Annotated in this window: 53 protein-coding genes and 1 riboswitch (2 of these 54 running past the window's edge); of the genes, 19 read left to right on the top strand and 34 right to left on the bottom strand. The window is 65.7% G+C overall.

Features of this window, described 5'->3' with window-relative positions; genetic code table 11:
* On the bottom strand, window positions 1-354 hold the beginning of the coding sequence (hrcA, locus tag B3H47_RS06010) for a heat-inducible transcriptional repressor HrcA (RefSeq protein ID WP_013124290.1). The gene continues 666 nt to the left of window position 1, outside the view; the window shows 354 of its 1,020 coding nt (coding positions 1-354); it begins with the start codon at window positions 352-354; its stop codon lies off the left edge, out of view.
* A gap of 116 nt (window positions 355-470) precedes the next feature.
* On the opposite strand from hrcA, the gene B3H47_RS06005 reads away from it, so the two are divergent.
* Genes B3H47_RS06005 through rapZ form a run of 3 tightly spaced genes read left to right on the top strand, consistent with a single transcriptional unit; the run spans window position 471 to window position 4,022 of the window.
* Entirely contained in the window at window positions 471-1,364 is an 894-nt protein-coding gene (locus B3H47_RS06005) for an NAD kinase (protein WP_286986450.1), read from the top strand.
* A gap of 25 nt (window positions 1,365-1,389) precedes the next feature.
* Window positions 1,390-3,066, top strand: a complete 1,677-nt coding sequence (gene recN / locus B3H47_RS06000; RefSeq protein ID WP_276705848.1) for a DNA repair protein RecN — start codon at window positions 1,390-1,392, stop codon at window positions 3,064-3,066.
* The gene (gene rapZ / locus B3H47_RS05995) at window positions 3,063-4,022 is read left to right on the top strand and encodes an RNase adapter RapZ (protein ID WP_276705849.1); all 960 of its coding nucleotides are present in this window, start codon (window positions 3,063-3,065) and stop codon (window positions 4,020-4,022) included. The genes recN and rapZ overlap by 4 nt, the downstream gene beginning before the upstream one ends.
* Here the strand turns inward: rapZ and B3H47_RS05990 are convergent.
* From B3H47_RS05990 to B3H47_RS05980, 3 genes are all read right to left on the bottom strand, one after another.
* Window positions 3,983-4,171, bottom strand: a complete 189-nt coding sequence (locus tag B3H47_RS05990; protein WP_276705850.1) for a hypothetical protein — start codon at window positions 4,169-4,171, stop codon at window positions 3,983-3,985. The genes rapZ and B3H47_RS05990 overlap by 40 nt on opposite strands.
* A gap of 91 nt (window positions 4,172-4,262) precedes the next feature.
* On the bottom strand, window positions 4,263-5,417 hold the full coding sequence (locus tag B3H47_RS05985) for a YeeE/YedE thiosulfate transporter family protein (RefSeq protein WP_276705851.1): 1,155 nt from the start codon (window positions 5,415-5,417) through the stop codon (window positions 4,263-4,265).
* Window positions 5,402-6,445, bottom strand: a complete 1,044-nt coding sequence (locus B3H47_RS05980) for a sulfurtransferase (RefSeq protein WP_286986446.1) — start codon at window positions 6,443-6,445, stop codon at window positions 5,402-5,404. Before B3H47_RS05980 ends, B3H47_RS05985 begins: the two co-directional genes overlap by 16 nt.
* A gap of 206 nt (window positions 6,446-6,651) precedes the next feature.
* Between B3H47_RS05980 and B3H47_RS05975 the strand changes: the two genes are divergently transcribed.
* Window positions 6,652-7,914, top strand: a complete 1,263-nt coding sequence (locus B3H47_RS05975; RefSeq protein WP_286986444.1) for a sensor domain-containing diguanylate cyclase — start codon at window positions 6,652-6,654, stop codon at window positions 7,912-7,914.
* A 75-nt stretch (window positions 7,915-7,989) separates the two neighbouring features.
* On the opposite strand, the gene clsB is transcribed toward B3H47_RS05975, so the two are convergent.
* From clsB to B3H47_RS05905, 14 genes are all read right to left on the bottom strand, one after another.
* Window positions 7,990-9,354, bottom strand: coding sequence for a cardiolipin synthase ClsB (gene clsB / locus B3H47_RS05970; protein WP_286986441.1), 1,365 nt, complete (start codon window positions 9,352-9,354; stop codon window positions 7,990-7,992).
* Between the two features lie 23 nt (window positions 9,355-9,377).
* Complete coding sequence (locus B3H47_RS05965; protein WP_286730091.1) at window positions 9,378-10,214, bottom strand: endonuclease/exonuclease/phosphatase family protein; 837 nt, start codon at window positions 10,212-10,214, stop codon at window positions 9,378-9,380.
* Window positions 10,215-10,226: 12 nt separating this feature from the next.
* The gene (gene nudB / locus B3H47_RS05960) at window positions 10,227-10,730 is read right to left on the bottom strand and encodes a dihydroneopterin triphosphate diphosphatase (protein ID WP_286730090.1); all 504 of its coding nucleotides are present in this window, start codon (window positions 10,728-10,730) and stop codon (window positions 10,227-10,229) included.
* Window positions 10,731-10,871: 141 nt separating this feature from the next.
* Complete coding sequence (locus B3H47_RS05955; protein WP_013124279.1) at window positions 10,872-11,531, bottom strand: peroxiredoxin; 660 nt, start codon at window positions 11,529-11,531, stop codon at window positions 10,872-10,874.
* A 196-nt stretch (window positions 11,532-11,727) separates the two neighbouring features.
* Complete coding sequence (locus B3H47_RS05950; RefSeq protein WP_286986435.1) at window positions 11,728-13,983, bottom strand: sensor histidine kinase; 2,256 nt, start codon at window positions 13,981-13,983, stop codon at window positions 11,728-11,730.
* A gap of 36 nt (window positions 13,984-14,019) precedes the next feature.
* Window positions 14,020-15,048, bottom strand: a complete 1,029-nt coding sequence (gshB, locus tag B3H47_RS05945) for a glutathione synthase (RefSeq protein ID WP_286986434.1) — start codon at window positions 15,046-15,048, stop codon at window positions 14,020-14,022.
* 19 nt (window positions 15,049-15,067) lie between these two features.
* Window positions 15,068-16,360 (bottom strand): glutamate--cysteine ligase, encoded by a 1,293-nt coding sequence (gene gshA, locus B3H47_RS05940; protein WP_286986432.1) that lies wholly within the window; start codon window positions 16,358-16,360, stop codon window positions 15,068-15,070.
* A gap of 81 nt (window positions 16,361-16,441) precedes the next feature.
* Window positions 16,442-17,212 (bottom strand): extracellular solute-binding protein, encoded by a 771-nt coding sequence (locus B3H47_RS05935; RefSeq protein WP_286986482.1) that lies wholly within the window; start codon window positions 17,210-17,212, stop codon window positions 16,442-16,444.
* Window positions 17,213-17,368: 156 nt separating this feature from the next.
* On the bottom strand, window positions 17,369-18,235 hold the full coding sequence (locus B3H47_RS05930; RefSeq protein WP_286986431.1) for an anti-sigma factor family protein: 867 nt from the start codon (window positions 18,233-18,235) through the stop codon (window positions 17,369-17,371).
* The gene (locus tag B3H47_RS05925; RefSeq protein WP_286730085.1) at window positions 18,232-18,771 is read right to left on the bottom strand and encodes an RNA polymerase sigma factor; all 540 of its coding nucleotides are present in this window, start codon (window positions 18,769-18,771) and stop codon (window positions 18,232-18,234) included. Before B3H47_RS05925 ends, B3H47_RS05930 begins: the two co-directional genes overlap by 4 nt.
* 39 nt (window positions 18,772-18,810) lie before the next feature.
* Window positions 18,811-19,269 carry a nuclear transport factor 2 family protein gene (locus B3H47_RS05920; protein WP_286730084.1) on the bottom strand — a complete coding sequence of 153 codons (459 nt, stop codon included), beginning with the start codon at window positions 19,267-19,269 and terminating at the stop codon, window positions 18,811-18,813.
* Between the two features lie 167 nt (window positions 19,270-19,436).
* Window positions 19,437-20,837 (bottom strand): ammonium transporter, encoded by a 1,401-nt coding sequence (locus tag B3H47_RS05915; RefSeq protein WP_286986480.1) that lies wholly within the window; start codon window positions 20,835-20,837, stop codon window positions 19,437-19,439.
* A complete protein-coding gene (locus B3H47_RS05910) occupies window positions 20,779-21,117 on the bottom strand; it encodes a P-II family nitrogen regulator (protein WP_286986430.1) in 339 nt (112 codons plus the stop codon). The genes B3H47_RS05915 and B3H47_RS05910 overlap by 59 nt, the downstream gene beginning before the upstream one ends.
* 34 nt (window positions 21,118-21,151) lie before the next feature.
* The gene (locus B3H47_RS05905) at window positions 21,152-22,378 is read right to left on the bottom strand and encodes a porin (RefSeq protein WP_286986429.1); all 1,227 of its coding nucleotides are present in this window, start codon (window positions 22,376-22,378) and stop codon (window positions 21,152-21,154) included.
* A gap of 305 nt (window positions 22,379-22,683) precedes the next feature.
* Here B3H47_RS05905 and B3H47_RS05900 point away from each other — a divergent pair, with 305 nt between their 5' ends.
* Window positions 22,684-22,971 carry an accessory factor UbiK family protein gene (locus tag B3H47_RS05900; RefSeq protein WP_286986428.1) on the top strand — a complete coding sequence of 96 codons (288 nt, stop codon included), beginning with the start codon at window positions 22,684-22,686 and terminating at the stop codon, window positions 22,969-22,971.
* Between the two features lie 9 nt (window positions 22,972-22,980).
* Window positions 22,981-24,507, top strand: coding sequence for a YifB family Mg chelatase-like AAA ATPase (locus B3H47_RS05895; RefSeq protein ID WP_286986427.1), 1,527 nt, complete (start codon window positions 22,981-22,983; stop codon window positions 24,505-24,507).
* 271 nt (window positions 24,508-24,778) lie between these two features.
* Here the strand turns inward: B3H47_RS05895 and B3H47_RS05890 are convergent, their stop codons facing one another.
* The 3 genes from B3H47_RS05890 to B3H47_RS05880 all read right to left on the bottom strand — a co-directional run bounded on the left by B3H47_RS05890 (window position 24,779) and on the right by B3H47_RS05880 (window position 27,862).
* Window positions 24,779-25,540: a glycine zipper 2TM domain-containing protein gene (locus B3H47_RS05890; protein ID WP_286728911.1), complete on the bottom strand. Its 762-nt coding sequence runs from the start codon at window positions 25,538-25,540 to the stop codon at window positions 24,779-24,781.
* Between the two features lie 87 nt (window positions 25,541-25,627).
* Window positions 25,628-26,905, bottom strand: coding sequence for an O-acetylhomoserine aminocarboxypropyltransferase/cysteine synthase family protein (locus B3H47_RS05885; protein ID WP_286728909.1), 1,278 nt, complete (start codon window positions 26,903-26,905; stop codon window positions 25,628-25,630).
* A 93-nt stretch (window positions 26,906-26,998) separates the two neighbouring features.
* Entirely contained in the window at window positions 26,999-27,862 is an 864-nt protein-coding gene (locus B3H47_RS05880; protein ID WP_286986426.1) for a helix-turn-helix domain-containing protein, read from the bottom strand.
* 258 nt (window positions 27,863-28,120) lie between these two features.
* Between B3H47_RS05880 and B3H47_RS05875 the strand changes: the two genes are divergently transcribed.
* The 3 genes from B3H47_RS05875 to B3H47_RS05865 all read left to right on the top strand — a co-directional run bounded on the left by B3H47_RS05875 (window position 28,121) and on the right by B3H47_RS05865 (window position 34,018).
* Complete coding sequence (locus B3H47_RS05875) at window positions 28,121-29,623, top strand: efflux transporter outer membrane subunit (protein ID WP_286728905.1); 1,503 nt, start codon at window positions 28,121-28,123, stop codon at window positions 29,621-29,623.
* A 66-nt stretch (window positions 29,624-29,689) separates the two neighbouring features.
* The gene (locus B3H47_RS05870) at window positions 29,690-30,874 is read left to right on the top strand and encodes an efflux RND transporter periplasmic adaptor subunit (protein ID WP_013124263.1); all 1,185 of its coding nucleotides are present in this window, start codon (window positions 29,690-29,692) and stop codon (window positions 30,872-30,874) included.
* A gap of 15 nt (window positions 30,875-30,889) precedes the next feature.
* Window positions 30,890-34,018 (top strand): efflux RND transporter permease subunit, encoded by a 3,129-nt coding sequence (locus B3H47_RS05865; RefSeq protein ID WP_286986425.1) that lies wholly within the window; start codon window positions 30,890-30,892, stop codon window positions 34,016-34,018.
* A gap of 273 nt (window positions 34,019-34,291) precedes the next feature.
* Here B3H47_RS05865 and metH read toward each other — a convergent pair whose 3' ends face one another.
* Complete coding sequence (gene metH / locus B3H47_RS05860; protein WP_286728904.1) at window positions 34,292-37,030, bottom strand: methionine synthase; 2,739 nt, start codon at window positions 37,028-37,030, stop codon at window positions 34,292-34,294.
* Between the two features lie 44 nt (window positions 37,031-37,074).
* Window positions 37,075-37,154, bottom strand: a riboswitch (S-adenosyl-L-homocysteine riboswitch).
* Window positions 37,155-37,224: 70 nt separating this feature from the next.
* On the opposite strand from metH, the gene B3H47_RS05855 reads away from it, so the two are divergent.
* Window positions 37,225-37,824, top strand: a complete 600-nt coding sequence (locus B3H47_RS05855) for a Crp/Fnr family transcriptional regulator (RefSeq protein WP_013107203.1) — start codon at window positions 37,225-37,227, stop codon at window positions 37,822-37,824.
* Between the two features lies 1 nt (window position 37,825).
* Here the strand turns inward: B3H47_RS05855 and B3H47_RS05850 are convergent, their stop codons facing one another.
* Both B3H47_RS05850 and B3H47_RS05845 read right to left on the bottom strand, forming a co-directional pair.
* Entirely contained in the window at window positions 37,826-37,990 is a 165-nt protein-coding gene (locus B3H47_RS05850; protein WP_013107202.1) for a hypothetical protein, read from the bottom strand.
* Window positions 37,991-38,017: 27 nt separating this feature from the next.
* On the bottom strand, window positions 38,018-38,692 hold the full coding sequence (locus tag B3H47_RS05845) for a class I SAM-dependent methyltransferase (protein ID WP_013107201.1): 675 nt from the start codon (window positions 38,690-38,692) through the stop codon (window positions 38,018-38,020).
* A gap of 180 nt (window positions 38,693-38,872) precedes the next feature.
* Between B3H47_RS05845 and lipB the strand changes: the two genes are divergently transcribed.
* The 3 genes from lipB to B3H47_RS05830 all read left to right on the top strand — a co-directional run bounded on the left by lipB (window position 38,873) and on the right by B3H47_RS05830 (window position 41,081).
* Window positions 38,873-39,544 (top strand): lipoyl(octanoyl) transferase LipB, encoded by a 672-nt coding sequence (lipB, locus tag B3H47_RS05840; protein WP_286728900.1) that lies wholly within the window; start codon window positions 38,873-38,875, stop codon window positions 39,542-39,544.
* 28 nt (window positions 39,545-39,572) lie between these two features.
* The gene (gene lipA, locus B3H47_RS05835) at window positions 39,573-40,538 is read left to right on the top strand and encodes a lipoyl synthase (protein WP_286728899.1); all 966 of its coding nucleotides are present in this window, start codon (window positions 39,573-39,575) and stop codon (window positions 40,536-40,538) included.
* 87 nt (window positions 40,539-40,625) lie between these two features.
* Window positions 40,626-41,081, top strand: coding sequence for a DUF3429 domain-containing protein (locus B3H47_RS05830; protein WP_286728898.1), 456 nt, complete (start codon window positions 40,626-40,628; stop codon window positions 41,079-41,081).
* 19 nt (window positions 41,082-41,100) lie between these two features.
* Here B3H47_RS05830 and B3H47_RS05825 read toward each other — a convergent pair whose 3' ends face one another.
* The 5 genes from B3H47_RS05825 to aceB form a co-directional block, all read right to left on the bottom strand.
* On the bottom strand, window positions 41,101-41,565 hold the full coding sequence (locus B3H47_RS05825) for a transcriptional repressor (protein ID WP_286986424.1): 465 nt from the start codon (window positions 41,563-41,565) through the stop codon (window positions 41,101-41,103).
* Between the two features lie 38 nt (window positions 41,566-41,603).
* On the bottom strand, window positions 41,604-42,296 hold the full coding sequence (locus B3H47_RS05820) for a cupin domain-containing protein (protein WP_276729542.1): 693 nt from the start codon (window positions 42,294-42,296) through the stop codon (window positions 41,604-41,606).
* Complete coding sequence (locus B3H47_RS05815; RefSeq protein ID WP_013124254.1) at window positions 42,293-43,027, bottom strand: SDR family oxidoreductase; 735 nt, start codon at window positions 43,025-43,027, stop codon at window positions 42,293-42,295. Before B3H47_RS05815 ends, B3H47_RS05820 begins: the two co-directional genes overlap by 4 nt.
* A 129-nt stretch (window positions 43,028-43,156) precedes the next feature.
* Window positions 43,157-44,269, bottom strand: a complete 1,113-nt coding sequence (locus tag B3H47_RS05810; protein WP_286728892.1) for a GGDEF domain-containing protein — start codon at window positions 44,267-44,269, stop codon at window positions 43,157-43,159.
* A gap of 232 nt (window positions 44,270-44,501) precedes the next feature.
* Complete coding sequence (gene aceB, locus B3H47_RS05805) at window positions 44,502-46,088, bottom strand: malate synthase A (protein WP_286728891.1); 1,587 nt, start codon at window positions 46,086-46,088, stop codon at window positions 44,502-44,504.
* Between the two features lie 188 nt (window positions 46,089-46,276).
* Here aceB and B3H47_RS05800 point away from each other — a divergent pair, with 188 nt between their 5' ends.
* A complete protein-coding gene (locus tag B3H47_RS05800; protein WP_013107192.1) occupies window positions 46,277-47,182 on the top strand; it encodes a LysR family transcriptional regulator in 906 nt (301 codons plus the stop codon).
* A gap of 9 nt (window positions 47,183-47,191) precedes the next feature.
* Here B3H47_RS05800 and B3H47_RS05795 read toward each other — a convergent pair whose 3' ends face one another.
* From B3H47_RS05795 to B3H47_RS05785, 3 genes are all read right to left on the bottom strand, one after another.
* On the bottom strand, window positions 47,192-47,707 hold the full coding sequence (locus B3H47_RS05795) for a peroxiredoxin family protein (protein ID WP_013107191.1): 516 nt from the start codon (window positions 47,705-47,707) through the stop codon (window positions 47,192-47,194).
* 122 nt (window positions 47,708-47,829) lie between these two features.
* On the bottom strand, window positions 47,830-48,426 hold the full coding sequence (locus B3H47_RS05790) for a phospholipase D family protein (RefSeq protein ID WP_286728890.1): 597 nt from the start codon (window positions 48,424-48,426) through the stop codon (window positions 47,830-47,832).
* 74 nt (window positions 48,427-48,500) lie between these two features.
* On the bottom strand, window positions 48,501-48,800 hold the full coding sequence (locus B3H47_RS05785; RefSeq protein ID WP_013107189.1) for an SWIB/MDM2 domain-containing protein: 300 nt from the start codon (window positions 48,798-48,800) through the stop codon (window positions 48,501-48,503).
* Window positions 48,801-49,464: 664 nt separating this feature from the next.
* On the opposite strand from B3H47_RS05785, the gene B3H47_RS05780 reads away from it, so the two are divergent.
* A complete protein-coding gene (locus B3H47_RS05780; protein WP_286728887.1) occupies window positions 49,465-49,938 on the top strand; it encodes a c-type cytochrome in 474 nt (157 codons plus the stop codon).
* Between the two features lie 129 nt (window positions 49,939-50,067).
* Here B3H47_RS05780 and B3H47_RS05775 read toward each other — a convergent pair whose 3' ends face one another.
* Both B3H47_RS05775 and B3H47_RS05770 read right to left on the bottom strand, forming a co-directional pair.
* Window positions 50,068-51,279, bottom strand: a complete 1,212-nt coding sequence (locus B3H47_RS05775) for a PLP-dependent aminotransferase family protein (RefSeq protein ID WP_286728885.1) — start codon at window positions 51,277-51,279, stop codon at window positions 50,068-50,070.
* Between the two features lie 3 nt (window positions 51,280-51,282).
* Window positions 51,283-52,257 carry a DMT family transporter gene (locus tag B3H47_RS05770; protein ID WP_286986422.1) on the bottom strand — a complete coding sequence of 325 codons (975 nt, stop codon included), beginning with the start codon at window positions 52,255-52,257 and terminating at the stop codon, window positions 51,283-51,285.
* 67 nt (window positions 52,258-52,324) lie between these two features.
* On the opposite strand from B3H47_RS05770, the gene B3H47_RS05765 reads away from it, so the two are divergent.
* From B3H47_RS05765 to B3H47_RS05750, 4 genes are all read left to right on the top strand, one after another.
* Window positions 52,325-53,794, top strand: coding sequence for a PLP-dependent aminotransferase family protein (locus tag B3H47_RS05765; protein WP_286986421.1), 1,470 nt, complete (start codon window positions 52,325-52,327; stop codon window positions 53,792-53,794).
* Between the two features lie 102 nt (window positions 53,795-53,896).
* Window positions 53,897-54,604 carry an ABC transporter permease gene (locus tag B3H47_RS05760; RefSeq protein WP_286986420.1) on the top strand — a complete coding sequence of 236 codons (708 nt, stop codon included), beginning with the start codon at window positions 53,897-53,899 and terminating at the stop codon, window positions 54,602-54,604.
* A complete protein-coding gene (locus B3H47_RS05755) occupies window positions 54,601-55,359 on the top strand; it encodes an ATP-binding cassette domain-containing protein (RefSeq protein ID WP_286986419.1) in 759 nt (252 codons plus the stop codon). Before B3H47_RS05760 ends, B3H47_RS05755 begins: the two co-directional genes overlap by 4 nt.
* A protein-coding gene (locus tag B3H47_RS05750; protein WP_013107182.1) for a substrate-binding domain-containing protein crosses the window boundary here: on the top strand, window positions 55,323-55,621 show its start. It continues 544 nt past the right edge of the window; 299 of the gene's 843 nt are visible here — the first part of the coding sequence; it begins with the start codon at window positions 55,323-55,325; its stop codon lies off the right edge, out of view. The genes B3H47_RS05755 and B3H47_RS05750 overlap by 37 nt, the downstream gene beginning before the upstream one ends.

Raw genomic sequence — 55,621 nt, 5'->3', positions numbered from 1 at the left:
TTGCGACAGGCTGGACATGAGCTGCGCCGCCCGCATCATCACTTGTTGCGGCGGGGCGGTGTCGATGTGCTGTTGCAGCGTCTGCGGCAGCAGGTCGGTTGGCATCTGCGGCTGGGCGGTGAGCATGGCGTCCACAAATACCCGGTAGCCGCGCGGGGTGGGAATGCGCCCCGCCGAGGTGTGCGGGCTGGCGATCAGGCCCATGTCTTCGAGATCGGCCATGACGTTGCGGATGGTGGCCGCGGACAACTCCAGCCCCGAAGCGCGCGACAACGTGCGCGAACCCACCGGCTGACCGTCGGCGATGTAGTGTTCGATCAGGGTTTTGAGCAGCAGTCGGGCGCGTTCGTCCATGCGCAAATTTTAGGCTGCAGACGGTGCGCGGGCACGACACGCTACGCCGGACTTGCGCCTGTGCTGTAATTTGCCGCCAGGGCGGTGTTCTCCGCCATGTCTCAACTTTGAACCCCATGCCCCGTACCGTGTTCCAGCAGGTCTTGCTGATCGGCAAGTATCAAGCGCCGCAGGCGCAGCGCAAACTTGGCGAGATTGCCGCGCGGCTGAGCCGGGCCGGGGTGGAGGTCTGGGTGGGCGAGCTCACCGCGCAGCACACCGAGCTGCCTTACCCGGTGCTGCGCAGCAGCGAGCTGGCCGAGCGCACCGCGCAGGGCGGTTGGGTGGCGGTGGTGCTGGGCGGCGACGGCACCATGCTGGGCGCGGCGCGCAGGCTGGCTCCGCTGAATGTGCCCCTGGTGGGCATCAACGCGGGACGGCTGGGCTTCATGACCGATATCGCCGACAGCGAGTGGGAGCCCGCGATCGACGGACTGATGGCTGGCGACTTCGAGCGCGAGGAGCGCGCCATGCTCAGCGGCGCGGTGGAGCGTGCGGGGCAGACCATTTTCAGCGCCATTGCGGTGAATGATGTGGTGGTCAATCGCAACGGCGCGTCGGGGCTGGTGGAACTGAAGGTGGAGGTGGACGGCCGCTTCATGTATGTGCAGCGCGCAGACGGCCTGATCGTCGCCACGCCGACGGGCTCCACGGCCTATGCGCTGTCGGCCTACGGGCCCATTCTGTACCCCAGCGTGGACGGTGTGGTGCTGGTGCCGATCGCGCCGCATACCCTGTCGAACCGCCCCATCGTGCTGCCGGGCGGTGCCGATATCGTGATCGAGGTGGTCACGCCGCGCGACGTGAGCGTGAACTTCGACATGCAGAGCTATGCCGAGCTGATCGGCGGCGATCGCATCCGCATCGCGCAGGCGCCGCATCGCTGCGTGTTTCTCCACCCGCCGGGTTGGAGCTATTTCTCCACCCTGCGCCGGAAACTTCATTGGCATGAAGTGCCCGATGAATCCTGAACATTTGCGTCTTTTCCCCTGAGCCATGCTGCTGCATCTGCATTTGCGCGACTTTGTCATCGTTCCCGAGCTCGATATTGATCTGGCGGGGGGCTTTACCGTGCTCACCGGTGAAACCGGCGCGGGCAAATCCATCCTGATCGACGCGCTCAAGCTCGCCCTGGGCGAGCGCGCCGACAGCAGTGTGGTGCGCGCGGGGGCGCAGCGCGCAGAGATCAGCGCCGAGTTCAGCCTGAGCCCGCCGCTGGCCGCATGGCTGGACGAGCAGGGATTCGCCGCCGAGGCCGACACGCTGCTGCTGCGCCGCGTGATCGACGCGCAGGGCAAGTCGCGCGGCTTTCTCAACGGCAGTCCGGCCACCGCCGCACAACTCAAGGCCGCGGGGGAATGGCTGGTGGACATTCATGGGCAGCACGCCTATCAGGGGCTGGTGCGGCGCGAAGTCGTCACCCACCTGCTCGACGGCTACGCCGGGGCGCAAGACGAAGCCCGGGCCGTCGCGCTCGCCTGGGCCCAGTGGCGCGATGCCGACGCGGCCTTGCAGCAGGCTAGAGGCGACGTCGGCGCGTTGGCTGAAGAACGCGAGCGCCTGCAGTGGCAGTGCGAGGAACTCGATCGTCTGCGTCCTGCCGAGGGCGAGTGGGCCACGCTGGAGAGCGAACACAAGCGACTGGCACATGTCAGCAGTCTGCTCGAAGACTTCGCTCTGGCGCAGGGGGCGCTTGACGGCGAGGACGTGAGTGCGCTGTCTTTGCTGGCGCAGGCGCAGCAGGCGCTGGAGCGAGCGGCGCAGGTCGATGCCGGGCTGCAGCCGCTGGTGCAACAGATCGACGCGGCGCAAACCAGCCTGAGCGACCTCAGTCACGAACTGCGCCGTCTGGCCGAACGTACCGAGGCCGACCCGCAGCGTCTGGCCGAACTCGACGCCCGGCTTTCGGGCTGGATGAATCTCGCACGCAAGCATCGCGTGGCGGCGGCCGACCTGCCGCAAACCCATCACGCCCTGCGCGACAAACTCCAGCAGCTCGACCGCAGTATCGACCTGCCCGCGCTGGAAAGCGCCGAACAGGCCGCGCAGGTCACGCTGCAGAAGGCGGCGGCCAAGCTCAGCGCCAAGCGCCGCAAGGCCGCGCAGCAACTGGCCAAGGCGGTGCAGGCGGCCATGCAGGAACTGGGCATGCCCGGCGGGCGCTTCGACGTGGCGCTCACCCCGCTCGACGCTGTGGGCGCGCGTGGGGCCGAGGCGGTGGAACTGCAGGTGGCGGCGCATCCCGGCGCGGAGCTGCGGGCGCTGGGCAAGGTGGCCAGCGGCGGCGAGCTGTCGCGCATCGCCCTGGCCGTCGCCGTGACCACCAGCGCACTGCAAGACACCGAAACCCTGATTTTCGACGAGGTGGACGCCGGCATCGGCGGCGCCGTGGCGCAAACCGTGGGACGGCTGCTGCGCCGCCTGGGGCGTGACCGGCAGGTGCTGGCCGTCACCCATCTTGCGCAGGTGGCCGCTTGCGCGCAGCAGCATTTCGCAGTGCGCAAGTACAGCACGGACGGGCAGACCGCCAGCCTGCTCGACGCGCTCGACCCGTCACAACGGCGCAGCGAGATCGCCCGTATGCTGGGCGGCAACGCGCAATCGAGCGCCGCGCTGGAGCATGCCAGCGAGCTGCTCTCGGCTTGCGAAACCCCGTCCCTGGAAACCCGATGAGCCCGTCTGAAACCGCTGCTGTCCCAACGCCTGCCGATGCGCGATCGACCCACCAGCTGGTGCTGATTTCCGGGCTGTCCGGCTCGGGCAAGTCGGTGGCGCTGACCGCGCTGGAAGACTCCGGCTATTACTGCGTGGACAACCTGCCGCCGCAACTCATCACCCCGCTGGTCGAGCAGACCCGCGCCTCGGGGCAAAAGCGTGTGGCCGTCGCAGTGGACGCGCGCAGCGCCGAGTCGCTGGCCGACGTGCCGGGTCTGCTCGAAAACCTGCGGGCCAGCTGCGAGGTGCACGCGATCTATCTCGACTGCGCCACCGACACGCTGGTGCAGCGGTTTTCGGAAACCCGCCGCCGCCATCCGCTCACCAGCCGCGTGACCGCGCAGCAGATCGGCAACCCTGCTGCCGCCCGCGGCGAGGGCTACGCCAACGCGCTGATCGAGTCCATCGAGATGGAGCGCGAACTGCTGCGCCCGGTGGCCGAGATCGGCCTACACACCGACACTAGCCAGATGAAGTCCGCCCAGTTGCGCGACTGGATCAAGCAAACCGTGCGGGTGCAGGACAGCCAGATGGTGGTTCTGTTCGAGTCGTTCGCGTTCAAGCGCGGCGTGCCGCTCGACGCCGACTATGTGTTCGACGTGCGCATGCTGCCCAACCCGCACTACGACCCGGTACTGCGGCCCCTGACCGGGCGCGACGCCCCCGTGGCCGAATTTCTGCTGCGCCAGCCCGAGGTGCTGCAGATGCAGGCCGACATCAGCGGGTTTTTGCAGCGCTGGCTGCCCAAGTTGGCTGCCGATCACCGCAGCTATGTCGGCGTGGCCATCGGCTGTACCGGCGGGCAGCATCGTTCGGTGTTTCTTAGCGAACAACTCAGCCGCGCTTTCGCCAGCCAGTACACCATACTGCTGCGTCACCGCGAGTTGGGCGCGACGGGGGCGAGCGAGCAGTGACCCGCGTCAGCCGCCGGGCCGTTGCCCAGTGCGAGAGGAGGCGGTTCGGCAAACCGGTCGTGCGGCGTGCTTACGCGCCAGTCCAGCACCAGCAGCACGACCACGGCGGCCCAGAACAGGGCGATCAGCCAGGGTAATTTGCGTTTCATCGAGAGTTCCTCAAGACATTCGCCGGGCCGCCCCAAGAATGTCCGCCCCTTGAGGGGAGAACCGAGCGCAGCGATGGTTTTCGGGGTGGGCTCAATCCGCCATGCCCAGACGATGGCGCACGCGCACGCCCACCAGGCTGCCCGCGAACGCGCAGGCGAACCACACCCAGCCGTGCAGGCTGCCGGTGGCGATGCCTGAAAAATACGCTCCGACATTGCAGCCGAAGGCCAGCCGCGAGCTATAGCCCAGCAGTAAGCCGGCAACAACGGAAGCCAGCCATTGCCGTTCGAGCAGGCTTACCGCTGGGCTGGCTTTCCCGCGCCAGCTGGCAGCGATGAGCGCGCCCAGCAACAAACCCAGATCGGTGACGCTGGTGTTATCGGCCAATACCGTGGCGTGCAACTGGGCCTGCTGGGCCGGCAGGCCCCAGAAGGCGTTGCCGCTCAGATCGAAGCCCAGCGCCTGCACGATCTTGGCACCCCATAGCCCCAGGCCGTACACAATGCCCCAGGGTTGCCCGGCAACCACCAGATTGGCGGCCGCCAGCAGCCCCAGGCCGATGGCGGCCCACCACACCGCAGGCCCGCGCCAGCGTGAAGGTTGCGTGCCGCGAAACCTCCACAACAGCGCGGCCAGCAGGGCGAGGGCCGCAAGCTGGACGATCAGCGTTTCGGCGGCCCCGAGGCGGTGCACCAGATTGACCGGCGGCAGTGCGCCCAGCGTTAGCCAGGCTGGAAGCTGAGCCGCGCCGAGAAAGCTGCCGAACACGAAGGCGGGCAGCACGGCAAGACTCACCGGATGACCGAGACCCGCCTTGTACAAAGTGCCCGAGCCGCAGCCATCGGCGACCTGCATGGCGGCGCCGAACACGAAGGCGCCTATCAACAGACTGATGGAAAGCGGCCCGTCGGCGCCCTGTAGCGCGGGCTGCGCGGCTAGCAGAGGCACGCTGATGAGCATGGCCACCGCGATGCCGACAAATTGCGCCCAAAGCCCTATGGGGTCGCGCCGAGTGATCCATACCCTCCAGCCGGTGGTGAAGCCGAAGGCGGCCGCCGAAAGCAGCACGCCATAGCCCAGGCCGATCAGCCAGAGCAGGCCCTGCCGCCAGCCGACCAGCCAGGTAATGGCGGCAAACCCGGCCAGACCGCCGAGCATCAACAGGCCGCTGCCAAGGCGGCGTTGTCCTTGATTTATGGTCTGCGCCGCTGTGGTGTGAAGCGTTGAGCTCAGAGTGCTTGCCATGTCTGTTCCAGTTGCTGCCGGAGTTGTTGCCAGCGGGTGGGGACATGGGCCATGGGGGCGTCGGCGCGCGACCAGTCCACCATCGAGCCGGGGTAGAGCGCCACATGCGGGCGGTGCAGCACTTCGGACAGTACGAACCAGTTGGTTGCGGCCCAGTGGCCGGTATTGCAGAACGAGACGATCTGCACGGCGCCGGGCTGCTGTGGCAACTGAGCGGCGGTTCGCTGCAGCGTGGACACAGCGGGCAGGGCGCCGCTGCCCGGTTCAAACCAGCGCAGATTGTCGAAGTCCAGCGCGCCGGGCAGGGTGCCGGGGCGACTTGCGGCGGGGGCTTTTTCGCGGCCCAGATAAAAGGCACGGGGGCGCGCGTCCAGCAGCAGCGTGCTGGGGTGGCCGAGATCGCGCGCCACTTCGGACCGGGTGGCGAGCAGGGCGTCGTCGAGTTGCGGGGTGAACGCGCTGGGCGTCGGCGCGGGCGTGGGCTGGCGGGTGAGCGGCAGGGCGGCGGCCTGCCAGGCGGTCATGCCGCCGTTGAGAATGGCGAGGCGCTGCAATCCCAGCCATTTGAGCGTCCAGTAAACGCGGGCGGGCGCGCCGAAATCGCTGGGGTCATCCCCGCTGGCGACGAGCACCACGGGGGTTTCGGCGTTCAGGCCCAGTCGCCGGACGAGAGCGGTGAACCGAGGCAGCGGCAGGAGCTGGCCCGGATTGTTCGAGGGGCCGCGCCAGTCGGCATAGGGCGCGGGAAGTGCTCCGGGAATGTGCGCCACGTTGGCCGCTGCCGCATCGTCGCGAAGGTCGATGATGCGCACCTGGGTAGGTTGAGTGGCCAGGGCTTGCGCCGAGATCAGCGGGCCGAAAGTCTGCGCGGCGCCCGGCGCGGATGGCGCTGATGGCGCTGCGCTGACGCCTTGTTGCAAGGCCCAGGCGGCGAGCAGCCAGCCCAGGGCGCAGATGCGGCACAGACGTGACCAGGCGGAACGGCGAGGGGGGTGAAGAGAAGAAGGGGCGGGGGACGGCGTGTTCATGCACTGCATTCTGGAAGTCCGGCGGCGAAAACGGAAATACAGAGTTGTCATGCGCATCCAACCGCAGGGCATATGAGATCAGCCCGCCGGACCATGCGCTCTGCGCAGTGCTAACCTGTTTTCTCATACCCATCGCAGAGTGGAACCTATCATGCACGCCCCAAGCCATCCAGACCGGGTTACGCATCCGGCGCCCGAAGTTCGTCATGGCTGACCCCGACCAGGCGGGTCGCCCCAGCGCAGAATGGATCGACCAGTTGCCAGCCTGTGTAGCGATGCTCGTGGGCGATACCGTGCGTTACGCCAATCCCGCGGCGCTGCGGCTGCTGCGGGCGCTCCAGCCGTCCGACGTCATCGGGCGTGAGGTCGATGTTTTCATTCACCCGCTCGATCTGCACCGCGCGCTGGCGCGGCTGCGTCACGCCGAGGGCGACGGCATCAACCCGGTCACTGAAATTCGCGCCTACACCTGCGACGGCCAGCCGCTGATGCTGGCCATGAGCAGCGCCATCGTGGTGGTGGACGATGAGCGCGCGGTGCTGGCGACCTTTCTCGACATGACCGAGCGCGCCGCGATGGAGCAGCGCCTGCGCCAGACCGACGAAGATTTCCAGCGCATGATGAACACCATGCAGGATGTGTTCTACCGCACCGATGCGCAGGGCATTACCCGCTACGTCTGCCAGGCGGTGAAGAACGTGCTGGGCTACACCGCCGAGGAAATCATCGGCCTGCCCGCTGCGGCCTTCTATCCCGATCTGTCGGAGCGCGACGCCCTGGTGGCCGAGATTCGCCAGCACGGTGCGGTGCATGATTTTCCGGGCCGCATGCGGCGCAAGGACGGGGTAATCGTCGACATCTCCATCAGCACCCAGGCCTTGCGCGACGAGCAGGGCCAATACGCCGGGGTCGAAGGCATCTGGCGCGACATCAGCGAGCGCAAGGCGCTGGAGCGTCGGCTCGAACATCTGGCGACCTTCGACAGCCTGACCGGCGTCCACAACCGCTCCAGCATTCTGGGCATTCTCGAGCGGTTGTTGCAGCGCAGGGCGCCGCTGTCGGTGCTGTTGCTCGATCTCGACTATTTCAAGCGCATCAACGATGGATTCGGCCACGCCGCGGGCGACCGGGTGCTGTGTCGCTTCGTCCAGATCATCGAGGGTGAAAAGCGCAGCCGCGACTTTTTCGGACGGCTGGGCGGCGAGGAGTTTCTGTTGATTCTTGACGGCGCGGACGAGGCCGAGGCGGGGCAGATCGCCGAGCGCCTGCGCGCTGCGGTCAGCGCTGAGGCCATCGCCTTGGCCGAGGGCGAGGCAGTGGCGCTCACGGTCAGCATCGGCATGACCCAGTCGCGCTCAGGCGATCAGCGCACCGCCGATGTGCTGGTGCGCGCCGACCGGGCGCTCTACCGCGCCAAGCAGATGGGGCGCAACTGCGTGTGCGGCGAATCGTCCCAAGGGGGAGCCTAAGAAACACGCCGGGCCGCCCCAAGTGTTTCGTTGCCCCCTGGGGGAGAGCCGCGTGCAGCGCGGCTTTCGGGGGGGCTAATATTCGTTTTTTACCCCGCCGGCCAGGGCGACAAAGGCCCGCGCGGCGACGGCCACGAACGGCCGCAGCCACCACGGCGCCCGCGTGCGCAGACGGTCGGGCGTGTTGATGGGCAGCGACTGCGCGATCTGGCTTTCGATATGCGCGCCCAGTTCCAGCGCGAAGGCGCGGTCGAGCACGGCGAGATTGGCTTCGAGATTGACCAGCAGCGATAGCGGGTCGATGTTGGAGCTGCCGACCGTGGCCCAGTCCGCATCGACCACGGCGACCTTGGCGTGCAGATAGGCGGGGGTGTATTCATAGATATGCACCCCGGCGCGCAGCATTTCGCCGTAGAGGGCTCGCGCCGCCCACGCCGCCATGCGGTAATCGATACGGCCTTGCAGCAGCAGCTCGACGCGCACGCCGCGCGCTGCGGCATTTTTCAGCGCCTGGCGAAACTCCAGCCCCGGATAGAAGTAGGGGCTGACGATGAGCACGCGCTCGCGCGCGCGGTTGATGGCGCGGATGTAGCTGTGCTCGATGGCGCGGCGCTGCGAGAAGTTGTCGCGCACCACCAACGCGGCCAGGCTTTGCGCAAGGGTCTGCGGGGTAGGGCGGGGTGCGGGTGTGCGGGGCGTGGCCGTTGTGGCGCTGCTGGGCGGCAGTGGCGCGCCGTCTTCGTCGGCCACGGGCATGTCGCTGCCCCAGTCCAGCAGTTCCTGCCAGTAGGCGCGGCGGTTGGGCGAGGTGTCGAACACGCCGGGGCCGGGCAGTTTGCGCAGGCGGCGCTGCAGGCTGCCGGTGAGCACGGTGCGCAGCCATAGTCGCTGCATCACCCACTGCGTCTGGCGCGCGAGATGGCCGTGGTATTGCACCGCATAGTCGAGCCGGGGCTGCGCGCTCCATCCGTGGTGAATATCGAGTCGGTCGTCGATGAGGTTGATGCCGCCGATGAAGGCGGTGTGCGCGTCCACCACGCACAGCTTGCGGTGCAGCCGCCGCCAGCGACCCCGCTGCACGACATCGAGCCATTTGCGCCAGGGACGAAACACCATGAACTCCACCCCGGCTTCGGTGAAGCGGCCGGAGAGCGCCTCGACACTGCGGCTCGAACCCAGCCCGTCCACCAGCACCCGCACCTGCACCCCGCGCCGCGCGGCGTCGCACAGCGCGCTGGCCAGAGTCATCGCGGCCTCGTCGGTATGAAAAATGTAGGTCTGCAGCCAGATGCTTTCGCGGGCTTGCTCGATTGCCTGTTGCATGGCCGGGAATAGCGCGCTGCCGTAGGGCAGCAGCCGCGGGGCGCCGCCGCCGGTCCAGCGCAGCGGTTCATCGAGAGGGTGGGGCAGCGTGTCGGCTTGCAAGGACGGGGCAGGCAAGGGGCGGCGCTCGGGCTACGCGCTCACGCGGCGATGGGCGCAGACGCAGCGGCGGCCGGGTCGGGCAGGGGCGACTCGGGGCAGTCTGGCTGGTCGCAGCGCAGCGAGGCCAGCAGCGGCGCGTGGTCGGACAGCCGGGCCCAGGCGCGACCCCAGCCCAGACCGATTTCGCTGGCACTCAGACCGCGGGCGTAGATGCGGTCGAGCGGCATCAGCGGCAGCCGCGCGGGATAGGTGCGCACGCGCTTGCGCCAAGAGGTCTTGCCATTGGTCTTGAGTGGCGGCTCGCTCACATCGACCAGGCCTTGCTGCAGCAGTTGCGGGCCGATGCGGCCGTGCCAGTCGTTGAAATCGCCCGCGACGATGAGCGCCGCCTGCGCGGGCACCTGCGCCGCGATGTAGTCGAGCAGGCGATCGGTCTGGCGCTGTCGACTGGCGGCAAACAGCCCGAAATGCACCACGATGCAGTGCAGCGGCCCGCCCTTGGGCAGCGCCACCTGCACATGCAGCAGGCCGCGTTGCTCGAAGCGGTGGTCCGATACATCGCAGTGGGCGATGTCGATGATGGGATAGCGCGACAGCAGCGCATTGCCATGTTCGCCATGCCGGGTGCAGGCATTGGTGCGGTAGGCCGCGTGCATGTTCAGCGCCTGCGCCAGAAAGTCGTGCTGCGGCAGCGCGGGCCAACCGCTCAGTCGGCGCGCGTTGCGCTGATGCAAAAACTGCACCTCCTGCAGAAAAACCAGATCGGGCTCAAGCCCCTGCAGCGCCGTCTGCAACTCCAGAATGCTGGCGCGCTTGGCCGGGCCGTGGCCGAGCACGCCTTTGTGGATGTTGTAGGAGGCGACGCGCAGTTCCATGACCGGGCCTGTTCAGCGCGAAGGAAAGCGCCGCGGCAACTGGCGGATCGCATCGGCGTTCGAGGCCGAAAAGCAGCGCTTGGTCGCCTCCTGCCACGGCAGCCAGGCCCATGCGCGGTGTTCGCGTGCGGCCAGGGTGACGGGAGTGCCTGCGGGCACTTCGAGGCTGAACACATGCTCGGTGTTTTTCCAGATGCCCGCCGGGTAGCGATGCCGCCATAGCGGATAGATTTCGTACACATTGGCCAGCCGCCAATCGCGCAGCGCGGATAGGGGCACGGCGATGCCGCCCACCTGGATGCCGGTTTCTTCGGCCACTTCGCGCAGGGCGGTGTCCATCAGGGGTTCGCCAGGGGCGTCGATGCTGCCCGTCACGCTTTGCCAGAAGCCGGGCTGCAGCGCGCGCTCGATCAGCAGCACATCGAGTGCGGGAGTGTGAATCACCACCAGCACCGAGACCGGAATCTTGCGTCCGGTCTCGGACGGGGAGAAGGGGGACTGAGTCGTTGCATCCATGACCCGCATCTTAAGGAAGTCAGGCTGCAAACGCTTGCTTGCCGCGCCCTCGTTTCTTGCGGCCTTTGCGCAAAACAAAAACCCAAGCCCCGGCGGGCCGGGGCTTGGGTATTCAGGCAACGGGGAGTTCCCGTTGATGAATTACAGCGTCTTCTTGGAGAAGTACCAGTCGGTCACTTCCATGCCTTGCGCCGCGCCCTTGCTCACGCGCTCTTCAGCGGCGGCGGAGGTCTTCGGCGGGGGCACGATGACCTTGTCGCCCGGGCACCAGGCTTCCGGCGTGGCCACGCCGTGCTTGTCGCTGGTCTGCAGGGCTTGCAGCAGACGCACGAACTCGTTGATCGAGCGGCCGTTGCTCATCGGGTAGTACACCATGGCGCGCAGGATGCCGTTGGGGTCGATGAAGAAGGTGGCGCGCACGGCCTGAGTGTCGGCGGCGCCGGGGTGGATCATGCCGTAGGCGCGGGCCACTTCCATCTTCAGGTCTTCGATGATGGGGAAGGGAATGTCCACGCCGAAGTGTTGCTTGATCGAACGCACCCAGGCCAGGTGGGCGAAGATGGAGTCGATCGACAGGCCGAGCAGCTCGCAGTTCATCGACTTGAAGGTTTCGGCTTCACGGGCGAAACCCATGAACTCGGTGGTGCACACCGGGGTGAAGTCGGCCGGGTGCGAGAACAGGATCAGCCACTTGCCCTTGTAGTCGGCCAGGGTGCGGGGGCCGTGGGTGGTGACGGCGTTGAAGTTGGGCGCGGGCTCGTTGAGGCGGGGCAGGCCGAAATTTTCAGTGGTTTGTTCCATGGTTGAGCTCCTTGTGGTGGGAAGAAAACATGCGGCGGGTGTGCCGTTGAGAATGAAGTCTAGGGAAAACCCTAAAATTGATCCAATCGATTGTCACAATCGAACGGTTAGGAAAAACATATGACGAAACCGGCGCTTTGAAAAACTGAATGAGGCGCATTGTGCGCGGTCGGATCGACTTGGTTGTGACAGGCGACTAAATAGGGTGAACAGGCCCAAGGGGAAACACCAATTCCACCCAGGTGCCGTGACCCGAAGGCGGCGCGGTGCTTTCCGCTGGTTTGCCCGTGGGCGCGCTGGACGGTACGCGGTCAATGTTGCGGCGCCAGGCGATCTGGCCGCCCAGGGCGCGGGCGCGGATCTGCATGCTGGTCAGGCCATGTCCGGTGGCGGCATGTTGCGGGTCGATGCCGATGCCGTCGTCGAAAACGTCCAGCCGCATACGGGTTGCATCGACGATGCTCAGTCGCACGGAAACGCGGCTGGCGCGGGCGTGGCGTATGGCGTTGCTCACCGCCTCTTGCAACAGGGCGCGCAGGTGGTATTGCTGCGCGGCGTCTTGAGGGGGCAGCCGAGCGGCGCTCAGCCCACCGATGAGCGGCGACGGCCAGTCGAGCGCCATACCGGCTGCGGCCAGGCGTTGCGCGGTTTCCGAGCGGATGTCGGCGGCGAACTCTTCCCACGGCTGCACCGCCTGCCGCAGCCCGCGCACGATGGCACGCAACTGGTCGATGGTGGTCATCAGCATGGCCTGCTCGCGCTCGCCGTGCACCAGATGGCGCAGGGTGAGCAGCTTGGCGCCGATGTCGTCGTGAAGATCGCTGGCGATGCGGTCGCGCTCTTGCTGCACGCCGGTCTCCAGCGCGTCGCGGCCCGCCGCAGCCTGGTTGAACAGGGTCACGAGCGAGGTGGCCAGGTCAGCGTCGGTCACGGTGAACAGGCGCTGGCCGGCGCTGCGACCCTGCAGGCGGCGCGCGGCCAAGCCGCCAGCCGGGGCGATGCGCAGTTCCATGCCGTCCTGCGCCAGACCGGGGGCGGTGTCGGCCTCGCTTGGCGGCATCGGCAGGTTGTGCAGCGGCTGGTACAGCCGGTCGAGCAGGCCGAGCCAGCGGCGCTCGCGCTCCAGCGTCTGCGCGGTGAAGGCCACCGAAATGATCTCGGGCAGCAGCTTATCGATGGGCGGCAACTCGCCCTGCATCATGCGGCCCCACAGCCACTGCCGCATCGGCAAATACAGCAGCCCGGCCAGCAGCAGGGTGAGGATGAGTGACAGGTCGTGGCGCCAGTTCAGCAGCAGCACCAGCAGCATGTCGAGCACGACGATCAGCCCCAGCCCCAGCACCCACAGCAGCAGCCGGTAGGCCCAGCGGTCGAGGTCGAACAGGTGATAGCGCCCGACCCCCAGCGCCAAGCCGAGGTACATGGCGAGAAAAAAACCGAAGGCATAGCCCTGCTGCATCGGCGTGAACACCCCGATCATTCTCGAACCGAAGGTGAAGACGACAAAGGTGAAAGCGCCCAGCATGGCCGAGAGCATGAACCAGCGCAGCGCGGCGCGGTCGGCCGCGCGCATGGCGCTGCGCCGCCACTGCACCACGGCCAGCGCCACGGCCAGCAGGATTTCGAGCAGCAACGGAATGCGCACTCCCCAGCTCATATTGGGCGCCAGCCGCGCGGCATCCATCGCCCACCAGCCCACCACGATGATGGGCACGGGCCAGAGCCACTTCGCCGCCGCCAGTCGCGCTGGGTACACCAGAAACAGCGCGGCCAACGCGCCGCCGAACCCCAGCGCGCCCAGATGATTGATGGCCGAGAGCAACTCGAACAGACCGCCGGGCAGCGCCAGTTCGCGGGTGCTGTAGATCGCGGCCGAGTAGGTGTTGGGTAGAAACAGCAGCCCCGAGAGCGCCAGCAGCCGCCCCGGCCAGCTCTTGGGTTTGAGCGCGTACACCCAGGCGCCGACGAGCAGGGCCACGCCGCCGCAGAGCAACTGGAACCAGAACACCAAAGGCAGACTGGCGAGCGGACGGTTGGGTAGGGGTGTGACGGCCTGCTCGAAGACCTGTCCGGCGGGGTCTTGCCAGCTCAGCAGCAGGGGACGCGCCTGCAGCGCGGCGATCTGCGTTTGGCGCTGAAAAAAGCGCTCGACTTCGGCGTAAGTGTCGAAATAGTCGGGCTCTTCGATCAGGTCGCTGGGCTGCAAGGCCACGCGCTGCCCGCCTGCGCTGATCGACAGCAAGCGCGAGCCTTGAGCGATGGCGGCGGCGGGGCCGTTGCGAGCGACATGCAGCACCTCGATGCCTGGGCTGTACGCATCGGCGCGGGATGACAGGGTGAGCCCCAGCCAGGGTTGATTGAGGGCGATGTACAGCGCCGTGGTGACCCCCGCGAGGGTCAGCAGCAAGGCCGCCATCAAAATGCGGGCGGAACGGGTTTGCGGCATCTGCATGATGGGCGGATTGTCGCCCACCGCGCGCCCGCAGCGTCAATCGGGGCGGGATCGGGTGACGGCGGCTTCGAGCGCGGAGATGAAGCGCGCGGCCACATCGCAGCCGGATTGCTGGGTGATTTCCTGAAAGCAGGTCGGGCTGGTGACGTTGATCTCGGTGAGCTTGTCGCCAATGATGTCGATGCCCACCAGCAGCAGGCCGCGCGCGGCCAGCACCGGCCCCAGCGCGCGGGCGATGGCCCAGTCGGTCTCTGAGAGCGGCTGCGCCACGCCCAATCCGCCGGCGGCCAGATTGCCGCGTGTCTCCCCGCCTTGCGGAATGCGCGCCAGGCAATAGGGCACGGGCTCGCCGTCGATGATCAGCACCCGCTTGTCGCCCTGCGCGATGGCGGGCACGAAGCGCTGCGCCATCACGGTGGTGGCGCCAAAGGCGGTGAGGGTTTCGATCACCACGTTGAGGTTGGGATCGGGGCTGCCGTCGGCCTGCTGCCGCAGGCGAAAGATGCCCGTGCCGCCCATGCCGTCGAGCGGCTTGAGGATGATGTCGCCATGCTCACCGTAGAACGCCTTGATTTCGGCCGCGCGGCGGCTGACCAGAGTGGGGGTGATGAACTGCGGAAACTCCAGAATGGCGAGCTTTTCCGGGTGGTCGCGCAGCGCCCGGGGGCTGTTGAACACGGCCGCACCTTCGCGCTCGGCTTGCTGCAGCAGATGGGTGGCGTAGAAGTATTCGCTGTCGAAGGGCGGGTCTTTGCGCATGAGTACCGCATCCACCTCGCGCAAGGCCAGTGGGCGCTGGTCGATCACGCGGTACCAGTCGTGCCCCGACGTGGCCCCGGTGAGTTCGATGCGGCGGCAGACGGCGGTGACTGGCGCTGCAATCGCCTCCTCCCCACCCGTCGGGACGGTGGTTGTGGAGGAGTTCCCTCCCCTCCAGTGCAAATCGGCGGCTTCGCAAACCCAGAGCACATGGCCGCGCGCCTGCGCCTCGCGCATCATGGCGAAGGTGGTGTCCTTGTAAATTTTGAAGGACGCGATCGGGTCGGCGATGAACAGCAGTTGCATGATGGGCGTTCCCGCGGGCTCAGCCCAGTCCCACATCAGGGTCGGTGCGCTCCAGCTCGTAGCTGGCGGCCACCATGGCCAGCCGGGCGATCACGCCGTACATGTAGAAGCGGTTCGGCCCGTTGGTGCCGGGGGCCGCTTCCGGGTGGGTGACGTTGAACTGTTCCTCGAATGCCAGCGGCACGAAGTGCATGCCGGGGGCGTTGAGGTTCTCATCCGGCCCGCGGTCGGCGTGCACGCGGTAGAAACCGCCCACCACATAGCGATCCATCATATAGACCACCGGCTCGCACACGGCCTCTTGCAGCCGCTCGACGCTGGGCACGCCTTCCTGAATCAGCACTTCGCTGACTTCCATCCCTTCCTTGACCACGCTCATTTTGTTGCGGGTCTTGCGGTTGAGGTCTTTCACCTCGCTGGGGTCGCGCACGGTCATCACGCCCATGCCGTAGGTGCCCGCGTCGGCCTTGACGATGACAAAGGGCTTTTCCTGAATGCCGTATTCCTTGTACTTCTTGCGCACCTTGGCCAGCACGCTGTCGACCGCTTCGGCCAGACAGTCTTCGCCGTGGCGCTCGTGGAAATTGACCTTGCCGCACTGGGCGAAGTAGGGGTTGAGCATCCACGGATCGACGCCGATGAGCTTGGCGAATTTTTTCGCCACATCGTCATACGCGTGGAAGTGCTTGGACTTGCGCCGCACGGCCCAGCCGGCATGCAGCGGCGGCAGCAGGTATTGCTCATGCAGACCCTGCAGGATGGGCGGGATGCCGCCCGACAGATCGTTGTTGAGCAGGATGGTGCAGGGGTCGAAGTCTTTCAGCCCGAGGCGCAGTTTGTTGCGGATCAGCGGCTCCACCACCAGCTCGCCGCCCGACGGCAGCTTGAGGTGCATGGGCTCGGTGACCGTCTCGTCGAGCGACCCGAGACGCACATTCAGCCCAGCCCGACGGAAGATGCGCATCAGGGTGTGGACGTTTTCGAGGTAGAAGGTGTTGCGGGTGTGGTTCTCGGGAATCACCAGCAGGTTCTTGGCCTCCGGGCAGATTTTCTCGATGGCGGCCATGGCGGCCTGCACCGCCAGCGGCATCATCTCCGGGGAGAGATTGTTGAAGCCGCCGGGATAGAGGTTGGTGTCGACCGGCGCGAGCTTGAAGCCGGCGTTGCGCAGATCGACCGAGCTGTAGAACGGCGGGGTGTGCTCCATCCATTCGAGGCGGAACCAGCGCTCGATGGAGGGCTGCGCCTCCAGGATGCGCTGTTCGAGTTCGAGGACGGGATCGCCCGAGGAGGTGATGAGATGCGGGATCATTGTTCTGTTTGCAAAAGCGGGGACAGCCCCGATTCTTGCAGACGCAGCGCAAACGCGCTGAGTTGCCGCATCTGCCCCGGTTCAGGCGCCGTTCGTCGTCCAGCCCCAGCGCTGAAAAATCGCCGCGCCTTGCGGGCTCTGCAAAAAGGCGATGAACTGCTGCGAGGCGGGCAGCTGTTTGCCGCGCGTGGTCGGGGCGATGCCGGTGTCGCGGTAGATGCGGTAAGGCTCTTCCACCGCCACCTGTTCGGCCAGCTTGGGGTTGGAGACCTGCCAGATATTCCAGATCAGCCAGGCGTCGATGTCGGGCTGGTCGATCCAGGCCTGGCGGGCCAGCGCGCTGTTGGCTGGATAGGCGACGATGTTCTTGCGCAGCGCGCGCACGGTGCGGATGTCGCCCAGGCGACCGGCGGCGTCTTCCCAGACCCCGTTCTGTCCGGCGCCGTTGACCACGAGCACCTTGAGGCCGGGCTTGAGCAGATCGGTGAAGCCGGTGATGTGCTTGGGGTTGCCCGGGCGCACCAGGATGGAGAGCGGCCGCAGGTAGAGCGCAGTGACGTCGGCACTGTCGAGCTGGCCGTTCATGGCGGTGACGAAGTCGCTCATCATGGTTTCCGATCCCGAGAAGATCAGGTCGGCGTTGGCCCGGGCGGCGTCGATCCACTTCGGAGTGGGGCCGGCGGTGACTTCGACCTTGATGCCCGTGGCTTTCTCGAAGGCCGTGGCCGCTTCCTTCATGGCGGGCGCCGGGCCGCCCGGGCCGTACACCTTGAGCGACGGGGCGTTGTCTGCCAGGACCAGCGGCGTGGCCGAGGCCAGCAGCAAGCCGGCGCCCAGCAGGCTGGTGCGCAGCAGGGCGCGGCGTCCGGCGTCGGGGGTTTGGCCAGCGGTCGGGTTGGGTGAGGTGGGTTGGGTCATGAGCACTCCTGAACGTCGAAAAAAACCCGGTCGATCGACGCCAAAGCGTCGGTCTGCAGGGCGAGGGGAATCGAAAGCTGCGTCGCGAAGTCAGGCTTGCGGCGCGGCTGTGGAACCTGGCAGGGCGGGTGGATCGTCGGTGGTGTAGCGCTGATAGAGCACGCGCGCTGCGTCGAGCAATTGGGCGCGGGGCAGATCGCCGGTCAGCGCGTAGCCCCATTGGCGATCCACCCAATAGAAGGTGGACGCCGGTTTTCCGGGCACGATGCGAAATGAAATCTCGGCGGTGGGTTTGGCCATGCCGCGCAGATAGACCGTGACGCGGTGGCCCTGCGCGTCTTGGTACATGAGCTGTGCGGCGGGCTTGCCCGGCATGCCGGGCAGCAGGCGGCCGCCCATGAGCACTAGGCCGCCGGGCAGGGTGTCGGGCGCCACGATGGGTCGCTGCAGGCGGCGCGACAGCCAGGTGGTCAGATCGCTGCCTTCGCGCACTTCCACTGGGCGGCGCGCGTCCGGGGTGTAGACGGCGTAGGCGAGTTCGGCCTGATGCACGAAGTGCTGCATGCCTTCGTTCTGCGCGGTGACCACGGGGCCGTTTTGCTGCAGCGCCTCCCGGGTGGCGAGGCTGCCGGCCGCCGCGCCCACGCCGATCCACAACGCCACGACTGCCGCGCGTGCCCAGGGGCGCGCAGGCGGCGCGAGAGGCTGCAACAGGCGCGCGGGCACCGGTTCGTCGAGCATGGGAGCGAGTGCCTCGCGCAGCGCCAGGTTCTGCGCCTGCAGGGCGGCGATTTCCGCGCTCACGGAGCTTCGCGCGCCGTGTGGTGGCACATCGCCATTCAGGGCCAGCCGGGCTTCGTATTCCAGGTAGCGATCGACCTCGGCGCTGCGGGCCGCGTCGAGCTGGCCGTCGGCGTAGGCCATGAGGGTGTCGCGGTCGGGGCGTTGCGGATTCATCCCACACTCCTTTGCCCATCGATGATGCGCAAGGCAGGGCGCTGCGCTCCTTCACCGTTGGTGAGTTGCCAGAGCTGGCTGCGGGCGCGCGACAGGCGCGACATCACCGTGCCGGTGGGTACGCCGAGCGCCTTGGCCGCCTCCGTATAGCTGAGCCCTTCCACGGCCACCAGCAGCAACACCTCGCGCAAGGGCACGCTCAGGCGCTGGAGGGCGGCCAGCAGTTCGAGGGCTTCGAAGTGAAGCTCCTGTGTTGCGGCTTGCACTGGATGGGCGGCGTCTGGCAGATCGTCCAGAGACTCCGTGGCCTGCGCATTGCGCACGGCGCAGTGATCGACGAACAGGTTGTGCATGATGGAAAACAGCCAGGGCCGCACACTGCCCACCCCGCGCCACAGCCCCCATTTGTTGACGGCGCGCTCCAGGGTGTCCTGCACCAGATCGTCGGCGTCGGCCATGCGCCCGGCGTGGAGCACGCGGGCATAGCGCCGCAGGTGCGGGATCTGCTCGGTCAGCAGTTGGTGGCGGTCGGCCATGACGGGGCGGGTTTGAGGGCGGGCGGGCCGTGGGTGGAATCAGTATCCGCCTTTGCTGGCGAGCTTGGGGTCGATCTGCCAGATTTCATCGACCAGCTTGCCGCTGCGATAGGTGAGCACGTAGCGCACGGGAATGGCGGTCTTGCCCTGGAATACGACATCGGCCGTGACGGTGGCGCCCTTCGGGTTGGCCGCTTCCTGCAGATGCGTGATCTCGGCCTTGAGCGGGCCGTTGGCCTTGGTGAACTTGGTCCAGGTGGTCTTGATGGTGTCGGCGGCGTCGTAGCGGCCATCCAGCGGGCCGCCGACCCATTCGAGCACGGCGTCCGGGCCGTAGCTGGCGGTGATGGCGTCCACGTTGCCTGCGGCAATCGCCTCGATGTGCGTGCGGGCGGCCTCGACGGGGGTGTCGGCGTAGGCCGACGGCGCGATCCAGAGCGCCGAGAGGGCCAGCGCCGCGGCGGCGAGGGTGGGGGTCAGTCGAGTGGCGGTTTTCATCTTCAGCTCCGTTAAGGGTTGGGATGCTGCATAGACGGCCCGGCGCGGCGATTATTCCGTTGTCGAAAAAAAACCGCCCCATCGGGGCGGTTGGAACATCCTGGGGACAGGATGAGGAGACGCCTTCGGGTGCGGCGGCTGGCCGCCGCAGCGTTCAGAACTTTGACTCAGAGCACTTGCTCGCCGTGCAGGCTGATGTCCAGACCTTCGCGTTCCTGCTCTTCGGTGACGCGCAGGCCGATGACCCTGTCGATGACCTTGAGGATGACGAAGGTGACGATGGCGTCGTAGACGATGGTGAAGCCCACGCCCTTGGCCTGGATCAGGATCTGGGCCATATTGCCTTCCAAGGCGCCGGCGGTGCCGCCGATGGCCTTGACCGCGAACACGCCGGTGAGCATGGCGCCGATGATGCCGCCGATGGCATGCACGCCGAAGGCGTCGAGCGAGTCGTCATAGCCGATCATTTCCTTCATATAGACCGCAGTCCAGAAGCACACCACGCCAGCGATCAGGCCGATGGCCAGCGCGCCGCCAGGGCCGACAAAGCCGGACGCCGGGGTGATGGCCACCAGGCCGGCAACCGCGCCGGAGGTGATGCCCAGGATGGTGGGCTTGCCGCGCGCAATCCACTCGGCGAACATCCAGCTCAGCGCCGCAGCGGCGGTGGCGATCTGCGTGGCGGCCATGGCCATGCCGGCACGGTCGCTGGCAGCCACGGCGGAACCGGCGTTGAAGCCGAACCAGCCCACCCACAGCAGCGAGGCGCCAATCATGGTCAGCACCAGGTTGTGCGGCGGCATGGCTTCCTTGCCGTAGCCGATTCGCTTGCCCATCACCAGCGCGGCCACCAGGCCGGCGACACCGGCGTTGATGTGCACCACGGTGCCGCCGGCGTAGTCAAGCACGCCGTCGCCGCCGAGGAAGCCGCCACCCCACACCATGTGGGCGATCGGGGCGTACACGGCCAGCAGCCAGATGCCCATGAACCACAACAGGGCGGAGAACTTCATGCGGTCTGCAAACGATCCAACGATCAGCGCCGGGGTGATGATGGCGAAGGTCATCTGGAAGGTCATATAGGTCGACTCAGGAATGGTCGGCGCCAGCGGGTTGGCCGAATCCAGGCCCATGCCGTTCAGGAAGAAGCGGCTCAATCCGCCAATGAACCCATTGCCCGGCGTGAATGCCAGGCTGTAGCCGATGATCATCCACAGCACCGTCACCAGGCAGGTGATGGCGAAGCTCTGCATCAGCGTGGCGAGCACATTCTTCTTGCGCACCATGCCGCCGTAGAACAGCGCCAGACCGGGAATGGTCATCAGCAGCACCAGGGCGGTGGAGGTCAGCATCCAGGCGTTGTCGCCGGAGTTGATGAAGGCGGCCGGATTGGATGCTGCGGCGGCCGGGGCGGTCTGCGCCCAGGCGCTGCCCATGCCGAGCAGCATGGCGCCGAGCGCTGCGGGAATTGCGAGACTTTTTTTCATGTCAGATTCCTCGTGGATGCGGTCAGAGCGCGTCGCCGCCGGTTTCACCGGTGCGGATGCGCACGACCTGTTCGAGCGCAGAGACGAAGATCTTGCCGTCGCCGATCTTGCCGGTGCGCGCTGCGGTTTCGATCGCTTCGATGGTGCGTTCGACCAGGGCTTCCGGCACGGCCGCCTCGATCTTCACCTTGGGCAGAAAGTCCACCACGTATTCCGCGCCGCGGTACAGCTCGGTATGGCCCTTCTGCCGACCAAACCCCTTGACTTCAGTGACGGTGATGCCTGTCACCCCGATGCCCGACAAGGCTTCTCGCACCTCGTCGAGCTTGAACGGCTTGATGATGGCCGTGATCATTTTCATGAGTTGCTCCTTCCTGATGGGAGTGTGGTGGGGTTCAGAATGAATAAAGCGCTTGCAACTCGAACGAGGTTTGCTTGGTGGTCGATGCGCCGTCTTTTTTGGTGTAGATGGCCCCGTTCGACCGGTCCTGGCGCACTTCAGCCGAAAGCTTCAGGTTCGATGCCAGTGCATAGTTCACAGCCAGTGTCAGCTCCTTCAGCTTGTTGGATGTGCCATTCGTACCGGAAACGATGCCGTCCTTGTCGTCGATGTATTCACCGCGAGCCGCCAGACCCCACTGCGGAGTGAGGGCATAAGTGGCATAGAGCGCGACGCCGTTGGCTTTGCCCTTTCCGCCATTCGGCAAAGCGTTGTCCTTGGACAAGATGTCAATATTGCCGGCCAAGGTCAGTGCATCCGTGGCGTTGAATGTCCCGACGAGATCAAGCAGTTGCAGCACGCCATTGGGCGATCCGCCGAACCAGGGCGACTGACCGCGGTAATAGTCGGCGGTGTAGGAGAACATCTTGTTCGGAGCACCGGTGGCGCCCAACTCAATCGTTTTCGATGTGCTTGGCGCTGGCGTGGTGAAACCCCAGCCGTTGTTGACCCCTGCAATCAAGGTCAAGGCTGGTGCAACGGTGTAGTTGGCGCGCACGCCCGTCAGCGCGCCTGGCTCCATGTCCCAGAACAGCAGGCTGCGGGAAATGGTGTTGTCGGTGACAGGATTGGTCGTCTCGGCCCCTGCAAGGGAGGAATACTTGCCGGCCATCACCGTCAGCGGGCCTGTGGCGTACTGCACGAAGGCATTGTTCAGATCGAACTGGCTATTGGTGCAACCAGATGCCCCTGCACTTGTCACGCACAGCGGAATTTCCCCATTGCGCAGAATCTTTGCATCCGAACCGCCAATCAGCGTGACCTGAGCCCCCGCACCTGAACTCGGCAAATAGGCCAGAGTAACCGCCGCCTGGTTGAGCTTGAAGCCGTTTTGGGTCGTGTCGAATGCACGAAGCGCGGTGGACGAGGTATTGAAGTAGTCGTACGTGGAAGCCACATACCCCGTGATGCTCAGCCCCGGTGTGGCGGCAATCACCGCGCCCAGGCTGGGTGTGGCGGGAGCGGCAGGCGCTGCGGGGGCCGGGGTGGTCTGTGCCGATGCTGCGCCCGCGGTGCTGGCCAGAACTGCGGTGACGGCCGCGGCGATTGCGATTTTGTTCATCCAAGTTTCTCCTGTGAGTGCTGCCGGGCAAGACGCCCACCATGAAATGCCGGAGAGCATCTGCAGCTTTCGTGCCAGGCTTGTGCGGGGCTGTCACATCGTTGTCACTTGCTTGACGTCCTTTGGGAAGGGAATCGGTGCACCTGTTTTGTGCGTTCGGATGCATTTGCACCGCAGTGGTGCGTTTCTTGGCGGGTTGATCCTTGGCGAGACGCAAGAACGCAATGGCCTGCCGCGCGTCGGGCGGGGGAAATCGGTCACAATGCGCGTCTCAGGGAAACGCCGGGCTGCCCCAAGTTTTCTTGATCCCCACGGGGCGCAGCTCTGCCCTTGGGGGCGCTCAAGGTCATTTCAGGAGTTCCGCCATGAACGACAGCTTTCGCCAACGCAATACCGCGTTTTTCGACCAGATCGGTCGCCTGATCGAGCAGTCGCCGCTGCACGATGCGCAGCGCAATCTGCGCGCGCTGGCGCATTCCGCCGCAGGGCGGCTCGACTTGGTGACGCGCGACGAGTTCGACGCCACCCAGCGCATGCTGCTGGCCGCGCGCCAGCAGATCGATACCCTCGAAGCCCAGGTGCGCGAACTGCAGGCCCGGCTGGACAACGGGGCGCAGAGCGCGCCCGCGTCGCCCGAAGACGCCTGGCGCTGACCCGCGCCCATGTCGCTGGCGCAAGTCGCCAGCCGGGCGCTGCTGGGCATGGAGGCGCCGCCGGTCACGGTGGAGGTGCATCTCTCGCCCGGCTTGCCCGGCTTCACCATCGTCGGGCTGCCTGAGGCCGAGGTGCGCGAGGCGCGCGACCGCGTGCGCAGCGCGCTCATCAACAGCGGGCTGGGCTTTCCGTCGAACAAGCGCATCGTGGTCAACCTGGCGCCGGCCGATCTGCCGAAGGAGTCCGGCCGCTTCGACCTCCCCATCGCCATTGGCCTGCTGGCCGCGCAGGGGCTGATTCCGCTGCAGCGCCTGCATGGGCACACCTTTGCCGGAGAGTTGTCGCTGACGGGTGAACTGCGCCCCACGCGCGGCGCGCTGGCCATGGCGTGTGCGCTTGGGGCGCAAGGGGACGACGAGGCGGCTGAGCCTCGGCTGGTTTTGCCTCAAAGCAGTGCTGAAGAGGCGGCTTTGGCGCAAGCCGCGGCTGTTTTTGGTGCGCGTGATCTGCAGGAAGTGGTGGCCTATTTGCTCGAACAGGACGGCGCCGCGCAGCCGGTCACATCTGCCAAGGTTGAGGCCGCGCCTGCCGACGCGCCCGACATGGCCGAAGTGCGCGGCCACAGCGCGGCGAAACGCGCGCTGGAAATCGCCGCAGCCGGGGGACATCATGTGCTGATGGTGGGGCCGCCGGGCAGCGGCAAGTCCATGCTGGCGCAGCGCTTTGCCGGGTTGTTGCCCGCCTTGACCCGCGCGCAGGCGCTGGAGAGTGCGACGGTGCTCAGTCTGGTGGGACGCTTCGACCCGACACAATGGGGGCGACGTTTTGTGCGCAGCCCGCACCACACCGCGTCGGCGGTGGCGCTGGTGGGCGGCGGCGCGGGAGCCATCCGGCCCGGCGAAATCAGTCTGGCCACGCAGAATGTTCTTTTCCTCGACGAGCTCCCCGAATTTGACCGCGCCGTGCTGGAGAGCCTGCGCGAACCGCTGGAGACCGGGCGCATTCATATTTCCCGCGCGGCGCGGCAGGCCGAGTTTCCGGCGCGGTTTCAGCTCATCGCGGCGATGAATCCCTGTCCCTGCGGCTATCTGGGGCATACCACCAGGGCCTGCCGCTGCACGCCTGACCAGGTGTCGCGGTATCAGGGGCGTATCTCCGGCCCCTTGCTTGACCGCATCGATATTCAGGTCGAAGTCGGCGCCATTGCGCCTGACGCGCTGCTGCAGTTGCCGCAAGGCGAAACCAGCGCGCAGATCGCCGCTCGTGTGGCCATAGCCGCTGATCGGCAGCAGGCGCGGCAAGGGGCACTCAATGCCCAGTTGCAGGGCGCTGAACTCGATGAGCACTGCGCCCTCGACACCGCCGGCAGCGCGTTTCTGAGCCAGGCGATCACCCGGCTGGGGTGGTCTTCGCGTGCGGCGCATCGGGTGCTGCGGCTGGCGCGCACCATCGCCGATCTGGCCGGTTCGCAGCGCATCGGTTTGCCCCATCTGGCCGAGGCCATGCAGTTGCGCCGCGCCTTGGCATCGGAGTGATCTGAGCACAAAAAAAAGCCAGGTGCTTTGCGCACCTGGCTGGAAATGCCCGGATCGGGGGGAGAGTCTGTAGAGCAGACTACCGGGCAACTTGGAGGGCCACAGGATCAAGCATGAACTCAAGCCACGTAGCACCAGTTCTGTTCAGGAAAAAAGCAAAAAGTTCAGCCCATTTTGTAACGCTCTATCTTTCCCGTCAATCATCCGCGAACAGTGTGGCGACCCCCCGTAAACAGGCGGTGTTTGGCCGTTAAGAAATAGCGTGCAGACTTTATTGAATCGGGTTGAGTCCGCCGTCAGCGCCAATCTGCACGCGCTGTCCCACGGGAGGGGCGACCTTGAGCTGCATCGTCTGTACCTGACCGTTGTCCAGGCGGACTTGCACGTTGTAGACAGTCTGCGCATCCACCCGTTTGGCGATTTCGTTGCCCGCAAGGCCGCCGCCGATGGCGCCAGCCACGGTGGCTAGCTTGCGTCCGTCACCGCCGCCGACCTGATTGCCCAGGATGCCGCCGATGAGTCCCCCGGCGATCACGCCCACCGGGTTGGTCTGCTGCGACTGCACCTGCACCGGCGTGACCGCAGTCACCGTGCCGCAGTTATTGCAGACGGGCTGCTGCGGTGCGGCCGGAACGGGCGCGGTTTGCGGTGCAACTTGTTGAGGAGCGAACTGTTGCGGCGCGAAGGTCTGCGGCGCGGCCGTCTGTTGTGCCACGCGGGAGGGTTGCGGGGCGACTACGGGCTGTTTGACCACAGGCTGGGGCGCGGGCGCCTGGGCCGATTCGGCGGCGGACCTTGGGGCGAGGCCTGTTGCTACGACCGGCGCGCTGGCCGGTTGCGACGCGGCGGCCAGTGGTTTGGTGGGCGCGGCCACCGCTGAGGCTGCGGCGACTTCGGGTTTGCTGCCCGAGCTATCGCTGAGCTTGTAAAGCACCGCGGCCAGCAAGGCCACGATGACGGCGCCCATGACGAAAACCGCGATCCAGACGCCTTTTCCCGTCGTGGCTGGGCCTTGCGGAGGAATGGATGACATATTGCTCTCCCGTGATTCCGATGAAATGTGTGCGTGGTTAACGCGGCAGACCGCCTATTTGACGACAGCCGCCCGCAGCGCTGCACATCAGTGGCCGCTGGCCTCCAGCGCCTGATCCAGGTCGGCGATCAGGTCTTGTTGATTCTCGATGCCGATGGACAGCCGCACCATGTCCTCGCTCACCCCGGCAGCAGCCAGCTCCTGCGCGTTGAGCTGGCGATGCGTGGTCGTGGCCGGATGGCAGGCCAGCGACTTGCAGTCGCCGATGTTGACCAGCCGGGTGAACAGCTTGAGCGCATCCTGAAAACGCGCCCCGGCTTCGCGGCCGCCTTTGAGCCCGAAGCTCAGGATGCCCGAGGCACGGCCCTGCATCATGCGCTGGGCGACGTCGTGATCGGGATGGTCGACCAGCCCGGCGTAGCGCACCCAGGCCACCCGCGGATGCTTTTGCAGGTACGCAGCGATGTGCAGCGCGTTGGCGCAAATGCGGTCCATGCGCAGCGGCAGGGTTTCGACGCCTTGCAGAATGAGAAAGGCGTTGAGCGGGGACAGCGCCGCGCCCATATTGCGCAGCGGCACCACGCGGGCGCGGGCGATGAACGCGGCGGCGCCGAACTGCGCTGTGTAGCTCACGCCGTGATAGCTCACATCGGGCTCGACCAGCAGCTTGAAGCGGTCGGCGTGCGCGGCCCAGTCGAACTTGCCGGAGTCGACGATGGCTCCGCCCATGCTGTTGCCGTGGCCGCCGAGGTATTTGGTCAGCGCGTGCACCACGATGTCGGCGCCGTGCTCGAACGGACGGCAGAGGTAGGGCGAGGGCACGGTGTTGTCCACGATCAGCGGCACGCCATGGGCGTGCGCTACCGCGGCGAGCGCGCCGATGTCGGTGACGTTGCCCAGCGGATTGCCGATGGTTTCGCAAAACACCGCGCGGGTGCGGGCGTCGATCAGCCGGGCGAAGGCATCGGGGTCGCGCGGGTCGGCGAAGCGCACCTCCAGCCCTTGCCGCGGGAAGGTGTGGGCGAACAGGTTGTAGGTGCCGCCATACAAACGGCTGCTGGAGACGATGTTGTCGCCTGCCTCGGCCAGGGTTTGAATCGCCGCGGTGATGGCAGCCATGCCCGAAGCCACCGTCAGCGCCGCCACGCCGCCTTCGAGCGCTGCGACGCGCTTTTCCAGCACGTCGTTGGTCGGATTCATCATACGGGTGTAGATATTGCCCGCGACCTTCAGATCGAATAAGTCGGCGCCGTGCTGGGTGTCGTCGAAGGCGTACGACACCGTCTGATAAATGGGTACGGCGACCGAACGGGTCACGGGATCGGGGCTGTAGCCGGCGTGGACGGCCAGGGTTTCGAATTTCATGGGGAGGTCTCCGGTCGATATGGGTCAAAGCCCAATGTGGGTCAAAGCCTAATGGGCATTTGACGCAAATCCAAGGATCGAATCGTTTGAAGCTTATGCCTCTTGATCTGCAGCGACGCGAGGACTCAAGGCCGCCTGCTTGCGCTGCTGCGTCTGGAAGTAGGCCGATGGCGTGGTGCCCAGCGCCTGGCGGAAGGTCTTGATGAAGGCGCTCACACTGTCATACCCCAGAGACAGCGCCACATCCTTCACCGCCCGGCCCGTGGCCAGCCATTCCAGCGCCTGGGTCAGCCGCGCCCATTGCCGCCATTGGGCGAAGCTCATGCCGGTTTCAAGCACGAATTTCCGGCTCAGCGAGCGGGCGCTGATGTCGGCCCAGCGCGCCCACTGCTCCAGGGTGCGCGGGCTGGCAATATTGCCCAGCAGGGCGCGGGCGATGCTCAGCAGCCGGGCGTCCTGCGGCCAGGGTAGTTGCAGCGGGCGGGCGGGCGACTGGCGTAATTCATCGAGCAGCACCAGCAGCAGACGCATGCGGGTGAGATCGAGCGGGGTGTCGTGCGGCCAGTTCAGTGCCTTTTGCAGCACCAGCGCCACCAGCGGGTTGACCGGGTAGCTCGTCGGTTCGGCCGGCAGATCACCGCAGAACTGCGGCGTGAGAAAGGCGCCGAAACCCGCGGTCGGCCCGTAAGACTGCACCGCGTGCTCCACGCCGGGCGGCATCCAGCCGATGGTCTGCGAGGGGGAAAGCTGGCGACCCTGCGCGGTTTCCACAATGACCAGACCCTCGGTGAGCAGAAACAGCGTGCCGCGGGCATGGCAATGGGTCTGCGGGTCCATGGCGAGCTGATTGCGCACATTCACCGCGATCAGCTCGGCGCCGCCCAGGTGATTGATGCGGTCGAGCAACTCGGCCTTGCTGCATTCGCCATCAGTGGACGTCGGCGCGGTGTGGGGCATAGCGGCGTTTGTGTGGCGCATTTGTGTGGCGTGTTTGCGATATTCATTGGCATACTAAAGCAACCCGGCCATATCGTCCTCCCCTAGCATCCGCCTCGTTCGTCCCATGCAATCGGGGGAGCGCGCCCGGCAGGAATCGCAAGCGCATCCTAGAATCAGTCGGCTTTTGATCCGCAGCGCCCTGCTCTAGGGCGCATCGCGCGGTGAAAATCGTCAGGTTTTTCTCCCCCATTGCCTTCCGCCTCTCCGGACCGCCTTATGCAGAATTTGCCCGCGACCCCTCGCGTTTTATGGATTGCCCTTGGCGCCGCCCTGCTTGGCGGCTGCACGACGGTCGGCCCCGATTTCCATACGCCCAAGGCGCCCTCGGTTCAGCAATACACCCGCCAGGCCTTGCCCGCGCAGACCGCATCGGCCCCCGGCACGCTGGGCGGGGCGCAGCGCTTCCAGACGGTCGAGCGCATCGCGCCCGACTGGTGGCGGGTCTATGGCTCTTCCCGCCTCGATAGCTTGGTGGACGCGGCGCAGCGCAGCAGCCCGACGCTGGCCGCCGCCGAAGCCACCCTGCGCCAGGCGCAGCAGACTTACCAGGCGCAGGCCGGTTCCACGCTCTATCCCACGGTCAATGGCAAGCTCGGCGCCAACCGCAATCAGACCAATGCGGCGTCTGTCGGACAGAGCAGCAGCGCCACAAACATTTTCAACCTGTACAACGCCAGCATTGCGGTCAACTACAACTTCGACCTGTTCGGCGGCAACCGCCGCGCGCTCGAAGCCCTGGCCGCGCAGGCCGTCTATCAGCAGTACCAGCTCCAGGGGGCCAAGCTGACCCTGGCGGCCAATGTGGTCACGGCGGCGTTCACCCAGGCGCAGCTTGGGGCGCAGATCGACGCCACCGAGACCATCCTCAAGGCGCAGCAAAACCAGCTCGATATCGCCCGCAAACGCTTCGCCCTCGGCGCTGCGGCCCGCACCGATGTGCTGACGCTAGAAACTCAGGTGGAGCAGACGCGCGCCAGCATCCCGCCGCTGCGCAACAAGCTCGAGCAGACCGATCATCTGCTGGCCGTGTTGCTCGGCCAGGCGCCGGGCGCGGCCGATATTCCTCGGTTCACCCTGGCCGACTTCACCTTGCCGCAAACGCTGCCCGTCGTCGTGCCGTCCGCGCTGGTGCAGCAGCGCCCGGACATCCAGGCCAGCCAGGCGCTGTTGCACGCGGCCACGGCGCAGTACGGCGTGGCAGTCTCCAACCTTTATCCGCAGATCAATCTCAGCGCCAGTCTGGGCACTCAGGCGCTCACCATGGGCGCCTTGTTCGGCCCGGGCTCGGCGGTTTGGTCGCTGGCCGGCAGTCTGGCTCAACCCCTGTTCAATGCCGGTTTGAAGGCCGGTGCAAACGCGGCTGAAGCCAGCCTGCAAGCGGCCGGAGCCAACTATCAACAGACCGTGCTGCAAGCCCTGCGCAATGTGGCCGATGCCTTGCGCGCGCTCGACAACGACGCGCAGACGCTGCAGGCGCAGGCCGCAGCCGATACGGCAGCGCAAGAGTCGCTCAAGCTCGTCGATCAGCAATACCTGCTGGGCGCCGCCAGCTATCTGCAGTTGCTCACCGCGCAGCAGCAGGCGCAGCAAACCCGCATCGGCCTGATCTCGGCCCAGGCGCAGCGTCTGGCCGACAGCGCAGCCCTCTATCAGGCCATGGGCGGCGGTGTGCTGGATGAGCAGAGCGCCCCAGTCGCCGCTGCGTCGGCCAGCAAGTAAGCCTTCAATATTCCCTCGGCATTCCCGATCAGCCCCCCTACAAAAGCCAGTACACGGAGTTCACAGATGACCAAAGGCACCACCAAGCGCATGATCATCATGCTCATCATCGCCGCCGTCCTGATTGGGGGGATGGTGTGGTTCCAGCACTTCAAGAGCACCATGATTGCCAAGGCGATCAAGGGCATGTCCAACCCGCCGCAGACGGTTTCGACCATCGTGGCGCAGGAGTCATCCTGGCAGCCCACGGTCGAGGCGCTCGGTAATTTGCGCGCCAGCCAGCAGGCCTCGCTCAGTCCGCAGATTGCAGGAGTGGTCACCGCCATTCATTTCCGCTCTGGCGAGAAGGTGCGCGCGGGCCAAGTGCTGGCGCAGATCAACGACGCCCCGCAGCGCGCCCAGCTCGCGCAGCTGCAGGCGCAGGTCGGACAGTTGCAGGCCCAGCTCAATCTGGCGCAAATCACTCTGGCGCGAGACGAAGCGCAGCTCAAGGTGCAGGCCATCAGCCAGGCCGTGGTTGACACCGACCGTGCCAATGTGACCAGCGTGCAGGCCCAACTCAAGGCGCTGGCCGAGCAGATCAATGCGCAAAAGGCGGTGCTGGCGCAGGCCACTGTCACCGCGCCGTTCGCGGGCGTGCTGGGCATTCGGCAGGTCAACCTCGGCCAATATCTGGCGCCGGGCACGGCGGTGGTCACGCTTCAGGCGCTCGATCCGATGGACATCGACTTCACCGTGCCGCAGAACCAGATCGATCTGGTGCATGTGGGCATGAAGGCGGAGCTCACCACCAACGCGGCGCCCGGCAAAACCTTCGAAGCCAAGGTCATTGCGGTCGAGCCGCAGATCAACACGGCCACGCGCAACCTCACGGTGCGCGCCCGCATTCCCAACCCCAAGGGCGAGTTGCTGCCCGGCGTGTTCGCCACGATACGACTGACCGACGGCGAGCCGCGCAATTACATCACCCTGCCTAACGCGGCCGTGGCCTACAACCCGTATGGCGCGACGGTCTTTCTGGTCAAGGACGAAGGCAAGGGCGCCGACGGCAAACCCAAGCTGGTGGCCGAGCAGCGCTTCATCACCACCGGGCTGACGCGCGGAGACCAGGTGGCCGTGCTCAGCGGGCTGAAGGCCGGTGACACCGTGGTGACCGCCGGGCAACTCAAGCTGCGCAATGGCGTGCCGGTGCTGATCAACAACAGCGTGCAGCCGTCGGACAACCCCAACCCGCAAGTGCCCAATTCCTGAACCGGCTAGAGCGCGATGAACAAGAAATTCACAGACATCTTCATTGATCGTCCGGTACTGGCCATGGTGGTCAGCCTGGTGATTCTGGTGCTCGGCCTGCGCTCGGCGGGCTTGCTGCCGGTGCTGCAATATCCGTACACGCAGAACGCCGTGGTCACCGTCACCACCACCTACCCCGGCGCCGACGCCAATCTGGTGGCCAGTTTCATCACCACGCCGCTGGAAAACGCCATCGCGCAGGCCAACGGCATCGACTACATGACGTCGAGCAGCGTGCAGAGCAGCAGCACCATCACCGCCAACCTGCGGCTGAACTACGACCCCGACAAGGCGCTCACCGAGATCAACACCAAGGTGAACTCGGTGCTCAACCAGCTGCCCGCCGCGGCGCAGAAGCCGGTGCTCACCGTCTCCATCGGGCAGACCATCGACGCCATGTATATCGGCTTTTACAGCGATGTGCTCAAGCCCAATCAGATCACCGACTACATCACCCGTTCGGTGCAGCCCAGGCTGCAGTCGGTCGACGGCGTGCAGACGGCGGAGATTCTGGGCGCCAAGAATTTCGCCCTGCGCGCCTGGCTCGACCCCAACAAACTCGCGGCCTACGGCCTGACTGCCGCCGATGTGTATTCGGCCCTGGCCGCCAACAACTATCTCTCGGCCACGGGCAATACCAAAGGCCAGATGGTGCAGATCAATGTGTCGGCCAACACCGATCTGAAGTCGCTCAGTGGCTTTCGCAATATGGTGGTGAAGACGGTTGACGGCCAGGTGGTGCGGCTCGATCAGGTGGCCAACGTCACCCTCGGCTCGGACGACTACGACAGCTCGGTGGCCTTCGATGGCAAGTCCTCGGTGTTTGTCGGCATTCAGGTGGCGCCCGGCGCCAATCTGCTCGACGTCGTGGCCCGCGTGCGCAAGGTCTTCCCCGATATTCAGCAGCAGTTGCCCGCCGGATTGAAGGGGCAGATCGTCTATGACTCGACCAAGTTCGTCACCTCCTCCATCGACGAGGTGATCAAGACGCTGGTCGAAGCCGTGCTCATCGTCACCGCCGTGGTGTTCATCTTCCTCGGTTCGCTGCGCTCGGTCATCATTCCGCTGGTCGCCATCCCGCTGTCGATCGTGGGCACCTTCACCATCATGCTGGCGCTGGGCTACTCGATCAACCTGCTCACCCTGCTATCCATCGTGCTGGCCATCGGACTGGTGGTGGACGACGCCATCATCGTGGTCGAGAACATCAGCCGCCACCTCGAAGAAGGCATGTCGCGGCATGACGCCGCCGTGCGGGCCGCGCGTGAACTGGCCAACCCCATCATCGCCATGACCATCGTGCTCGTGGCGGTGTATGTGCCCATCGGCTTCATGGGCGGCCTCACCGGTGCGCTGTTCACCGAGTTCGCCTTCACCCTGGTGGGCACCGTGGTGATCTCGGCCATCATCGCGCTGACGCTGTCGCCCATGATGTGCTCCAAGCTGCTCAAGGCGCCCGACCCGCAGAGCCATAGCTGGCAAGACCGGCTGGTGCTGTTCCTCGATCACAGCTTCGACCGGCTGCACAACCGCTACGAGCGCACCCTGCACGGCTCGCTCAACTTTCTGCCGGTGACGGCGGTGATGGCGGTCATCATTCTGGGCTCCATCTACTTCCTCTACTCCACCTCCATGTCGGAGCTGGCGCCGCAAGAAGATCAGGGCGTGCTCATCGCCATATCGTTCAACAGCCCGACGGCCACGCTCGATCAGAGCGCGCTCTATGCCAAGCAGGTCTATGACGTGTTCAAGACCTTCCCCGAAACCGACCATGTGTTCCAGCTCAACACCCCCAGTCAAGTGATCGGCGGCATGGTGCTCAAACCCTGGAACGAGCGCACCCGTACGGCCACGCAGATGCAGCCCGAGCTACAGCAAAAGCTCAATCACATCGCCGGCAGCCAGATCGCCGTGTTCCAGCCGCCGCCGCTGCCGGGCTCGCGAGGCCTGCCCATCCAGTTCGTCATCACCACCACCGAACCGGCGGACAAGCTCTACGAGGTGTCGCAGAAATTCCTGCAAGACGCGCTGAAAACCGGCAAGTTCATCTTCCTGCAGTCTGACCTGCGCATCGATCTGCCGCAGACCCGCCTGCACATCGACCGCAACATGGCCGCGCAACTCGGCCTGACCATGCAGGACATCGGCTCGGCGATGTCGGCCATGCTCGGCGGCGGTTACGTCAACTTTTTCGAACTCGACGGCCGCTCCTACAAGGTCATTCCGCAGGTCGCGCAAAAGTACCGCCTCAATGCCAGCCAGCTGCAGCACTACTACATCCGCACGGCCAGCGGGGCGATGGTGCCGCTGTCCACCGTGGTGCACCTGACCTCGAGCGTGCAGCCCGAAACCATCAACCACTTCCAGCAGCTCAACTCGGCCACCATTCAGGGCGTTTCCCTGCCCACCATCGCCCAGGGGCAGGCGCTGGACGATCTGGTGACCCTTGCCAAGCGCACCCTGCCGGTCGGCTATAGCTACGACTTCGCCGGGCCGTCGCGGCAGTTCGAGCAAGAGACCGGCGGGCTGGTGCTGACCTTCGGCTTTGCCATGATTATCATTTTCCTGGCGCTGTCGGCACAGTTCGAGAGCTTCCGCGATCCGGTCATCATTCTGGTGTCGGTGCCCATGGCGATCTCGGGCGCGCTGCTGTTCATCAACCTGGGCATCGGCCACGCCACCCTCAACATCTACACCGAGGTCGGGCTGGTGACGCTGATCGGCTTGATCTCCAAACACGGCATTCTCATCGTCGAGTTCGCCAACAACCTGCAGCGTGAAGGGCGAAGTAAACGCGAAGCCATCGAACACGCCGCAGGCATGCGTCTGCGTCCGATTCTGATGACCACTGCCGCCATGGTGCTGGGTGTCATGCCGCTGATTTTCGCCAGCGGAGCGGGCGCGGTCAGCCGTTTCAACATGGGCCTGGTCATCGCCACCGGCCTGTCCATCGGCACCCTGTTCACGCTGTTCGTCGTGCCTGCGATGTACATGCTGCTCGGCGCCGACCATAGCCACGAGGCCCGCGCCCAGGCGCTGCGTGAAGCGGAGGCGAATGACCCGCTGGCGCATCCGCCCGGCGGCGGCGCCTCTACGGCGCACTGAGCATTATTGAAAAAACCGGCTTTTCGCCGGTTTTTTCTTGCATTCCCAATGGTCTCGCTCTGCCAGAAATGTCTTTTTGGGCGACCGTGATGCAGAGGAGCTCATCGCCACCACCGCTCGTGTCACGGTCTCCTGCTGCAGCCTGTCATCTGGCGCATCGATCTGTGTGGCTGACGCACAAGACCGTGCGGCTAAAGCGGGCCGAGAACGGCGGCACAGTGCCAAAAGAGTTGCACTGGACTGAGCCGCAACAAATCGACGCAGCGACTTGATTCAGACCTTGGCAGGCTCCAACGCCTGAATCGCCACCGACTCCAACGGCCGACCGGCTCTGCGTTCCCAATCGGCCTTCTGGTCTTCACCCACCGCGCCGACATTGAAGTATTGCGCCTGCGGGTGGGCGAAATAAAAGCCGCTCACGCTGGCTGCGGGCATCATGGCCCAGCTCTCGGTCAGCGACATGCCGATGTCCTGCGCCTGCAGCGCGGCGAACATCTCCCCTTTCACCGAGTGTTCAGGGCAGGCGGGATAACCCGGCGCCGGGCGGATGCCCCGGTACTTCTCGGCGATCAACTCGGCGTTGCTCAGCGATTCATCGGGCGCATACGCCCAGAACTCGGTGCGCACGCGCTGGTGCATGCGCTCGGCCAATGCCTCGGCCAAGCGGTCCGCCAGCGACTTGAGCATGATGGCGGAATAGTCGTCGAGGTCGGCGAGGAAGGCTTTCTCCTTCGCTTCCACCCCCAGTCCGGCGGTCACGGCGAACATGCCGATGTAGTCCGCCGCCACGCCCTTGGGCGCGATGAAGTCAGCCAGCGCGCGGTTGGGGCGGGGTACGCCGTCCACCACCGGGCGCTCGGTCTGCTGGCGCAGGCCATGCCACACCATCAGCTCGCTGCTGCGGCTCTCGTCGGTATAGAGTGCGATGTCGTCATCATTCACACTATTGGCCGGCCATAACCCGATGACGGCATTGGCGGTGAGCCAGCGGCCTTCGATCAGACGCTTGAGCATGCGCTGCGCGTCGCTGTAGACGCGGCGAGCGGATTCGCCCACGATGTCGTCGGTGAGGATGTCGGGAAACTTGCCCGCCAGATCCCAGGTCTGGAAGAAGGGCGCCCAGTCGATGCAGGCCGCGATCTCGGACAGGTCGTAGTTGCGAAACACCCGCCGCCCGATGAACTTGGGCACCGGCGGCGTGTAGCCCGACCAGTCGATTTTGCTTTTGTTGGCGCGGGCGGCGGCCAGCGGCACCAAGGGCGTCACGCGCTTGTTGGCGTGCAGAATGCGCACCTTTTCGTAGTCGGCCTCGATCTCGGCGATATAGGCCGCTGCCTGATCGGACAGCAGGTTCTGCGCCACGCCCACACTGCGCGAGGCATCGGGCACGTACACCACCGGCCCGTCGTAATGCGGGGAAATTTTTACCGCCGTATGCACCCGGCTGGTGGTGGCGCCGCCGATGAGCAGGGGCATCTTGCGGCTGCGGAAGTAGTCGTCGCGTTGCATCTCGGCGGCCACATGCTGCATTTCTTCGAGGCTCGGGGTGATGAGGCCGGACAGCCCGATGATGTCGGCGCCTTCCTCGCGCGCCTTGGCCAGAATGTCCTTGGCGGGCACCATCACGCCCATGTTCACCACTTCGAAGTTGTTGCACTGGAGCACCACGGTGACGATGTTCTTGCCGATGTCGTGCACGTCGCCCTTCACCGTGGCGATGACGATCTTGCCCTTGGCGCGCACATCGCAACCGGCGGCCTGCATTTCCAGCTTCTCGGCTTCGATATAGGGCAGCAGATGGGCCACGGCTTGCTTCATCACCCGCGCACTCTTGACGACCTGGGGCAGGAACATCTTGCCCGCGCCGAACAAGTCGCCGACCACGTTCATGCCGTCCATCAGCGGGCCTTCGATGACGTGCAGCGGCCGCCCGCCTTCGGCACGGATGGTCTGCCAGACTTCTTCGGTGTCGTCGACGATGAAGTCGGTAATGCCGTGCACCAGCGCGTGGCTCAGACGCTGGCGCACCGGCAGCTCGCGCCAGGCCAGCCGGACGCTATCGTCTTTGGCCGCGCCCTTCACCGCTTCAGCCACTTCGAGCAGGCGCTCGGTGGCGTCGGGGCGGCGGTTGAGCACCACGTCTTCCACGCGCTCGCGCAACTCGGGGTCGAGGTCGTCGTAAACGCCCATTTGCCCGGCGTTGACGATGCCCATGTCCATCCCGGCGGCAATGGCGTGATATAGGAACACGGTGTGGATGGCTTCGCGCACCGGCTCGTTGCCGCGGAAGCTGAAACTCACGTTGGACACGCCGCCCGACACCTTGGCACCGGGCAGGTTCTGCTTGATCCAGCGCGTGGCGTTGATGAAATCGACCGCGTAGTTGTTGTGCTCCTCGATGCCGGTGGCGATGGCGAAAATGTTGGGATCGAAGATGATGTCTTCCGCCGGAAACCCCACCTGATCGACCAACAGGCGATAGGCGCGCTCGCAGATCTGCGTCTTGCGCTCGAAAGTGTCGGCCTGCCCTTGCTCGTCGAACGCCATGACCACGGTGGCCGCGCCATAGCGGCGCAGCAGCCGCGCCTGGCGGATGAACTCGGCCTCGCCTTCCTTCATGGAGATGGAGTTCACCACCGCCTTGCCCTGCACGCAGCGCAGCCCGGCCTCGATCACGCTCCACTTGGAACTGTCGATCATCACCGGCACACGGGCGATGTCGGGCTCGGAGGCCATGAGGTTGAGAAAGCGCACCATCGCCGCCTTGCTGTCGAGCATGGCTTCGTCCATATTGACATCGATGATCTGCGCGCCGTTTTCCACCTGCTGCCGTGCCACGGCCAGCGCCTTGTCGTACTCCCCGGCGAGGATCATGCGGGCGAAGGCTTTGGAACCCGTCACATTGGTGCGCTCGCCGATGTTGACGAACAGCGAGCCGGGGCCGACGATGAGCGGCTCGAGGCCGGAGAGTTGCAGCGGGGGCAGAGCGGGGGCGGTTGCGTCTTGGGACATGGGATCTCGATCAGTTGTCAGCCTTCGTCACCGCGCAGGGGAAGAAGGGATGAGCGCCGTTGAGACCCCAAGCCTGACCCCTGCCGCACACTTCGCGGCAGGCGCTGCAACGCTCCTTGGAGTGAACTATTGTAAATATCAATAGGAATGAGGTGCACCGGGCCTACCATGCATTCGTAACCCCATCCATCGCCATGCCCGATCGCCGACCTTCCCAGCAGTCCGTCCACGCCACCTGGGCGCCGCGCATTGCGCAGTTGCTGCTGCGTCAGCCCGGCCACCGGCTGACCGCGGAAGATGCCGTACTCATCGCCAACCAGATGCAGGTGCGCTGGATGCAGGCGGGCACGCGCTTCATTCAGCAGGATGACGACACGCACGACGGCACCATTCTGATGCTGCTGTATGGCGAGGTGAGTGTGGAGAAAGCGCCGCAGCACCAAGGCGACAGTCTGGTGGTTTCCATCGCCAAGGCCGGGCAGATGTTCGGGGAAATGGGCGTCTTGCTCGATGCGCCGCGCAGCGCGAGTTGCGTGGCCTATTCCGATGTGGCCCTGGCCGAACTCAGCCGCGATGCGCTGGAGCGGCTGCTGGTCGAGCATCCCGCAACGGCGGCGCGACTCGCTCTGGGCATCGCCAGCCGTTTGGCCGAGCATCTGCGCGACACATCGAACAAACTCACTTCGATGTCGCGCCTGGTCAGCGCCATGCACCCGGCCATCCGCGCGCAGATGCTGGGGCCGAAGTCGGGTTTTTCGCCCAGCCAGCTCGACGACCCTGCGGCGCCGGACTGAATCAAAGCCGCCCCACGGCTTCCGCAGCCAGCCAGCTCACCACGCTGGCGAGCAAAAACACCAGGAATCCGATGTTGTTTTCCATCCCCAGGCGTTCGGTGAAAAACCGGCGCAGGCCATAAACGGCAAAGGGATAAATGATGACGGAGACGAAAAATCCGGCCACGGCAAGCGTCCTGAAATCGCGGGGAATTTATTGTGTCGCGTCCGGCGGGCTGAAGGTGTGTGCGGCTGTAAAAGCGCGTTGATAAACGAAAACCGAGGCTGGCGGCGCGTTGCGCCAGGCCAGCCCGGCGCGCCGCACCTGCAGACCGAGTTCTTCGCGCAAGGCGCGTGAAACCGGGCTGGCATGACCGTAGGTGAACTGCACGAAGCAACCGCCGGGCCGGAGTACGGAAAACGCCTCGTTCAGAATGGAGCGTTGTGTGGCGCGCGGCATGGAAAGCAGGCCCAGCCCGCTGATCACCGCATCCGCCGGGCCGCCCAGCAGGTAGCCCGAAGCCTGTGCCGCGGTTCGCAGCGCGCAGGCATCGGCCTGGATCAGCTGCAGATCAGGAAATCGCTGCCGCAGCAGACCGTGCAGCGAGGCGTCGCGCTCGACGACCAGCAGATTGGCGCAGTGCAAACCGTGCTCGATGAGCGCGCGGGTGAAGGCGCCCGTGCCCGCGCCGAGCTCGATCACCCGCTGCTGGGCCGGATCACTTTCGGGCAGCAGCGAAAGCGGCTTGAGCATTTTCTGGCTGAGCTGCCGCCCTGAGGGCAGCACGGCGGCCACACCCATGGGGTCGCGTGCCCAGGCGCGCAGGAAGGTGCGAATTTGCTGCCCGGCGCGCACAGGGCTCACAGGGCTGGGGGGAGTGATACTCATGCGGATGCAGGACAATTCCTGAGAGTGGATCCAAATCGTGCCGTCCAGAACTCCGACGCACGCGGCGCCGAGCAAATAGCCAAGACGAACGAAGGATTTGATGCCGGTTCAGTGCCGGTCTTGGGCTTATCTCCCTGTTGTTTTTATAGTGTGACTGCCGCAACTGAGCGCAACCTTAGCATGAACTCCAACCACGCAGAACCCACCGCCGTGCACGTTTTGAATTGGCAATGGCTGGGCCGACAGGACTATCTGCCGACCTGGCAAGCCATGCGGGCGCTGACCGATGCGCGCGACGCGGCGACGTCCGACCAGCTCTGGGGCGTGGAGCATCCGCCGGTGTTCACGCAGGGCCAGGCCGGTCGGCCCGAGCATCTGCTCGATGCGCACGGCGTTCCCGTGGTGCAGACCGATCGCGGCGGGCAGATCACCTATCACGGCCCCGGTCAGGCGGTGATCTATCTGCTGCTCGACATTCGCCGCCGCCGCTGGATGGTGCGCGAAACCGTGCAGCGCATCGAGGAGGCGGTGATCCGCACCCTGGCGCATTGGAGCATCGAAGGGGTGCGCCACCCCGGTGCGCCGGGCATCTACCTCGCGTCTAGCGAGAAGATCTCGGCCCTCGGGCTCAAGGTGCGCAACGGTTGCACCTATCACGGCGTGGCCATCAATGTTGCGATGGACCTGCAGCCGTTCACCTGGATCAACCCCTGCGGCTACGCCGGGCTGCGCACCCTCGACATGGCCAGTCTGGGCGCGAATGCTGCCGTGGAGCAAGTCGCTGCAACCTTTGCCGAGGAATTCGCCGCGCTCTGGCAGACGCAGGGCGGCGGGCCTACCATGAAGCCTTGAGCGTTTTTCGCCTACCGCGCCCTTTTACATGACCTCGCCGACCCCACCGCTTGCCGACCCCACGATCAAACAGAAAGGGCAGGCCAAGACCGCCCGCATTCCCATCAAAATCGTGCCCGCTGGCGATGCACCGCTGCGCAAGCCCGACTGGATTCGTGTCAAGGCGGCGGCGCCTTCGTCGCAGTTCTACGCCATCAAAGGGTTGTTGCGCGAGCACAAGCTGGTGACCGTGTGCGAAGAGGCCAGTTGTCCCAACATCGGCGAATGTTTCGGCAAGGGCACGGCCACCTTCATGATCATGGGTGACAAATGCACCCGCCGTTGCCCCTTCTGCGACGTCGGCCACGGCCGCCCCGACCCGCTCGACCCTGAAGAGCCCGGCAATCTGGCGCGGGCCATCGCGGCCATGCGGCTGCGCTATGTGGTCATCACCAGCGTGGACCGCGACGATCTGCGCGACGGCGGCGCGCAACACTTCGTCGACTGCATCCAGACGACCCGTGCGCTATCGCCCGCCACGCAGATCGAAGTGCTCGTGCCCGATTTCCGCGGCCGTCTCGACAAGGCACTCGATCTGTTCGCCGCCGGGCTTCCTGATGTGATGAATCACAACCTCGAGACTGTGCCGCGCCTCTACAAACAGGCCCGTCCCGGCGCCGATTACGCCCACTCGCTCAAGCTGCTGGCCGATTTCAAGGCGCGCTATCCCGGCATTCCCACCAAAAGCGGGCTGATGGTGGGTCTGGGCGAAACCGACGATGAAATTCTCGACGTGATGCGCGACATGCGCGCGCACGGCATCGACATGCTCACCATCGGCCAGTACCTCGCGCCCACCGGGCACCATCTGCCGGTGGCGCGCTATGTGCACCCCGACACCTTCGCGATGTTCGAGCGCGAAGCGCTGGCGATGGGGTTCACCCACGCCGCCGTCGGCGCGTTGGTGCGCAGCAGCTATCACGCCGATCAGCAGGCGCATGCGGCCGGTATCTGAACCGATTTCTTGCGCCAGCGCACCGCGCTGCGAGTTCGCGGCAGCGACAATCCGGGTTCAAAATTCATTCGTTCTGGAGATCGCCTGATGAAGTTTCCCGCCTATGCGCTGGGCCTGGCCGGGCTCATTCCCTTTATCGCTCTGGGCCTTGCCGCGTGGATTGCACCCGAGACCTCGCTGACCGCCGTGGTGGTGATTCAGGCGCAATACGCTGCGGCCATTCTGGCGTTTCTCGGCGCGCTCTACTGGGGCGCAGCGCTGGTGCTGCCCGAAGGTCAGGTGCAACGCTCCTGGCTGCTGCTGGGCTGGGGCGTGGTGCTGCCGCTGTGGGCCTGGCGCATGACCTGGGCGTCGAACTGGGTGTACGGCATGACCGGGCTGTTCATCGGCCTGGCCATTGCTTATGCGGCCGATGTGATGTTGCGCAAGCAGCTTCCGTGGCCGTCGTGGTTTTTGCAACTGCGCCTGTGGCTCACGCTGGGCGCGCTGCTTGGTCTAGGTTTGACGCTGGCCCGGCTTTACACCCTCAAGCCTGCGGGCTGAACAAGCCCTAATCGTTTCGCTAATCGTCCTGGGTTGCGGCGGCGCAGGCCGCGCACAGCCCTTGCACTTCCAGCCGCGCGTGCCGGGCGACAAAACCGGTGGCCGCTACGGCCTTGGCAATGGCGGCATCCACCGCGCCGCTTTGCAGTTCTTCCACCCGGCCGCAGCGGGCGCATAGCAGCAGGTGCGCGGCGTGCGGCGTGTCGGGGTGGTTGCAGCCGACAAAGGCGTTCAGGCTATCGACGCGGTGAATCAGCCCCTGCTCCAGCAGGAAATCGAGGGCGCGATACACCGTGGGCGGCTTGGCCGCGTGATCCTCGGTGGACAACTGCGCGAGCAGGTCATAGGCCTTGACCGCCTCGGTGCGCGATTGCACCAGCTCCAGCACCCGACGCCGCAGCGGGGTGAGGCGCACGCCCCGGGCGGTGCACAGGGCTTCGGCATGCGACAAGGCTTCCTGATGGTGATGGCGATGAGCGGTCATGCCTGCAAGTATGCAACAAGCCGCGCGACCGGGCGGTATCAGCCCTGTTCCGGCAGATGGCCCACTTTCACGAAAATGGTGCAGCCTGACCGGCTGAACGGGGCATGCTGGCTCAGGTGCGGGCTGCGCATCCAGGTGCCTGCCGGATACCGGCCGTGCTCGTCTTCGAACACGCCTTCGATCACATAGATTTCTTCCCCGCCCCAGTGCCGATGCGCGGTGAACACGGTGCCGGGCGCCCACTGCACCAGCGCGGCATGCTCGCCCGCAAAGTCGGACAGGGGTTTGACGCTCAGCCCTTGCACCAGACCGGGCAGCCAGGGCGCGCGATGCGTGTCGATCACCACACGCTCACCATCGTCGGGCTGCATGTGACGCAATTTCACCAGCAGGGTGCAGCCCTGTTCGGTGAACGGCGCGTGGCGCGAGCCGGGAGGGTTTTTCAGATAAGTGCCCACCGGGTAAACGCCGTGCTCATCGGCGAATGTGCCTTGCAGCACCAGAATTTCTTCGCCCAGCGGGTGCAGGTGTGCGGCAAAACGCGCGCCCGGCGCGTAGCGCACCAGCGAGGTGGCGCGCGCGGCTTCACCGCCGTCACGCTCGATCAATTTGCGCTGCACGCCGACTGCGGGCGAATCCACCCAGGGCAGGGCGGTCGTGTCCACCACTTCAGCGCGGGAAAAGTCGGCGCGCAGCAATGCGGGGGCAGCGGGGTCGAGCACGGCACTCATGGCGAAACCTGTTTGGTCGGCAGGATCAGCAGTTCCTGCGGGTTGACATGCGGCGGCTGGGCGAAGGCGTAGAGCAGCGCTTGGGCGATGTCGTCGGCATGCAGGGCTTCGATGGCATCGCGCCGGGCCTTCATTTGATCTTCCGGAACGTTGTGGCCCCAGTCGGTGTACACCGCCCCGGGCTCGATCAGAGAAACCCGGATGCCCTCTGGCCCCAGCTCCTTGCGCAGCGCGTCGTGTAGGCCCACGACGGCGAACTTGGTGGCGTTGTAGACGGCCCAACCTTCAATGCCGCGCCGCCCGCCCACGCTGGAAACCGTGTTGATCATCGCGCCGGGGCGGCCACGCAACAGCGGTATGGCTGCGCGCGTGCAATACAGCACCCCCCAGAGATTGGCGTCGATGGTGGCCTTCCACTCCTCGGTGCGGCCGTGCTCGAAGGCGCCGTGATAACCCACGCCCGCGTTGTTGAACAACAGGTCCAGGCCGCCGAACCGGGTTTTGACCGTTTCGAACAACTGCTGCACCTGACCTTCGTCGCCCACATCGGTGGCGACGACCAGGGCGCGGCTGCCCAGTTCATCAGCGAGGGTCTTGAGCTTGTCGGCAGAGCGCGCCGCGAGCACGACGGACATTCCTTCGGCCACCAAAGCGCGCGCGGCGGCTGCGCCAATACCACTAGAGGCGCCGGTGATGACGGCGACTTGATCTTTCAGGGAACGGATATGCATGGGGATCTCTTTTTTTGTCGAAGCCAGATGCTAGATCTGCGCACTGGCGCATTGCAGCGCGGCTCCAAATCCACGCGCGCGCTGTGCGGGCATGTCCGCTGGGTCGTGCACAAATGGCGTGATCGGGTTTTAAGCCGTCGCGAGGCTGGTGACTTCGTCCACGAAGGGGTCGGCCAGATGCACGCGGTTGCGCCCGGCCGATTTGGCTGCGTACAGCGCACGGTCGGCGCGAATCAGCAGATCGTCGAAAGCGCTGTCTTCTGCCGCGGCTTGCGCCGAGGGCAGTTCGGTTTGCGGCAGAAACACCAGAAACTCTTCGCCGCCCATGCGCGCCACATGATCGGTTGGCCGCGTGCCTTCGCGCAGCAGCGTGGCCAGGCCGGTCAGCACCCGGTCGCCCACGGCGTGGCCGTATTCGTCGTTGATGCGCTTGAAATGATCGATGTCGATCATCAGCACGCAAAACGGCAGGTCTTTGTGGCGGTAAGACGCCCATTCGCGCTCCAGCAACTGTTGCGCGGCCCGCCGGTTGAGCAGCCCGGTGAGCGGGTCTTTCAGCGCCAGATCGTGCAGTCTGCGTACCAACCGGGCCATCAGCATACCGCCGTAGATCAGGCTGAGAAACGAGGCGACGGGCAGCAGCGTGAGAGTGAGCAATTCGTTGAGCAGGCCATCCTCGCGGTAGTCCAGCGCCTGGCCGTTGCCAGTGAACACGGCAAAGGCGCGCCACAGCAGCGTGGCCGCAATGAACAGGGTGGGGCCATGCAGCAGCAAGGTGACGGGGCGTCCGAATTCCTGCGCCATGCTGGCGTGCACGCCCCAGACGCCGCGGGCCGCGATCCAGGCGATGAGCAGGCAGACGATGGCAATGCGCCACTCTTCCATCGCCACGGACGTGCCCGTCAGCCCGATGCCCAGAATCGCCAGACCGATGATCAGCGCGTGCTCCCGCAATCGGCCCGGCCGGTCGAAAAACAGTTCGCTGGCCCGTCGCGCCGCCGTGGCCGAGATGACGAGCAGCACATCCGCCAGCTGATAGCCCAGCACTTGCGGCACATTGCCGCGCAAAGCCAGCAGCAGGATGGACAGCGCGCCCAGCCCGCAGAACGCTCCCCAGTAGTAGGCGCTCTGGCGCGCCAGCCCCGCCAGCCGGGCCACCGCCAGCCAGGCCGTGGAGAACACGACCTGCTGCACAGCCACTGCCAGCAGCAGCCACTGGACGATGGTGAGGGTGTGGGGCATGAAGGGGCCGTGAGTGAACGCGCTGCGGAGGGTCAACCCTTCTTCAGCATCGAACGTGAGATCGCATTTTGCGCTGCCTTGGTGTCGGAAATCCCCCGGTTTTCCTAGCGATGTATTTTTCCAACGCTACTTTCCGCAGGATCGTCTGCGCCGTACGGGCCAAAATGTAAAACAGCCGCCAGGGTGGGCGGCTGTGCAGGGGCTATTGGTTATTACTGGCCCGATAGTGCGTTCAGCTCAGTTCCTCATACAGCGGCAGGGTGAGGAAGTCGGTGAACGTGGCGCTAGTGGCCATCTGCTCGAAGATCTGCGCGGCCTTGTCGAACTGACCCGTCGCGCCGGTGGCTTTGACCTTGGCGAGTTCTTCCGGGATGATCGCGCGCACCAGATCGGCAGTGACTTTGCGGCCGTCGCTCAGCACGCCCTTGGGGCTCTGAATCCATTGCCACACCTGGCTGCGCGAGATTTCGGCGGTGGCGGCGTCTTCCATCAGGTTGTGGATGGGCACGGCGCCGCTGCCCGCCAGCCACGCGCCGAGGTAGTGAATGCCGACATTGATGTTGTTGCGCAGCCCGGCTTCGGTGATGGGGGCTTCCGGGCGGAAGTCCAGCAAGTCGGCGGCGCCCACATTGACATCGTCGCGAGTCTTGCCGATCTGGTTGGGCGCGTCGCCGAGCACGGCGACGAACTCTTCCATCGCCACCGACACCAGCCCCGGATGCGCCACCCAGCCACCGTCGTAGCCGTCGGTGGCGTCGCGGCGCTTGTCCATGCGGATGCCCTCCATGGCCTTGGCGTTTTTCTCCGCGTCGTTCTTGATGGGGATGAGCGCGCTCATGCCGCCAATGGCCGGCGCGCCGCGCTTGTGGCAGGTCTTGAGCAGCAGCAGGGCGTAGGCGCGCATGAACGGCACCGTCATGGTGATCTGCGAACGGTCGGCCAGGCAGAAGTCGTGATCCACTTTGAACTTCTTGATGGCGCTGAAAATGTAATCCCACCGGCCCGCGTTCAGCCCGGCGCTATGCTCGCGCAACTCAAACAGAATCTCGTCCATCTCGAACGCGGCGAGGATGGTTTCCACCAGCACGGTGGCCTTGATGGAGCCCTGCGGCAGGCCCAGGGTGTTCTGCGCCAGCACGAAAACCTCGTTCCACAACCGCGCTTCCAGATGGCTTTCCATCTTGGGCAGATAAAAGTAGGGGCCAGCGCCGCGCGCGATCAGCTCGCGGGCGTTGTGGAAAAAGAACAGCCCGAAATCGAACAGGCTGCCGCTCACCCGCTGGCCGTCCACCAGCAGATGTTTTTCGTCCAGATGCCAGCCGCGCGGGCGAACCTGCAGGGTGGCGATGGTGTCGCCCAGCGCGTAAGTCTTGCCGTTCTGCTCCAGATGGATGGTGCGGCGAATGGCGTCGAACAGATTGATCTGCCCTTCGATCTGGTTGGCCCAGTTTGGCGTGTTGGCGTCCTCGAAGTCGGCCATATAGCTGTCGGCGCCCGAGTTGAAGGCGTTGATGATCATCTTGCGATCCACCGGGCCGGTGATCTCCACGCGGCGACGCTGCAGCGCCTGGGGCAGCGGGGCGATTTTCCAGTCGCCGTCGCGCACCGCCCGAGTCTCGGCGAGGAAATCGGGCTTTTCACCGGCGTCGAGGCGGGCAGTGCGGGCCGCACGGGCCGTCAGCAGGGCCTGACGACGCGGCTCGAAAGCACGGTGCAACTGGGCGACGAAGGCTAGCGCGTCAGGAGTGAGGATGCGGTCGAAGCCCGGCTGCAGCGGGGCGTTCAAGGTGACGCCCTGAGGGGCGGAAGGGGTTGTCATTTGGCGATCTCCGTGAGTTTGGGTGAAGGTTTGCAGCTGCCGCGTCGCAACGGATTGCGCAGCGCGTCGGCAGCCGCCCATCTTTTTGGGATGCTCAGAGTTTATGCTGCACCGCGGCATAAATCTATCCGGCTGGCGCCGAACATGCGCTAGATTGATGACTTTTACCGACCCAATTTCCGGCGAGCATGGACAAACTCAAACAGTTGGAGACTTTTGTCGCGGTGGCGACCAAAGGAAGTCTGACCGCTGCGGCGCATGCCGAAGGCGTGGCGCCAGCCATCATTGGCCGTCGCATCGATGCGCTGGAAGCGCGCTTGGGCGTCAAGCTGCTGTTGCGCACCACCCGGCGCATCAGCCTGACCGACGAGGGCAGCGCCTTTCTCGAAGATTGCCAGCGCCTGCTGGCCGAGCTGCAGAACGCCGAGGCCAGCGTGAGCGCGGGCGGAGTGAAGGCCAGCGGCCATCTGCGCATTACCGCGCCGGCGGGTTTTGGCCGCCGCCACATCGCGCCGCTGATTCCCGGGTTTCTCGACCAGCATCCCGAGGTGAGTCTGTCGCTCGACCTGACCGATCGTCTGGTCGATCTGGTCAACGAGGGCTACGACTGCGCCGTGCGCGTGGGCGATCTGGCCGATTCTTCGCTGGTCAGTCTGCGGCTGGCCGACAACCGGCGCGTGTGCGTGGCCGCGCCCAGTTATCTGCAACGTCACGGCACTCCGGCCACACCGTCCGATCTCGCCCGTCACCAATGCCTGGCGTATTCCTCCGTGAGCAGCCAGCCGCGCGGCTGGATGTTCCAGGCCGAGGGCGAGATCCTGCATGTGCGCGTGGCGGGTCGCATGGACTGCACCGATGGCGCCGTGCTGCACCAGTGGTGTCTCGAAGGCCGGGGCATCGCCTGGCGTTCGCTGTGGGAAGTGGGCGCCAGTCTGGAGCAAGGCAAGCTCGTGGCGCTTCTAGAAGACTTTGCCGCGCCGCCCAACGGCATCTTCGCGGTCTTCACCCAGCGCAAGCATCAGCCCTTGCGGCTGCGCCTGTGGCTGGACTATTTAAAACACCATTTCACCCAGCCGCAGCGGGCGCCGGTGTGAAACCGGGGCTCAAGCCTGCCGCGCCAGCAGATTGTCGATGAGTTGGTGCAGCTCGGCGAAGTTGGGCGTGCCGACGTACTGCTTGACGATGTGGCCCGACTTGTCGATCAGAAAGCTCGTCGGCGTCAAGCGCACATCCTTGAAGGCCTTGGCCGCCTGCCCGCTGGCATCGAAGGCCACGGTGAACGGTAGCTGGCGCTGCTGCACAAAGTTGCGCACAAACTCAGGGTTGTCGTAGCTCATGGCCACGGCCACGAGGTCGAAGCCTTTGGGGTTGAGCTGGTCGTAGGTCTTCACCAGCTCGGGCATTTCCCCCACGCAAGTGGTGCAGCTCGTTGCCCAGAAATTCACCAGCACCACCTTGCCGCGATAAGCCGAAAGATCGACCGTTTTGCCGTCGAGCAGGCTGAAGCTCGCGTTGGGCGCCTCGGGTTTTTGATCCAGCGCCGACCATCCGAGATAGCCGCCCACAGCCAGAACGGCCAGCACGATGACGGCGATAAGCGATTTGGACAGGGGTTTCATGAAGGCGCCTACAAAAGAAATTCAAAACAAATACAGAAAACCGATTTTAGGCCGCTCAAGCCCTGCGGCATGCAACCCCGCGCGCCTCACGGCAATTCCGGGTATTCGCAAACAATCCGGGTTCAATACGGCAACACAACCGGCTGGCTCAGCGCCCAGTTGCGTTGCCAGTCGGCCAGATACTGCGCAGCCAGCTCGGGCGCATTCCACATCACCAAGACGTTCTCGGCATTGCGATGCGCCGCGGAGTAGGTGTAGTTGAAGCTGCCGGTCTGCACCGTGCGCCGGTCGATCACCATGTATTTGTCGTGAAAGATGGGATAGACGTCGACCGAGCGCACGGCAATGCCCGCGTTGCGCAGAATGCCCAGCGCGTGCCGCGCGTAGCGGGCGTCTTCATCGAAATTGCTTTTCCAGTCCACCAGCACCTGCACTTGCACGCCGCGTTTTTTCGCCTGGACCAGCGCGCGGGCCACGTCGGACGAGGTGAACAGATAAGCGGCCATCTGAATGCTGCTATGCGCCTGATCGATGGCCTGCAGCACCAGCGCCAGCGCGCCGCCCGAAGGCGAGAAGGCGCTGGAGACAGCGGCCTGTGTCGGCAGGGCGAGGGCTTGAGGCGAGCGGGCCTGCGCTGGCAGCGCGCAGGCGGCAGCGAGCAGGGCGCAGACCAGCAAGCGGGCACAGAGAGAACGGGTGGCAAGAGCTTTGAACGACATGATGAATGCGCATGAAAAAGCCCGGCTGCGCCGGGCCTGGACCGCGGGCGTTTTCGGCCCGTGGTGTGGTCAACTCATTTCAGATGCGCGCTGACCAGTTTGGTCATTTCGAACATGCTGACCTGATCCTTGCCGAAAATCGGCTTGAGCTTGGCATCTGCGTTGATCATGCGCTTGTTCGCTGCGTCTTGCAGATTGTGCTTCTTGATGTATTCCCACAGTTTTTTCACCACTTCGGTGCGCGGCAGCGGCGTGGTGCCCACGACGGCGGCCAGATGCGCCGAAGGGGTGAGCGGTTTCATGAACGCCGCGCTGGGCTGACGGGTTGTTTTAGCGGCGGCCGCCTTTTTTGCCGCGGGTTTTGCAGTGGTCATATTGAGTGCACTCCGAGAAGTTGAGCTTGTTATCCACTGGCGTGTCAGCGGCCCGTTGGGGATCGCTGCGCGCCGTGCAGATTCACCGTTGTCATGGATTGCGGGCTGGACAGTCCGGCCCGCTAAAAAGTTGAGCCGATCCATGCCTTCCGGATCTGCATGACTGCGCCCCGATCGGCGCCAACGTGCCGGAGGATCGTGCTCAACCAGCCGCATATTAAGCCGAGCGCGCAGGCGTCCGACGCAGCATGTGCGTTTTTAGCGTTTTGCGCGTTGTTTTGTTGTCTTGTTGGCGCCTGAAGCGACCCCCCCGAAACCCGTCGCTTCGCTCGGCTCTCCCCTCGAGGGGCAAGAAACTCATGAGAAAACGCAGGGCCGCCCCAAGTTTTCTTGTCCACCTCGCGGCTTGCAAGCCGCTCGGATTCGACTCCGTCCAAGCTGCCGCAGGGCAGCTTGGAGCCGCGGGCCTCATCCCCCTCGGGGGGGCTGACGCGAACGCGGCAGGTCTGGGGGCGCTCTCGGGGCGGCCCGGCGAGTTTGTTCAGAGCGCACCGGGGAACCGCGACTGTGCTCTGCAGCGAGGGTCACTTTTGCTTACACTCGCTTCGCCAATTGGCCCTGCGTTTTTCCGCCCATCCGTTTTACTCAGCCAGGAGTCTGTTTCATGAACCCAGCCTCGTTGCATCCCAAAAAGCTGTTCGCCGCCGTGCTTGCCTGTGGTCTGTTGGCCAGTGTGCCGGCGCAGGCGCAGTTCGCCAAACCGCAAGACGCGGTGAAGTACCGTCAGTCCGCCTTCACCGTGATGGCGGCGAGTTTTGGCCGCATCGGCGCCATGGTGCAGGGCAAGGCGCCGTTCGATGCCAAGGCCGCGCTGCAAAACGCCGAAGTCGTGGCCTTCATGTCGCATCTGCCGTGGCAGGCTTTCGGCCCCGGCACCGACTTGCCTGATTCGCACGCCAAGCCTGAAATCTGGAAAGAGATGGACAAGTTCAAGGCCGATGCCAACAAGCTGCAGGAAATGACGCCCAAGCTGGTGGCCGCCGCCAAGACCGGCAAGCTCGACGAGATCAAGGTGGTGTTCGGCGAAACCGCCAAGACCTGCAAGGCTTGCCACGACGCGTTCCGCGAAGAACTCTGAGCGTTTTCTGGGGTTGTCCAGTCCCGCACAAACCCGCCGCTGGCGGGTTTGTTTTTTCAGCGCGTGAGCGTGCCCGTGAAGAGTGGCTGAACCGCGCTACCGACCCAGACCTGCCCGGAGGCGAAGACATCAAGCCGCAAGAACGGATGGGGCATGGCAGGGTTCTGGCGGGTGTGTCGTGGAGAAGACTTCACCCAGGCGGGCAATGGCGGTGTCGATCTGCGCGGGCGTGGCGGTGGCGTAAGACAGTCGCAGCGTATTGCGCGGCACGGTGCCCGCGGCGTAGAACGCCGTGCCGGGCACATAGGCCACTTTGCGTTGCAGCGCCAGCGGCAGCAGCGCGGTGGCGTCGGCGCCTGGCGGCAGAGACAGCCAGATGAACATGCCGCCTTGCGGCGTTTCCCAATGCACGCTGCCGGGCATGTGGCGGGACAGGGCGGCGAGCATGGCGTCGCGCTGCGCGCGGTACAGGGCGCGGATGTGCGGCAGTTGCACATCCAGCAGCCCGCCTTCGAGCACCTTGAGTACCAGGCGCTGCGTCAGACTGGAGGTCTGCAGATCGGCGGCCTGGCGCGCCAGGGCCATCTTGGCAATCACCTCGTGCGGCCCATGCACATAACCCAGACGCAGCCCGGGAGACAGCACTTTGGAGAAGGTTCCCAGCAAAATGCTCTGGCCGGGAAGTTGTGCTGCCACTGGCGCGGGCGGCGGGCCGTCGAACCACAGATCGCCGTAGGGGTTGTCTTCTACCAAGGCGATCGGGCGGCCCCGCAAGGCCTGCGCCCATTGTGTGCGCCGCGCAGCCGTCATGGTCTGTCCGGTGGGGTTGCGGAAGTTGGGCTGCAGATAGACCATGCGCGCGTCACGATGCGCCGGGTCGTCCAGCGTCGGCAGCGCGCCCTCGGCGTCTTCGTCGAGATCGGCAAAGCGTGGGCCGTAGGGCGCGAAGGCTTGCAGCGCGCCGAGGTAGGTCGGGCGTTCCACCAGCACGGTGCTGCCGGGGTCGATGAGCACACGTCCCACCAGATCGAGGCCCTGCTGCGAACCGCTGGTGATGAGCACTTCGTCGGCCTGGGCCGCCATGCCCTGTGCGCGCAAGTGCGCGGCCACCCATTCGCGCAAAGGGGCAATGCCTTCGCTCGGGCCATACTGCAGCGCCCCCTGGGCCTGCGTGTCGAGGACGTCCACACAGGCCGCGCGCAGGGCCTGCACCGGAAAGCTCTCCGGGGCGGGCAGACCGCCAGCCAGCGAGATCATGCCGGGCTGTTCGGTGAGATTGAGCAGCTCGCGGATAGGCGAGGGGGTGTAGTGCGCGCTGCGCTGCGACAGGGTGAAGGTCATGCGTCAACTCCGGGAGTCAGGGATAGGACGAGGAACAGGACGCGACGCATCATGCACTGGCATGCGCCGCGCGACAAAAACGACGGCCAGCACCGCACCGGCGAACAACAGGGTGGTGGCATCGAGCACTTCATGCAGCAAGGCTGCCGCAGCCAGCATCGACAAGAAAGGCTGCAGCAGTTGCAACTGCGAGATGCGCACGGTGCCACCCAGCGCAAGAGCCCGGTACCAGGCCAGAAAACCCAGCCACATCGACACCACGGCGACATAGGCGAAGCCGCCCCAGGCCGAGAGCTGCACCGGGGCTGCGGGTCGTAGCCACCACGCCGCAGGCACGCTGATGGGCAGACTGAGCACCAGCGCCCAGCCGATGACCTGCCCGGCAGGGCGAGACCGCGTGAGGTGGCCGCCCAGGGCATAGCCCACCGCAGCCGACAGCATGGCACCCACCAGCAGGCCATCGGCCCAGTGCAGCTTCAAGGCGAAGCGTCCGGTGCCGTGCAGCAGGGTGTAGGCCATCACCAGGGCCGCGCCCAGAAAGGCGCAGAGCCAGAACCCGGCAGACGGCCGCTGGCCCGCCAGCAGCGCGCCGAGCGCTGCGGTAAACAAAGGCAGCAGCGCCAGAATGAGCGAGGCATGCACCGCATCGACTTCGCGCAGGGCGATGGAAGTCAGCAGCGGAAAACCGAACACCACGCCGCCAGCCATCGCGGCCAGCAGAGCCCAGTCGCGGCGGCTGGGCAAGGGCGCGCGCTGCCACACCAGCCAGACGGCTGCGAGCACGCCCGCAACGGCGGCGCGGCCCAGCGCCACGAACTCGGGCGAGAGTTGCGGCGCCTGCGTCGAGCCGACGGCCAGACGCGTCATCGGCAGCGACAGCGCAAACAGACCCACGCCCAACAGGCCCAGAGCCAGCGCTTCGCCCTGCGCGGAGATCGGTGGCTGCTTTCGGGCGGCGGGAGTGGGTGGTGTGGACATGGAACGCAGCTTAGGGTGTAATGCAATACACCACCAATACACTCAATGAGTACAAAACAGGATCTGTATGGATGAGATCGCCAATACAGTGAACCCGGTCCCCGAGGCGGGGACGCTGCAGCGCCATGCGGCGACGACCTTGGCGGAGCAGCTCAGCGCCCAGTTTTCCGCCCGCATCCGCAACCGCTTGCTGCCCCCGGGCAGTCGCTTGCCGTCGGTGCGCGAATGCGCCCGGCGGTACGGGCTGAGCACGCAAACCGTGGTCGCGGCGTATGACCGGCTGCAGGCCCTCGGGCTGGTGGAGGCGCGCGCGCAGCGTGGGTATTTCGTTCGGGTGCCCGGTGACACGCTCGTGCTGGCGCGACCTCGCGCCGCGCAGGCCGATGCCGCTGCGCCCATGTTGGCGCCGACGCACGCCACCGCGCTGGTGCGCGGCATGTTTCATCAAATGGGGGCGGGCGCTGCGGTGGCGCTGCGCGGCGCGCCCGGTTCCGGCGTGTTGCCCGCGCCGTGGCTGGAGAGTGCGGCGCTGGGCGCGGCCTTGCGGCGCATCGCCCGCGCGAACGAACTCGGGCAGGCGTCGCTGCACTACGGGGATCCGCTGGGTGATCTGGCCTTGCGCGAAGCCTTGTCGCGGCAATTGGCCGGCTTGTCTCTGCAAGTGCCGCCGCAGCAGATTCTGACCACCAATGGCGCATCGCAGGCGCTCGATCTCGTTTTGCGCGCCCTCACCCGCCCCGGCGACGCGGTGCTGGTCGAGAGCCCCGGCTGGGCGATGCAGTTCGCGCAGATGGCGCACCACGGGCTCAAGCTGCTGCCCGTCCCCCGCGGGGCCGATGGCCCCGATCTCGACCTCCTCGATCAGTTGGCCCGCGCCCATGCGCCGCGCCTGTTCATCTGCGTGAGCGTGCTGCACAACCCCACCGGGCAGAGCCTCAGCGCGGCCAGCGCACACCGCGTGCTGCAACTGGCGCAGCGTCACGGCTTTCAGGTGGTCGAAGACGATGTCTATGCCGCCTTGGCCGAGCCCAGCGGCCCGCGCATGAGTGTGCTCGATCAACTGCAGCACACCATTTATCTCAGCGGGTTCTCCAAAATCCTCGCGCCCGGCTGGCGTGTGGGCTTTGTCGCGGCGGCGCCCGCCGTCATCGACCGTCTGATCGATCAAAAGTTGCTCGCCGTGCTCACCACCCCCACCCTCACCGAGCGGGTGCTCGCCCATGTGCTGGGACAGGGGCAGTTGCGGCGCACCACGCAACAGGTACGCGACCGGCTGGACGCGGCGCGTGCACGCGCGGTGCGGCTGGCCGAGAAAGCGGGCTGTCGCTTCGTCACCCCGCCACGCGGCCTGCTGGGTTGGGTGGACACCGGCGTGGACACGGCCACGCTGTCACAGCGCCTGCTCGACGCCGGTTATCTGCTCGCGCCCGGCCACCTGTTCGACCCGCAGCAGCAGCCTTCCACCCGCATGCGCATCAACTTCACCCAGACGCAGGACGAGGCGTTCTGGCGTGCCTTTGCCGCCGCGCGGCGCTAAAGCCGTATGCGGTCGCCAACACGGCGGACAGCGCGATGAAAGAAACGGTGCGTTGCGATAGTATCCAAATGTACATCGCTCTTTCGCTCATTCCTTCCACCCATGTTCTCCCAGGTCTGGCACTTGCTGGCCGCGGGCGATGCGGCCACTTGGCACATCGTCGGCGTGTCGCTGCGCGTCAGCGGCGCCAGCGTGCTGCTCGGTCTGCTGCTGGGCTTGCCGCTGGGCTTGCCGCTGGGTGCGTGGCTGGCGGTGCATGCGTTTACCGGGCGCGGCGTGGTGGTGGCGCTGCTCAACAGCCTGCTCGGGCTGCCTTCGGTCATCGTCGGTCTGCTGGTGTATCTGCTGTTGTCGCGCAGCGGGCCGCTGGGTGAACTGGGGCTGTTGTTTTCCGTGCCGGCCATGGTGCTGGCGCAGACCATACTCACCACGCCGCTGATCGCCGCCGTCACGCGGCAGATCGTTGCCGAATCCTGGCGGCTGCACGGCGACACGCTGCGTTCCTTGCGCCTGGGGGCGCTGCAGCGCGTGCGTTGGCTGCTGTGGGATTGTCGCCATGCCTTAGTGGTGGCCGCCCTGGCCGGGTTTGGCCGCGCCGTGTCCGAGGTGGGTGCGGTGATGATTGCAGGCGGCAATATCGAGGGCTACACCCGCACCATGACCACGGCCATCGCGCTGGAAACCAGCAAGGGCGACCTGCCGTTGGCGCTGGCGCTGGGCGCGGTGCTGATGACGCTGGTGCTGGGGGTCAATGCGGCTGCGGCCCTGTTGCGGCAGTATGCGGCGGCGCGCTATGGGGAGGGCGCATGAACGGCTCTTGCGGCGCTGACGTGGCTTGCGCGGCGCTGTTTCCCATCAGCCTGCAGGGCGTGGGTTTGCGCCGCGGGACGAACTGGGTGCTGAGGGGTCTCGATCTGCAGATCGCGCGCGGCGGCATCACCGCGGTGATCGGGCCCAATGGGTCGGGCAAGACCAGCCTGTTGCGCCTCATCCACGGCCTGGAGCGGCCCACCTGCGGTCGCTTGCTCTTTGCCGGACAGGAGCCGCCGTTGGAGGGCATGGCCTATCCGGGGCAGGCCATGGTGTTTGCACACACGCCCATGCTGCGCGGCACGGTGACGGACAACCTGCGCCTGGCCTTGACCGGGCGCGGATCAGACCCCGGTTTGATCGAGGCCGCGCTGATCCGCGCCGGGCTGCACAGCCGGGGGCGGCAAAGCGCCGCCAGCCTGTCTTCCGGCCAGCGTCAGCGGCTGGCGCTGGCACGCGCCTGGATGATGCAACCCGCGCTGCTGCTGCTCGACGAGCCGTGCAGCCATCTCGACCCGCAAGCCAGCGTAGCCATCCTGCAAGACGTGCAGGAACTCGCCGCGCTAGGCATCACCGTGGTGCTCAGCACCCACCGCCCAGAGGAAATCGCGCTGGCGCAGCGCGTGCTGCGGCTGGATCACGGCCAGTTGCAGACCTTTTGCGCACCGCAATCACTCAACCCACAGCGCCTCGGCGCCATTCCCCCAGGAGACTACGCATGTTCACGCGATTGCATTTGCCATTCATCCGTCTGATCGCCGCTGCGGCGCTCGGACTCGCGTCGCTCGCCGCCGGGGCGCAGATGCCGCCCAGCATCGTCGTCGCCTCGACGACCTCCACCGAGCAATCGGGTCTGTTCGGCCACATCCTGCCGCTATTCACCCGCGACACGGGCATCGCGGTGAAGGTGGTGGCGGTGGGGACGGGACAGGCGCTGGACATCGGCCGGCGCGGCGATGCCGACGTGGTGTTCGTGCACGATCGCGCCGCGGAAGACCGCTTCGTCGCCGAAGGCTG

The organism is Thiomonas sp. UBA7699, from assembly GCF_002482605.1.
Classification (GTDB): Bacteria; Pseudomonadota; Gammaproteobacteria; order Burkholderiales; family Burkholderiaceae_C; genus Thiomonas; species Thiomonas arsenitoxydans.
Note: the sequence above shows the minus strand (reverse complement) of the source record. Positions and strands in the feature narration are given on the sequence as shown.

Coding starts and splice junctions, on each gene's coding strand:
- B3H47_RS06005 (WP_286986450.1), top strand. CDS start 471: ATGCCCCGTACCGTGTTCCAGCAGGTCTTGCTGATCGGCAAGTATCAA.
- recN (WP_276705848.1), top strand. CDS start 1,390: ATGCTGCTGCATCTGCATTTGCGCGACTTTGTCATCGTTCCCGAGCTC.
- rapZ (WP_276705849.1), top strand. CDS start 3,063: ATGAGCCCGTCTGAAACCGCTGCTGTCCCAACGCCTGCCGATGCGCGA.
- B3H47_RS05990 (WP_276705850.1), bottom strand. CDS start 4,171: ATGAAACGCAAATTACCCTGGCTGATCGCCCTGTTCTGGGCCGCCGTG.
- B3H47_RS05985 (WP_276705851.1), bottom strand. CDS start 5,417: ATGGCAAGCACTCTGAGCTCAACGCTTCACACCACAGCGGCGCAGACC.
- B3H47_RS05980 (WP_286986446.1), bottom strand. CDS start 6,445: ATGAACACGCCGTCCCCCGCCCCTTCTTCTCTTCACCCCCCTCGCCGT.
- B3H47_RS05975 (WP_286986444.1), top strand. CDS start 6,652: ATGGCTGACCCCGACCAGGCGGGTCGCCCCAGCGCAGAATGGATCGAC.
- B3H47_RS05965 (WP_286730091.1), bottom strand. CDS start 10,214: ATGGAACTGCGCGTCGCCTCCTACAACATCCACAAAGGCGTGCTCGGC.
- nudB (WP_286730090.1), bottom strand. CDS start 10,730: ATGGATGCAACGACTCAGTCCCCCTTCTCCCCGTCCGAGACCGGACGC.
- B3H47_RS05955 (WP_013124279.1), bottom strand. CDS start 11,531: ATGGAACAAACCACTGAAAATTTCGGCCTGCCCCGCCTCAACGAGCCC.
- B3H47_RS05950 (WP_286986435.1), bottom strand. CDS start 13,983: ATGCAGATGCCGCAAACCCGTTCCGCCCGCATTTTGATGGCGGCCTTG.
- gshB (WP_286986434.1), bottom strand. CDS start 15,048: ATGCAACTGCTGTTCATCGCCGACCCGATCGCGTCCTTCAAAATTTAC.
- gshA (WP_286986432.1), bottom strand. CDS start 16,360: ATGATCCCGCATCTCATCACCTCCTCGGGCGATCCCGTCCTCGAACTC.
- B3H47_RS05930 (WP_286986431.1), bottom strand. CDS start 18,235: ATGAATCCGCAACGCCCCGACCGCGACACCCTCATGGCCTACGCCGAC.
- B3H47_RS05925 (WP_286730085.1), bottom strand. CDS start 18,771: ATGGCCGACCGCCACCAACTGCTGACCGAGCAGATCCCGCACCTGCGG.
- B3H47_RS05920 (WP_286730084.1), bottom strand. CDS start 19,269: ATGAAAACCGCCACTCGACTGACCCCCACCCTCGCCGCCGCGGCGCTG.
- B3H47_RS05910 (WP_286986430.1), bottom strand. CDS start 21,117: ATGAAAATGATCACGGCCATCATCAAGCCGTTCAAGCTCGACGAGGTG.
- B3H47_RS05905 (WP_286986429.1), bottom strand. CDS start 22,378: ATGCTCTCCGGCATTTCATGGTGGGCGTCTTGCCCGGCAGCACTCACA.
- B3H47_RS05900 (WP_286986428.1), top strand. CDS start 22,684: ATGAACGACAGCTTTCGCCAACGCAATACCGCGTTTTTCGACCAGATC.
- B3H47_RS05895 (WP_286986427.1), top strand. CDS start 22,981: ATGTCGCTGGCGCAAGTCGCCAGCCGGGCGCTGCTGGGCATGGAGGCG.
- B3H47_RS05890 (WP_286728911.1), bottom strand. CDS start 25,540: ATGTCATCCATTCCTCCGCAAGGCCCAGCCACGACGGGAAAAGGCGTC.
- B3H47_RS05885 (WP_286728909.1), bottom strand. CDS start 26,905: ATGAAATTCGAAACCCTGGCCGTCCACGCCGGCTACAGCCCCGATCCC.
- B3H47_RS05880 (WP_286986426.1), bottom strand. CDS start 27,862: ATGCCCCACACCGCGCCGACGTCCACTGATGGCGAATGCAGCAAGGCC.
- B3H47_RS05875 (WP_286728905.1), top strand. CDS start 28,121: ATGCAGAATTTGCCCGCGACCCCTCGCGTTTTATGGATTGCCCTTGGC.
- B3H47_RS05870 (WP_013124263.1), top strand. CDS start 29,690: ATGACCAAAGGCACCACCAAGCGCATGATCATCATGCTCATCATCGCC.
- B3H47_RS05865 (WP_286986425.1), top strand. CDS start 30,890: ATGAACAAGAAATTCACAGACATCTTCATTGATCGTCCGGTACTGGCC.
- metH (WP_286728904.1), bottom strand. CDS start 37,030: ATGTCCCAAGACGCAACCGCCCCCGCTCTGCCCCCGCTGCAACTCTCC.
- B3H47_RS05855 (WP_013107203.1), top strand. CDS start 37,225: ATGCCCGATCGCCGACCTTCCCAGCAGTCCGTCCACGCCACCTGGGCG.
- B3H47_RS05845 (WP_013107201.1), bottom strand. CDS start 38,692: ATGAGTATCACTCCCCCCAGCCCTGTGAGCCCTGTGCGCGCCGGGCAG.
- lipB (WP_286728900.1), top strand. CDS start 38,873: ATGAACTCCAACCACGCAGAACCCACCGCCGTGCACGTTTTGAATTGG.
- lipA (WP_286728899.1), top strand. CDS start 39,573: ATGACCTCGCCGACCCCACCGCTTGCCGACCCCACGATCAAACAGAAA.
- B3H47_RS05830 (WP_286728898.1), top strand. CDS start 40,626: ATGAAGTTTCCCGCCTATGCGCTGGGCCTGGCCGGGCTCATTCCCTTT.
- B3H47_RS05825 (WP_286986424.1), bottom strand. CDS start 41,565: ATGACCGCTCATCGCCATCACCATCAGGAAGCCTTGTCGCATGCCGAA.
- B3H47_RS05820 (WP_276729542.1), bottom strand. CDS start 42,296: ATGAGTGCCGTGCTCGACCCCGCTGCCCCCGCATTGCTGCGCGCCGAC.
- B3H47_RS05815 (WP_013124254.1), bottom strand. CDS start 43,027: ATGCATATCCGTTCCCTGAAAGATCAAGTCGCCGTCATCACCGGCGCC.
- B3H47_RS05810 (WP_286728892.1), bottom strand. CDS start 44,269: ATGCCCCACACCCTCACCATCGTCCAGTGGCTGCTGCTGGCAGTGGCT.
- aceB (WP_286728891.1), bottom strand. CDS start 46,088: ATGACAACCCCTTCCGCCCCTCAGGGCGTCACCTTGAACGCCCCGCTG.
- B3H47_RS05800 (WP_013107192.1), top strand. CDS start 46,277: ATGGACAAACTCAAACAGTTGGAGACTTTTGTCGCGGTGGCGACCAAA.
- B3H47_RS05795 (WP_013107191.1), bottom strand. CDS start 47,707: ATGAAACCCCTGTCCAAATCGCTTATCGCCGTCATCGTGCTGGCCGTT.
- B3H47_RS05790 (WP_286728890.1), bottom strand. CDS start 48,426: ATGTCGTTCAAAGCTCTTGCCACCCGTTCTCTCTGTGCCCGCTTGCTG.
- B3H47_RS05785 (WP_013107189.1), bottom strand. CDS start 48,800: ATGACCACTGCAAAACCCGCGGCAAAAAAGGCGGCCGCCGCTAAAACA.
- B3H47_RS05780 (WP_286728887.1), top strand. CDS start 49,465: ATGAACCCAGCCTCGTTGCATCCCAAAAAGCTGTTCGCCGCCGTGCTT.
- B3H47_RS05775 (WP_286728885.1), bottom strand. CDS start 51,279: ATGACCTTCACCCTGTCGCAGCGCAGCGCGCACTACACCCCCTCGCCT.
- B3H47_RS05770 (WP_286986422.1), bottom strand. CDS start 52,257: ATGTCCACACCACCCACTCCCGCCGCCCGAAAGCAGCCACCGATCTCC.
- B3H47_RS05765 (WP_286986421.1), top strand. CDS start 52,325: ATGGATGAGATCGCCAATACAGTGAACCCGGTCCCCGAGGCGGGGACG.
- B3H47_RS05760 (WP_286986420.1), top strand. CDS start 53,897: ATGTTCTCCCAGGTCTGGCACTTGCTGGCCGCGGGCGATGCGGCCACT.
- B3H47_RS05755 (WP_286986419.1), top strand. CDS start 54,601: ATGAACGGCTCTTGCGGCGCTGACGTGGCTTGCGCGGCGCTGTTTCCC.